The organism is Acinetobacter larvae (genome assembly GCF_001704115.1).
In the GTDB taxonomy this organism is placed as follows: Bacteria; Pseudomonadota; Gammaproteobacteria; order Pseudomonadales; family Moraxellaceae; genus Acinetobacter; species Acinetobacter larvae.
The window spans coordinates 403,701-461,371 of sequence record NZ_CP016895.1 but is presented as its reverse complement, the minus strand read 5'-3'; the positions used below and the strand labels follow the sequence as shown (position 1 = coordinate 461,371).

51 protein-coding genes and 1 pseudogene (1 of these 52 only partly in view) are annotated in these 57,671 nt (G+C 43.8%); 25 read left to right on the top strand and 27 right to left on the bottom strand.

Going from position 1 to position 57,671, the window contains the following annotated elements; genetic code table 11:
- From hmpA to yihA, 3 genes are all read left to right on the top strand, one after another.
- Positions 1–921, top strand: the 3' portion of a protein-coding gene (gene hmpA / locus BFG52_RS02045; RefSeq protein ID WP_067551960.1) for an NO-inducible flavohemoprotein. It extends 288 nt beyond the left edge of the window; the window shows 921 of its 1,209 coding nt (coding positions 289–1,209); its start codon lies beyond the left edge, outside the window; the stop codon is at positions 919–921.
- Positions 922–1,164: 243 nt separating this feature from the next.
- Positions 1,165–1,626 carry an RrF2 family transcriptional regulator gene (locus BFG52_RS02040; RefSeq protein ID WP_067551957.1) on the top strand — a complete coding sequence of 154 codons (462 nt, stop codon included), beginning with the start codon at positions 1,165–1,167 and terminating at the stop codon, positions 1,624–1,626.
- 133 nt (positions 1,627–1,759) lie between these two features.
- Positions 1,760–2,632, top strand: a complete 873-nt coding sequence (gene yihA / locus BFG52_RS02035; protein ID WP_067551954.1) for a ribosome biogenesis GTP-binding protein YihA/YsxC — start codon at positions 1,760–1,762, stop codon at positions 2,630–2,632.
- 132 nt (positions 2,633–2,764) lie between these two features.
- On the opposite strand, the gene BFG52_RS17185 is transcribed toward yihA, so the two are convergent.
- The 4 genes from BFG52_RS17185 to BFG52_RS02015 all read right to left on the bottom strand — a co-directional run bounded on the left by BFG52_RS17185 (position 2,765) and on the right by BFG52_RS02015 (position 5,814).
- Positions 2,765–3,085: a S66 peptidase family protein gene (locus tag BFG52_RS17185; RefSeq protein WP_218921013.1), complete on the bottom strand. Its 321-nt coding sequence runs from the start codon at positions 3,083–3,085 to the stop codon at positions 2,765–2,767.
- A gap of 19 nt (positions 3,086–3,104) precedes the next feature.
- Positions 3,105–3,308, bottom strand: a complete 204-nt coding sequence (locus BFG52_RS17180; RefSeq protein ID WP_067551946.1) for a hypothetical protein — start codon at positions 3,306–3,308, stop codon at positions 3,105–3,107.
- 194 nt (positions 3,309–3,502) lie between these two features.
- Positions 3,503–4,759 (bottom strand): dicarboxylate/amino acid:cation symporter, encoded by a 1,257-nt coding sequence (locus tag BFG52_RS02020; protein WP_067551940.1) that lies wholly within the window; start codon positions 4,757–4,759, stop codon positions 3,503–3,505.
- Between the two features lie 176 nt (positions 4,760–4,935).
- On the bottom strand, positions 4,936–5,814 hold the full coding sequence (locus BFG52_RS02015) for an acyl-CoA thioesterase (RefSeq protein ID WP_067551938.1): 879 nt from the start codon (positions 5,812–5,814) through the stop codon (positions 4,936–4,938).
- A 327-nt stretch (positions 5,815–6,141) separates the two neighbouring features.
- Here BFG52_RS02015 and plsB point away from each other — a divergent pair.
- The 3 genes and pseudogenes from plsB to BFG52_RS02000 form a co-directional block, all read left to right on the top strand.
- Positions 6,142–8,727: pseudogene (gene plsB, locus BFG52_RS02010) on the top strand (glycerol-3-phosphate 1-O-acyltransferase PlsB); the annotation flags it as partial.
- A gap of 329 nt (positions 8,728–9,056) precedes the next feature.
- On the top strand, positions 9,057–9,761 hold the full coding sequence (locus BFG52_RS02005) for a hypothetical protein (RefSeq protein WP_067551928.1): 705 nt from the start codon (positions 9,057–9,059) through the stop codon (positions 9,759–9,761).
- Between the two features lie 224 nt (positions 9,762–9,985).
- A complete protein-coding gene (locus tag BFG52_RS02000) occupies positions 9,986–10,360 on the top strand; it encodes a hypothetical protein (RefSeq protein ID WP_228703795.1) in 375 nt (124 codons plus the stop codon).
- A 113-nt stretch (positions 10,361–10,473) separates the two neighbouring features.
- On the opposite strand, the gene BFG52_RS01995 is transcribed toward BFG52_RS02000, so the two are convergent.
- Together BFG52_RS01995 and BFG52_RS01990 are read right to left on the bottom strand one after the other, a co-directional pair.
- The gene (locus tag BFG52_RS01995) at positions 10,474–10,902 is read right to left on the bottom strand and encodes a GFA family protein (protein WP_228703794.1); all 429 of its coding nucleotides are present in this window, start codon (positions 10,900–10,902) and stop codon (positions 10,474–10,476) included.
- An 81-nt stretch (positions 10,903–10,983) separates the two neighbouring features.
- Positions 10,984–11,802, bottom strand: coding sequence for an NAD-dependent epimerase/dehydratase family protein (locus BFG52_RS01990; RefSeq protein ID WP_067551927.1), 819 nt, complete (start codon positions 11,800–11,802; stop codon positions 10,984–10,986).
- A 35-nt stretch (positions 11,803–11,837) separates the two neighbouring features.
- Between BFG52_RS01990 and recG the strand changes: the two genes are divergently transcribed.
- Positions 11,838–13,883: an ATP-dependent DNA helicase RecG gene (gene recG, locus BFG52_RS01985; protein WP_067551926.1), complete on the top strand. Its 2,046-nt coding sequence runs from the start codon at positions 11,838–11,840 to the stop codon at positions 13,881–13,883.
- Positions 13,884–14,000: 117 nt separating this feature from the next.
- A complete protein-coding gene (locus BFG52_RS01980) occupies positions 14,001–14,630 on the top strand; it encodes a ComF family protein (RefSeq protein WP_067551923.1) in 630 nt (209 codons plus the stop codon).
- Between the two features lie 123 nt (positions 14,631–14,753).
- On the opposite strand, the gene BFG52_RS01975 is transcribed toward BFG52_RS01980, so the two are convergent.
- Both BFG52_RS01975 and BFG52_RS01970 read right to left on the bottom strand, forming a co-directional pair.
- Positions 14,754–15,194 carry an NUDIX hydrolase gene (locus tag BFG52_RS01975; RefSeq protein WP_081408590.1) on the bottom strand — a complete coding sequence of 147 codons (441 nt, stop codon included), beginning with the start codon at positions 15,192–15,194 and terminating at the stop codon, positions 14,754–14,756.
- 14 nt (positions 15,195–15,208) lie between these two features.
- Positions 15,209–15,796 (bottom strand): LOG family protein, encoded by a 588-nt coding sequence (locus BFG52_RS01970; RefSeq protein ID WP_067551918.1) that lies wholly within the window; start codon positions 15,794–15,796, stop codon positions 15,209–15,211.
- Between the two features lie 153 nt (positions 15,797–15,949).
- Between BFG52_RS01970 and BFG52_RS01965 the strand changes: the two genes are divergently transcribed.
- Positions 15,950–16,963 (top strand): CorA family divalent cation transporter, encoded by a 1,014-nt coding sequence (locus tag BFG52_RS01965; protein ID WP_067551915.1) that lies wholly within the window; start codon positions 15,950–15,952, stop codon positions 16,961–16,963.
- A 53-nt stretch (positions 16,964–17,016) separates the two neighbouring features.
- On the opposite strand, the gene BFG52_RS01960 is transcribed toward BFG52_RS01965, so the two are convergent.
- From BFG52_RS01960 to dxs, 9 genes are all read right to left on the bottom strand, one after another.
- Positions 17,017–17,307: an STAS domain-containing protein gene (locus BFG52_RS01960; protein ID WP_067551909.1), complete on the bottom strand. Its 291-nt coding sequence runs from the start codon at positions 17,305–17,307 to the stop codon at positions 17,017–17,019.
- A 17-nt stretch (positions 17,308–17,324) separates the two neighbouring features.
- Complete coding sequence (locus BFG52_RS01955; protein WP_067551906.1) at positions 17,325–17,954, bottom strand: MlaC/ttg2D family ABC transporter substrate-binding protein; 630 nt, start codon at positions 17,952–17,954, stop codon at positions 17,325–17,327.
- Positions 17,955–18,009: 55 nt separating this feature from the next.
- Positions 18,010–18,672 carry an outer membrane lipid asymmetry maintenance protein MlaD gene (gene mlaD, locus BFG52_RS01950; RefSeq protein WP_067551904.1) on the bottom strand — a complete coding sequence of 221 codons (663 nt, stop codon included), beginning with the start codon at positions 18,670–18,672 and terminating at the stop codon, positions 18,010–18,012.
- On the bottom strand, positions 18,672–19,451 hold the full coding sequence (gene mlaE, locus BFG52_RS01945; RefSeq protein ID WP_067551901.1) for a lipid asymmetry maintenance ABC transporter permease subunit MlaE: 780 nt from the start codon (positions 19,449–19,451) through the stop codon (positions 18,672–18,674). Before mlaE ends, mlaD begins: the two co-directional genes overlap by 1 nt.
- The gene (locus BFG52_RS01940) at positions 19,448–20,266 is read right to left on the bottom strand and encodes an ABC transporter ATP-binding protein (RefSeq protein ID WP_067551898.1); all 819 of its coding nucleotides are present in this window, start codon (positions 20,264–20,266) and stop codon (positions 19,448–19,450) included. Before BFG52_RS01940 ends, mlaE begins: the two co-directional genes overlap by 4 nt.
- Before the next feature lie 389 nt (positions 20,267–20,655).
- Positions 20,656–22,461, bottom strand: coding sequence for a DEAD/DEAH box helicase (locus tag BFG52_RS01935; RefSeq protein WP_067551895.1), 1,806 nt, complete (start codon positions 22,459–22,461; stop codon positions 20,656–20,658).
- A 452-nt stretch (positions 22,462–22,913) separates the two neighbouring features.
- Positions 22,914–23,534, bottom strand: coding sequence for a MarC family protein (locus tag BFG52_RS01930; protein WP_067551892.1), 621 nt, complete (start codon positions 23,532–23,534; stop codon positions 22,914–22,916).
- A 294-nt stretch (positions 23,535–23,828) separates the two neighbouring features.
- The gene (locus tag BFG52_RS01925) at positions 23,829–24,659 is read right to left on the bottom strand and encodes an inositol monophosphatase family protein (RefSeq protein WP_067551889.1); all 831 of its coding nucleotides are present in this window, start codon (positions 24,657–24,659) and stop codon (positions 23,829–23,831) included.
- A 159-nt stretch (positions 24,660–24,818) separates the two neighbouring features.
- Positions 24,819–26,747, bottom strand: coding sequence for a 1-deoxy-D-xylulose-5-phosphate synthase (dxs, locus tag BFG52_RS01920; protein WP_067551886.1), 1,929 nt, complete (start codon positions 26,745–26,747; stop codon positions 24,819–24,821).
- Positions 26,748–27,060: 313 nt separating this feature from the next.
- Between dxs and ribA the strand changes: the two genes are divergently transcribed.
- The 4 genes from ribA (at position 27,061) to aroE (ending at position 30,441) form a co-directional block, all read left to right on the top strand.
- Entirely contained in the window at positions 27,061–27,663 is a 603-nt protein-coding gene (gene ribA, locus BFG52_RS01915; RefSeq protein WP_067551883.1) for a GTP cyclohydrolase II, read from the top strand.
- 133 nt (positions 27,664–27,796) lie between these two features.
- Positions 27,797–28,741, top strand: coding sequence for an oxygen-dependent coproporphyrinogen oxidase (gene hemF, locus BFG52_RS01910; RefSeq protein ID WP_067551880.1), 945 nt, complete (start codon positions 27,797–27,799; stop codon positions 28,739–28,741).
- Positions 28,742–29,193: 452 nt separating this feature from the next.
- A complete protein-coding gene (locus BFG52_RS01905; protein WP_067551877.1) occupies positions 29,194–29,400 on the top strand; it encodes a hypothetical protein in 207 nt (68 codons plus the stop codon).
- 231 nt (positions 29,401–29,631) lie between these two features.
- Entirely contained in the window at positions 29,632–30,441 is an 810-nt protein-coding gene (gene aroE / locus BFG52_RS01900) for a shikimate dehydrogenase (protein WP_067551874.1), read from the top strand.
- Between the two features lie 125 nt (positions 30,442–30,566).
- Here the strand turns inward: aroE and BFG52_RS01895 are convergent, their stop codons facing one another.
- On the bottom strand, positions 30,567–32,996 hold the full coding sequence (locus BFG52_RS01895; RefSeq protein ID WP_067551871.1) for a hypothetical protein: 2,430 nt from the start codon (positions 32,994–32,996) through the stop codon (positions 30,567–30,569).
- A gap of 574 nt (positions 32,997–33,570) precedes the next feature.
- Here BFG52_RS01895 and BFG52_RS01890 point away from each other — a divergent pair.
- Positions 33,571–35,394, top strand: coding sequence for an acyl-CoA dehydrogenase C-terminal domain-containing protein (locus BFG52_RS01890; RefSeq protein ID WP_067551868.1), 1,824 nt, complete (start codon positions 33,571–33,573; stop codon positions 35,392–35,394).
- A 200-nt stretch (positions 35,395–35,594) separates the two neighbouring features.
- Positions 35,595–36,395 carry a GNAT family N-acetyltransferase gene (locus BFG52_RS01885; RefSeq protein ID WP_067551865.1) on the top strand — a complete coding sequence of 267 codons (801 nt, stop codon included), beginning with the start codon at positions 35,595–35,597 and terminating at the stop codon, positions 36,393–36,395.
- Positions 36,396–36,434: 39 nt separating this feature from the next.
- Here the strand turns inward: BFG52_RS01885 and hemW are convergent, their stop codons facing one another.
- Entirely contained in the window at positions 36,435–37,541 is a 1,107-nt protein-coding gene (gene hemW, locus BFG52_RS01880; protein WP_067559000.1) for a radical SAM family heme chaperone HemW, read from the bottom strand.
- Between the two features lie 246 nt (positions 37,542–37,787).
- Between hemW and BFG52_RS01875 the strand changes: the two genes are divergently transcribed.
- The 3 genes from BFG52_RS01875 (at position 37,788) to BFG52_RS01865 (ending at position 41,161) form a co-directional block, all read left to right on the top strand.
- Positions 37,788–39,101 carry an MATE family efflux transporter gene (locus BFG52_RS01875; protein ID WP_169817576.1) on the top strand — a complete coding sequence of 438 codons (1,314 nt, stop codon included), beginning with the start codon at positions 37,788–37,790 and terminating at the stop codon, positions 39,099–39,101.
- Between the two features lie 258 nt (positions 39,102–39,359).
- On the top strand, positions 39,360–40,658 hold the full coding sequence (locus BFG52_RS01870; RefSeq protein ID WP_067551860.1) for an ABC1 kinase family protein: 1,299 nt from the start codon (positions 39,360–39,362) through the stop codon (positions 40,656–40,658).
- A 167-nt stretch (positions 40,659–40,825) separates the two neighbouring features.
- Positions 40,826–41,161, top strand: a complete 336-nt coding sequence (locus BFG52_RS01865; RefSeq protein ID WP_067551857.1) for a HopJ type III effector protein — start codon at positions 40,826–40,828, stop codon at positions 41,159–41,161.
- Positions 41,162–41,304: 143 nt separating this feature from the next.
- Here BFG52_RS01865 and BFG52_RS01860 read toward each other — a convergent pair whose 3' ends face one another.
- The gene (locus BFG52_RS01860) at positions 41,305–42,555 is read right to left on the bottom strand and encodes a TIGR03862 family flavoprotein (RefSeq protein ID WP_067551854.1); all 1,251 of its coding nucleotides are present in this window, start codon (positions 42,553–42,555) and stop codon (positions 41,305–41,307) included.
- Positions 42,545–43,192 carry a class I SAM-dependent methyltransferase gene (locus BFG52_RS01855; RefSeq protein WP_067551851.1) on the bottom strand — a complete coding sequence of 216 codons (648 nt, stop codon included), beginning with the start codon at positions 43,190–43,192 and terminating at the stop codon, positions 42,545–42,547. The genes BFG52_RS01860 and BFG52_RS01855 overlap by 11 nt, the downstream gene beginning before the upstream one ends.
- A 194-nt stretch (positions 43,193–43,386) precedes the next feature.
- On the opposite strand from BFG52_RS01855, the gene BFG52_RS01850 reads away from it, so the two are divergent.
- Entirely contained in the window at positions 43,387–43,563 is a 177-nt protein-coding gene (locus BFG52_RS01850) for a DNA gyrase inhibitor YacG (RefSeq protein ID WP_067551849.1), read from the top strand.
- 7 nt (positions 43,564–43,570) lie between these two features.
- On the opposite strand, the gene BFG52_RS01845 is transcribed toward BFG52_RS01850, so the two are convergent.
- The 5 genes from BFG52_RS01845 to BFG52_RS01825 all read right to left on the bottom strand — a co-directional run bounded on the left by BFG52_RS01845 (position 43,571) and on the right by BFG52_RS01825 (position 48,203).
- Entirely contained in the window at positions 43,571–44,215 is a 645-nt protein-coding gene (locus BFG52_RS01845; RefSeq protein WP_067551846.1) for an MBL fold metallo-hydrolase, read from the bottom strand.
- Positions 44,216–44,284: 69 nt separating this feature from the next.
- A complete protein-coding gene (hemH, locus tag BFG52_RS01840; protein WP_067558997.1) occupies positions 44,285–45,298 on the bottom strand; it encodes a ferrochelatase in 1,014 nt (337 codons plus the stop codon).
- A 75-nt stretch (positions 45,299–45,373) separates the two neighbouring features.
- The gene (locus BFG52_RS01835; RefSeq protein ID WP_067551843.1) at positions 45,374–46,444 is read right to left on the bottom strand and encodes a DUF4062 domain-containing protein; all 1,071 of its coding nucleotides are present in this window, start codon (positions 46,442–46,444) and stop codon (positions 45,374–45,376) included.
- Between the two features lie 275 nt (positions 46,445–46,719).
- On the bottom strand, positions 46,720–47,586 hold the full coding sequence (gene murI / locus BFG52_RS01830; protein ID WP_067551840.1) for a glutamate racemase: 867 nt from the start codon (positions 47,584–47,586) through the stop codon (positions 46,720–46,722).
- Positions 47,587–47,630: 44 nt separating this feature from the next.
- Entirely contained in the window at positions 47,631–48,203 is a 573-nt protein-coding gene (locus BFG52_RS01825; RefSeq protein ID WP_067551837.1) for a DUF1285 domain-containing protein, read from the bottom strand.
- A 225-nt stretch (positions 48,204–48,428) separates the two neighbouring features.
- On the opposite strand from BFG52_RS01825, the gene BFG52_RS01820 reads away from it, so the two are divergent.
- From BFG52_RS01820 to truA, 6 genes are all read left to right on the top strand, one after another.
- Entirely contained in the window at positions 48,429–50,141 is a 1,713-nt protein-coding gene (locus tag BFG52_RS01820; RefSeq protein WP_067551827.1) for an electron transfer flavoprotein-ubiquinone oxidoreductase, read from the top strand.
- Between the two features lie 202 nt (positions 50,142–50,343).
- Complete coding sequence (locus BFG52_RS01815) at positions 50,344–51,279, top strand: LpxL/LpxP family acyltransferase (RefSeq protein ID WP_067551824.1); 936 nt, start codon at positions 50,344–50,346, stop codon at positions 51,277–51,279.
- A gap of 161 nt (positions 51,280–51,440) precedes the next feature.
- Positions 51,441–52,544, top strand: a complete 1,104-nt coding sequence (locus BFG52_RS01810; RefSeq protein WP_067551821.1) for a glycosyltransferase family 4 protein — start codon at positions 51,441–51,443, stop codon at positions 52,542–52,544.
- A 475-nt stretch (positions 52,545–53,019) separates the two neighbouring features.
- Entirely contained in the window at positions 53,020–54,141 is a 1,122-nt protein-coding gene (gene asd / locus BFG52_RS01805) for an aspartate-semialdehyde dehydrogenase (protein ID WP_067551818.1), read from the top strand.
- A gap of 402 nt (positions 54,142–54,543) precedes the next feature.
- On the top strand, positions 54,544–55,524 hold the full coding sequence (locus BFG52_RS01800; RefSeq protein ID WP_067551815.1) for an asparaginase domain-containing protein: 981 nt from the start codon (positions 54,544–54,546) through the stop codon (positions 55,522–55,524).
- Positions 55,525–55,532: 8 nt separating this feature from the next.
- Positions 55,533–56,330, top strand: a complete 798-nt coding sequence (gene truA, locus BFG52_RS01795) for a tRNA pseudouridine(38-40) synthase TruA (protein WP_067551812.1) — start codon at positions 55,533–55,535, stop codon at positions 56,328–56,330.
- A 115-nt stretch (positions 56,331–56,445) separates the two neighbouring features.
- Here truA and BFG52_RS01790 read toward each other — a convergent pair whose 3' ends face one another.
- The gene (locus tag BFG52_RS01790; RefSeq protein WP_067551809.1) at positions 56,446–57,462 is read right to left on the bottom strand and encodes an AraC family transcriptional regulator; all 1,017 of its coding nucleotides are present in this window, start codon (positions 57,460–57,462) and stop codon (positions 56,446–56,448) included.
- Between the last annotated feature and the right edge of the window lie 209 nt (positions 57,463–57,671).

The following is a 57,671-nucleotide window of genomic DNA, read 5'->3' as shown; positions in this document are numbered from 1 at the left end:
GTAGGCGAGAACTTATTACACTCGATTAGTGAAGTGCTCGACATCCCCATGGAAGATCCCTTAATTGAGGCATGGGCTGTTGCCTACGGTAAATTGGCAGATGTATTGATCAATGCTGAACGTGACATGTATCAACAGCATGAAAAAACCAAAGGTAGCTGGTTGGGCTGGCGCAAGTTTAAAATTGCCGAAAAAGTACAAGAAAGTGAAGAGATTAGCTCTTTCTACCTACAACCTGTAGACGGTCAAGCCCTTCCAAGCTACCAAGCAGGACAATATATTTCGGTACGCGTATTGGTACCAGAGTTAGGCTTAAAACAACCTCGCCAATACACACTTTCGACCAACCCGCATGAAGACTATTTACGCATCTCGGTCAAACGTGAGCCGGCCAAAGAAGACAAAGTTGCGGGCTGGGTGTCTAATAGCTTACACAATTTACCACAAGGTGCTGAAATTGAAGTCTCTGCACCCACAGGTAATTTTTACTTGATCGATAGTCATAAAACCAATGTATTGATCAGTGGTGGTGTCGGTCTCACCCCAATGGTGGCTATGCTCAATCAATTGGTTGCGCAAGACATGCCTCAAGCTGTGCACTTCATTCATGCTTGTCGTAACAGTAAAGTACATGCCATGAAGCAACACCTCAAAGATTTACAAGCAGAGTATCCACAGCTCAAAACTTGGGTCGCATATGAATTTCCAACAGCGCAAGATGTACTCGGACAAGACTATCAGGCAGTTGGTCGTTTAGCGCTTGCGCAGTTAGATACAGCGCTCTTACCCGCAGATGCAGATTATTATCTCTGTGGTCCAATGCCATTTATGGCAGAACAGCGTCAGGCATTGCTCGACCAAGGCATTCCTGCACAAAACATTCACACCGAAGCCTTTGGCACTGGTGGTGTTAAGCTCTAAGCACTTGGGCTGCGCATCTGCACTTTATGCGCAGCCTTTTTTTAAATAACTTGTTTTTTAATAACTTACTACGCTTTCAATTTTTCGCAATATCCAGCGGCTGTAACACTCCCAACAAAGCATCAAGGTCACATGTTTGCTCAGGTGGGTCTATGTTAGACTATGGCATATCGTCACCTCCCCTTTCAGACGATACGATGCCCCAAAGCACCTGAGCTTTTTTAAACTTGCGATTAGGTCGATATGCAACTCAACAAATTTACTGACTATGCATTACGTATATTGATGTATATTGCGCGACCGCGTGATATTCCCTATACCATTGCTGAAATTGCCCAAGACCTACAGGTCTCGCAAAATCACTTGGTCAAAATTGTGCATTTCATGGCAAAGCAAGACTGGCTGATTACCACTCGCGGCAAAGGTGGTGGCATTCGTTTACATCCTCAAGCCCTTGAACAACGTTTAGGTGATATGGTGCGGATCCTCGAAGGAGATACCCCCATCGTACAATGCCACAACCCACCTTGTGTACTGCGTGTCAACTGTGGACTCAAAGGCATTTTAGATCACGCCCTACAACAGTTTTATGATGATCTCAATCGTTATCAATTGGGCGAAGTCTTACAAAACGCACCAACAGCAACGCCCTCTAGTACAAAATCGGCAATTGAATTTTTAAGCATTGATGCGACTGCGCCATAAACAGTAGCGCGCTTTTTCAGCGCAATCACAAGCAAATAACATATTTATCGGGTTAAACTTGGTGAAAATTCGCCTCTCACAGCTTGATCCTTTATAATGCACCTTGTTGACGATTACAGTTAAAAGTTCAGTTATGCATCGCAGTAGTGGAAAGTCTAGAAATAGCAAAACGGCCAATGCGCCAAAACAGAAAATTACCTATACCAAGAAGGTCGATCCAGTACTTTCTGAATATGCGAATGCAACACTCAGCTGGTTACGCCAAGCTGAATTTTCCATGAGTGCGCCTAAACTCGACTTGTGTGTTGAAGACACAGGCTACGAGATTGCTTTTGCGGGTCGTTCCAATGCTGGAAAATCCAGTGCCATCAATGCACTGACCAATCAAAAACAATTGGCGCGCGCATCAAAACGTCCTGGTCGTACCCAGATGATTAACTTTTTTAATCTGGGCAATCCCGATCAACGCTTGGTCGACTTACCCGGTTATGGTTATGCGGCTGTGCCTGAAGCAATGAAATTGGTTTGGCAGAAAGAACTGGAAAACTATTTAATCCATCGTCAAAGCTTACAAGGCTTAGTACTGCTGATGGACATTCGCCATCCACTGCAACACTTTGACATTATGATGTTGCAATGGGCACATTCCAGAAAACTGTTTGTGCATGTGCTCCTCACCAAAGCCGATAAACTCAATCGTGGTCCAGCCAATAAAACCCTACTTGAAGTACAACAACAATTGAAAAAAATGGGGCTAAATTTCTCAATTCAATTGTTCTCATCTTTAAATAAACTTGGCTTAGAAGAACTGGCCAGCGTCATGGGTGGACGATTGAATTTTACCTTAGCGCAGCAAAACCACCATGCAAATGCACCAGATGCAGAGCTCGACTTATTGGCAGGAATTGATCTAGATGCCATTGAAATTGCCGGTGAAGCAGATGCTGAAAGCCTAGAGCAAAGTGAGTCTGATCAATCGACAAACTCACCATCGTTAAAACCTTAAAGAACGACAGTTATAACAACAGGTGTAGTCATCACTACACCTATTAGCAATAAAATTTTCCGCTGTCATTCAGTATGGTTTTTTACTGTAAGACGATTATAGTCACTTATGATTTTTAACGTATTCATACAATCAAACGTCATATCCAATCCGCTGCCTTAAAATAGCCATCCGACCATCAAAGGATATTTCGGCTAGAGCACCATTGACCAAGCTCACCTGCGGCGGAACATGACCAATATCGGCATCATAGAGAACGGGAATCATGAAATCACCAAATATACGTTCTAATATCTCTAATTCTGTCAACTGATCTGTAGCTGCTAATGGCGCTGCGCTACGTCCAATTAAAACCGCACCTAGTTCATCAAACCAGCCCTGTAATTTTAAACTCATCAAACAACGTAATAACTGGCAAGGCGACATTTCTACATTTTCAAAATAAAGTATCACGCCCTGCTGTTGATGTGTTTTACAAAATTCTGTCAGTACTCGCACTACACTGTTTAATATTTTGACGTAAGCATTCACCTTCTACGATACGAAAGCCTTTTTGTTTTAGAAAATCTATTGCGCGATCCAACCGTGGATATAAAGCCTGTTCCACCCCTGCTGAAGGTGCAGTTATTGCAATTAAATCACCCTCAAGCAATGGTTCTGGATAACGAATTTTCATTAAAATTTCATCACTTTAAAATTAATCATCACGCAAATCTAGCATAGATTATTGCATCAAAGCTTATACCCTAATCTCTAAGACTCCACTTACGCATCCTATACAGCTCAAATGATTAAACAATACCGCATCATTTAGCACATCAAAAAAGCCGATCATTGATCGGCTTTGGGCATATTGACATAGGGTACTGACTAAGTCGAGGTGCTTGGTGTAGGGATCTCATCGACATCACGGGTATGCCGATCAACCACCACACTAATCATCATATCGCCTTGTACATTGACCACGGTCCGTACCGTATCCAAAATACGGTCTATCGGTAATAAAATCGCGATCGCTTCTGCGGGTAAACCGACTGATTGCAACACCATAATCATGGTCACCATACCCGCACTTGGAATCCCCGGAGCACCCAAAGATGCAATCATGGCGGTTACACAGACGATCAACTGCTGCGTTAAGCTCAACTCCAAGCCCATCAGATTGGCAATAAACAAAGCCGCAGCCGCTTCATACAATGCCGTGCCATCCATATTGAGCTGCGAACCCAATGGCACCACAAAACCCGCAATATGTGGACGTACCCCCATATTTTGCTGGGCACATTGCAAAGATAAAGGTAAGGCTGCCGAGCTTGAACTGGTTGCAAATGCAGTGATTAATGCGGTTCGCCCTGCTTTAAAGAAGCGAATCGGACTCATCCCACCAAAAATCCATAGCAACAAGGGCAACACCACCGCGCCATGAAAGATTGTTGTGCCAGTTACCACCAAGGAGAATTCCAGCAAGCGACTCAGTACAGAAATATCTTCTGTTGCAATCAGCTTCGCCATCAGTGCAAAAATACCAAATGGTGCAAGCTTCATCACCCAACCAATCATTAACATCATGATGTCAAAGAATTGCTGGCTGAGTTTACGCACCACGCTAAACCGCTCACCACCTTGTACCAAGGCAATACCCACAAACAGCGCAAATAACACCACAGCCAAAACATTACCATCTGAGAATGCTTTAAATGGGTTAATTAGAGTATTTTGAATAAAATTGGTGAAGAATGCGCCGGGGCTCAAGGTGTCGGGGGATTGATAAGTATTCATATCCTCTTGGAACATGGCAATGTCGACCCCTTTCCCAACATCAAAAAGATGTGCACATGCCAAACCCAGTGCTAAGGCCAAAGTCGTGGTGGTTAAGAAACACAATACCGTGATTTTCCATACCCGACCTAATTGACCACTCGACTGTAAATTAGAGACTCCCACCACAATTGAGCTAAAAATCAACGGGACCAATAGCATCTTTAATAAGCCAATAAAAATACTACTGATAATGCCAAGCCCATAAAGGCTGTGCGGAACAAAACTGGCTTGCGGATCGATCTGTAAAATATAGCCAAACGCTATACCCAAGATCGCAGCCAGCAATATTTGCGTATTTAAGTGCATGTGATCGCTGTTATTTTAAACAATATAGCCAAGCACTATGCCACGGAAAAAAACTGAAATCGAGTATTGCCTTTAAGATATTTCAGAAAAACACAGCAATTATTGAGATATACGGCAGATATACGCCTGTCACTACAGCGCAGCTTGTGACACTGTAGCAACAGGATTATATGATTTTATTGCGTTTCAATCTCACGAATGCGCATTAAGCCTTCTTGGGTGGTACTACAAACCAACTGACCATTTTGCCACATCCGACCAAAATTCAAACCGCGCGACTGTGTGCTAATGCTTGCTTCCATGTCATATAGCATCCATTCATCAGCACGTACTGGACGATGAAAATAAATGGCATGATCAATACTGGCGCACTGCAAGCTCGGTGATAAATAACTCAGCCCATGCGGCTTCAATGCCGTGGTCATTAAAGTATAGTCAGAGTAAAACGCGACTATCGCTTGATGCAAGGACACATCATCGACGAGATCATCTGCTAACGGATCATGGGTTTTTAAATAGTGCGCGTGCATAGGAGCTTCGGTTTGCGCCTGAAATGGGTTACAAGGATGCACTGGGCGAATTTCGACTTGGCGTGGACGCATAAAAGCATTGCGGTAACTTTCAGGAATACTCTCGATATATTGGCTCTTTAGATTTTGCTCAGCCAACAAGGTATCGGGTGCCGGATAATCGGGCTGTGGCATTTGATACTCCAAGCCATCTGCCTCAGGATTGGCAAAAGACACCATGGCAGAGAAAATGGTACGACCATGTTGAATGGCACGAACTTGGCGGCTTAAAAAACTTTTACCATCACGTAATTTCTCAACCTCATAAATAATCGGTGCATGAATATCACCACCAAATAAAAAATAAGCGTGTAGAGAATTGACAGGGCGATCTGCGGTCAATGAAGCGGCTCTTAAGGCTTGCCCCAAAACTTGCCCACCAAACACCCGTTTACCGACCAGATTGCGGCTTTGCCCACGAAAAATATGTTCTTCGAGTTTTTCCAAACTCAATAATTCAACCAACTCATCGGTAAGATTGTGCATAGAAAACCTGATTAAAAATTTTATTCAAAATACAGCGCAGCTCATCAGCATAACACGCAGCAACAGGCTTTAAAATAAGGTGTTTATCCCTGATCTCTAGCTGCATTGCGCAGTCGATATTCTGTAAGTTTGAGATCGCAAAGCACAGCTTTTTCTATTTTGTCCGCATGGTTCTTTGCTATAATCGGCAAGGTTTTAAAATTTTACGATAAGAATCATAGCGGCAAATGCCTTACGTGTAGACTCAAGATGCTCGCTACATTGCATAAGACTTAGCTCAGCATCTCAGGTGAAATACAGTGGATCTATCATTTACTAGGAGTACCTATGTCCAATAATGGTTTTGGTCAAATTTATCGTCGATTGTCCAGTAAACTACTCGATCTAGTGGTCACTCCGCATGTTATCGGTGAAGCCCCCGAAACACCGACGCTGAGCAATGAGCCTACAACAGCACAAACGCCACAAACCACCACGCAAACCACCAAAAGTATCACCTGCTATGTCTTGCAGAACTATTCGCGCAGTAACGCCTTAGTCTTAGATGGTGAAACCCGACGCCTTAAATTACAACCTGCTTTGGATAGCGTTCATATTGCGGGTCAGCATGAAAAAGCAGCCGTGGTATTTCTACAACATAAAAATGAAACCAATCTGCTCAATCCACCACCCTATGCATTTCCGCCGCGCTTATTACGTTTCATCGAGTTACTTGAAAAGCACCCCGAACTTGATATCGAACTGGTGCCTGTTACCATCTTATGGGGGCGCTCACCCGATAAAGAAGATTCCTTATTTCGTCTACTCTTTACCGATACCTGGGCGACACCGAGTAAAGTCAAACAGTTGCTCAATATCGGTGTGCATGGTCGACAAACCTTCTTAGAATTTCATCCTGCACAGTCTTTGCGTAGTTTGGTCGATTATGCCAAAGAGCATCATCCCAACCTTTCACCAGCGACGTATATTGTCAGCCAATTAAACCATTATCTCGATGCACAACGTGAAGTGGTACTCGGTCCCGATTTATCTGACCGTCGTAATGTGATGCAATCTTTGATTAAATCGCCTGAAGTACAAGATGCGATCCGTAAAGAAAGTATTCGAGCCAAAATCAGCATGATTGAATCTGAACGTCGTGCCATTGGCTATGTCAATGAAATCGCTTCGGATTATTCTTATTCAACCGTGCGCTTTGCCGAAATGGCACTGACCCGTTTATGGACACAACTCTATGATGGGGTTGAGGTCAATAATTTCAGCATGGTGCGTGAGCTTGCCAAAGAATATGAAATTATTTATACCCCATGCCACCGCAGTCACATTGACTATTTGTTGCTTTCTTATGTGATCTTTAAACGTGGCTTAATGGTGCCTTATATTGCCGCTGGGGATAATCTCAACATGCCCTTTGTTGGACAGATTTTAAGAGGTGGTGGTGCCTTTTTTATCCGTCGTTCCTTCCGTGGTAATGCACTATATACCTCTGTATTTAAAGAATATCTCTATAGTATTCTGTCGCGTAACACACCATTAGAATATTTTATTGAGGGCGGACGCTCACGTACTGGTCGACTATTGCCACCCAAAACGGGGATGTTGGCAATGACTATTCATGGACATTTGCGTGGTAAATCCAAGCCAATCGTTTTTGTACCGACCTATATTGGTTATGAGCGCTTGATGGAAGGCTCGACCTATGTTGGTGAAATGCAAGGTAAACCCAAAGAAGCTGAATCCGTTTTAGGCTTACTCCGTGCATTGAAAAAAATTGAACGGATTTTTGGTAAAGTCCATGTCAACTTTGGTGAACCAGTCTTCCTTGATGACGTACTCAAAGCACATCATGCCGAAAATGTACAAATTGAACATAATGATGACCCTATCCCACCTGAAGTTTCTGAAGTGGTAATGAGCTCGGCCAATGCGATCTTGGAAAATATCAACCGTGCGGTGGTGATTAACCCCGTATCGTTACTGTCACTCATTTTATTGGCAACACCGAAACACACCCTTGATGAAGAAATCTTTATCAAGCAAATCGATACCTATCGTAAATTACTCAGCAGCCTGCCCTATGACCAGCGCATGCAAATCACACCATTGTCAGGCAAAGAAGTTATTGCTTATGGGCTAAAACTTAAACTGATTAAACGTGTACAGCATGCTTTGGGTGATATCATTGCCATTGAAGACAATCAAGCAGTATTGCTCACTTATTTCCGTAATAATATCTTGCATGCCTTCATTTTACCGTCACTGGTGGCGGCACTGGTTGAGCACAATGGTAAAATCAAACGTCAACATTTGATTAATGCCATTCAAACCTTATATCCATTCCTTAAAGCTGAGCTCTTCCTCAAATGGCAACAAGCTGAACTTGAGCCGCAGATTGAGCAACATATTCAAGCACTGGTCGATTTAAAACTCATTGAAGTCGACCATGAAGATTATCTCAACTCACCCGTTCGCAATAGCGAAGAGCATAGCCAGTTAAGCATTTTAGCTGCACCAGTCATGCAAAGCTTAGAACGTTATTACATGACCTTGGCACTCATTACACAACGTGGCTCTGGCAATATTACAGCCAAGCAAGTTGAAGATCTCAGCCATCTTTTAGGTCAGCGTTTATCGGTCCTATATGAGTTCAATTCACCTGAGTTCTTTGATAAAGCCTTGTTCCAAGGCTTCTTAAAAGTCCTCACACAACAAGGCTATATATCAACCAGCGAACAAGGCGCGTTGATCTTTGATGAGGAATTTAGCAAAATGGCGCAGAATGCCAATCTGGTCTTGGATGATGCAACCCTACAAATGCTGCATCACATTACTTCATTTACAGATGATGAGTTAAAAGAAGCGCTCGAAGCCGTTGCCGCGCAAAATGCCAAGAAACGAATGAAACGGAAGAAGAAATAAGCTGATCGATTCCGCTTATGATTCAAAGAGCCCAGTACAAAACTACTGGGCTTTTTAGATGTACCTGATGTGCGCCACAGCAAAAATTAAAGCGATTGAAATACCGTACACATTCTGTAGTGCGCTTAAATGTAATTATTTAAATAAATAACTTTGGGGCTATATAATACCGATTATAACTAGACCCATAGATTAATTTAAAAAATGATCGCTAAAGAGTTTTGAAAAATGATACAGATTGCTCCTGCAATCTTGGATGATGCAACCCTATCAATGCTGCATCATATTTATTCATTGACAAATGATGAGTTAAAAAGACGCCTATGACGATGATCATATCCGCACATTTGGGGGATTGTATTCTCATTGCAGCAGATAAAAGAGCCATGTTTTGTGATACTGCAACTGGCACAATGCAACGAGCTCATGACGATGAACCTAAGATCAAACTCTGGTGCAGAGGAGCGTTCGCGGGTACCGGCGAGACAGTATTTATCAATCGCGTCGCGCATTATTTTACCAGTTTAGATCAGCATGAACAGCAACTTAGGCAAATGGATATTATCCACAATGAAATTGAAAAAAGGATTTCAGAAGGCGTTCCCGAAAACTTTTTATTAAACAACCATATCGTATTTTCTATATATGAAGGCAATAAAACATTTTTGTACTCCATACCAATAAAACCATTTTTGCAATATTTTGAAAAAAATAGAGTACAAATGATCAGCCCATTGATGAAAGAAATTAAGCCATGGGTAATTGACCTATCTTGCTTTATTGTTCCTGCAGATATGCGTTGTTTACAAGATTTTCAACGTGCTTTAAAACCTTTAAAAAGCTTTGCAACAGAGCAGGAATTCCTTGATTTTTATATTCAAAATTTGAAGCAGATTTTCGCAATACAGGCTGCTATTGACCCCAGTATTACAACTTCATTTGATCTTTATATTCAATCCTGTCATACAGGGCAAAGCATTGCGCTACATGTCCCAAATCACATATTGCCACCGACTCATAGGCAATAAACTGAATGATCAAAAAAATAATATTCTAAAGCCAGCACTTTGAGTTTGAATCAACCAGACATTTCTCTTGAAGGCTTGTGCTGATCATGCACATTCAGTCATGTACTAAGTAAAATATCAATAAAATAAGACTCATTCGCATTTAATTGTTAGAATAAGTCGATAATCTGGCAATACTTGTCAGCCCCTCGATACTTATGTAGTAAATATTGTTAGAAGAGAGAATGATGTCAAAATTAGTGCTCTGTATAGTATGCGCCACCGCGATGACAGCATGCCATTTTGGACCCGAAATTGAACATAGCAGCTTTAAAAATAGCGCAGTATGCCAAAACCAATTAAAAGATATGATCTACGAAAACTATAAGTTAGATGGTATTGCGCGAGAAAAAATTAGCTTCGAATTTAATCCAATCAATGCCAAAGAAGAAGTCATACAGATTAATCTCCTTCAGGAAGCAGCACTAAAACCAAGTTCTGTAGGACGAATTAAAGTCAATAAAAGTGAAAATACCCTTTTTAATTCGACCTTTGATAATAACAATCTAATTGCAATTAAATTGGATGAACATCAAGATTTTATTGAAAAATGCTTTTAAACAATCAATAACTCAACTGTTAAATAGCTCAACCATTAAAATAGCCAACCAGACCAATGCGCTATATTCATTGGTCTTCTTCTAAGCTGCTCAATATAGCAGCGCATTGGCTTTTATGAGGGTGTTAAATCGATATAATCCAAATAGCCAACAATCCCACCACCACCATCTTTGGGATGATGGATGCCATCCATCACAGGCACATGACGAAAATCAAAAGGTGACACATTTTCAAGGCAAGCCACATTCACAGCATATTGCTCTGGATTTGAACGACGCTGATGAAATGTATAAATACCACAAATCGAGCAAAAATAATGTACCGCCTGCCGAGTGTTAAAACGATATTCTGTCAGCTGATCTTTGCCTTGATAGACATCAATCGCAGACAATGCCACAGAGATAGCAACAGCGCCACGCATACGACAAAAAGAACAATTACATCGACGAATTGACTGAAAAGCATCTGTCAGTTCAAGGCTAAATTTTACCGCACCACAATGACATTGTCCTCGTAGTCCTTGTATTTGATTAGACATCATTCTCCCCCTCAAGTGCAAAACATTCTTCACTGCCATGCCTGTCTAAACATTCAATGAGGCGTAATGGCGAGCAAGAAAAGTTTAGCGAACGCTAGCGCTTTCTGCTGCCAACTGCCGATAAACTTGAAAACAATCAGGATGTTGCAAGCAAAAACCATGATCTAGCATCCGCTGTGCAAAAATACGCTTACCTGAAGTCAGCTCAGGCGCATAGCTGAATGGAGGCAGTCCAAGCTGGGTACGAAACCAAGTCAAAATCTCATGCATTGCAATCGGACGGCTATCGCTGACCAGATAATAGGCGCTAGGCTGTTCCACGTGAAGTAAATGCGCCAAGAAAGCTGCCAAATCATCGATATGGATACGATTACTCCAATGTAATGCACGATACTGCGTCGTCTTCAGCGCGAGTTCTGTTAAGCGCTGTACAGAACGTCCATAGATACCACTTGGTCTAAGGATCACACATTGTGTTGGATAAGCCTGTCGCCATGCATGCTCCATATCCAGTAAAATTTGCCCATAGGGATCTGTAGTCGAAGCTGGCGTCGAATCGTCAATCTGCTCGCCTTGATGCTCACCATAAACCCGTGTCGAGGACACCACCACAATCCGTTGCACCGGATGACTAGCCAAAGCACGGCAAATCGGTGCCACACTATCCAGATAAGTCTTGCGGTAGTCTGCAACGCTACGCTGTGCCGGTGCCAACAACACATAGACCTGATCGATTGCTGCAAGCTGACTCAGATCCAGATGGGCAACATCCTGAATCAGATGGTTTGAAAATGCTGTGTCTTTAGCAGAACGACTAATTGTGGTAATTTGATGATCTGACTGTGATAATGTCTGTGCCAAACGTTGTGCCGTTTGACCATAACCAAGCAATAAGATATGCATACACTGACCTAATCAATCAAATATGTTGAGGGGACATGGCTGAAGTCCACCAATTAAAAGGGGTAGGTAACGCCTCTGCAGCATTACTCGAAAAGCTGCATATTTTTACCACAGAAGATCTGTTGTTTCATTTGCCACGTGACTATGAAGATCGTAGCACAATCATCGCCATGAACCAATTGACCGTGGGACGTAGCTATTTGCTTGAAGGCACGGTGAGTTCTGTCGATTTCCCACCGGGCAAACGCCAATCAATGGCAGCACAATTACAAGATGACACCGGCAAAATCACCTTACGTTTTTATCATATTTATAAAGGGCTAACCGACCGTATCCAAGTTGGGCATCGCCTGCGTGTGTTTGGTGAAGTACGTGTCGGTGCGCGTGGTCTAGAGTTATATCACCCTGAAATTCAACTTATTACCAGCTATACACCTCTGCCCAAGACACAACTTACAGCAATTTACCCCAGTACTGAAGGGCTGACTCAGCCCAAACTTAGACAGTATATTGAACAAGCTTTGCACTTACACAGCGATCATCTACCAGAATTATTACCCAAGCAATTTTGTCATGGTTATGACTTACAGCAGGCACTGCATTATATTCACCACCCACCAGCCAATGCCAATATGCTGCAACTGGCACAAGCCACCCACCCTGCACAGCAACGTCTGATTTTTGAAGAATTGGTCGCACATCAAATCAGTTTACTGACACGTCGCGCCTACTTACAACAAACACAAGCACCCAGTTTTGCACCCAGCCAACAGCTCACCAAACAGCTCTTAGCAGGACTCCCCTTTGCGCTCACCCAAGCACAGCGCCGCGTCTCGCACGAGATTATGCAAGACCTAAAAGCGAACAAACCGATGCTACGTCTGGTACAAGGCGATGTCGGTGCGGGCAAAACCTTGGTGGCTGCATTGGCAGCCTGCCATCCGCTCGAAGAAGCTTGGCAAGTTGCCTTAATGGCACCGACTGAAATTTTGGCTGAACAACATTACCTCAATTTTAAAAAATGGTTTGAACCTTTGGGCTTCACTGTGGTTTGGTTAGCAGGCAAACAAAAAGGTAAAGCACGCAATGCAGTCGAGCAAGCAGTCAGCGATGGCACCGCGCAGCTGGCGATTGGAACACATGCGCTCTTTCAACAACACATTCAGTTCCATAAACTTGGTTTAGTCATCATCGATGAACAACATCGCTTTGGTGTTGATCAACGTTTAGCATTACGTGACAAAGGCTATGCACACAGTACACCGCATCAGTTGGTTATGACCGCAACACCAATTCCACGAACACTTGCCATGTCTGCCTATGGCGATTTAGATACGTCGATTATTGATGAACTGCCTCCCGGCAGAACACCGATTCAAACCGTGACCATTCCGCTAGATCGACGTGAACAAGTCTTACAACGTATCGCCAGTAATTGTGCCGAGGGTAAACAAGCCTATTGGGTCTGCACTTTGGTGGAACAATCAGAAAGCCTTGATGCACAAGCTGCTGAAGCCACTTACCGAGAAATGACGGAAAAATTTCCTGATCTCAATATCGGCTTGGTACACGGCAAAATGAAAGCAGATCAGAAACAACAGATCATGCAGCAATTCAAAGACAACCAATTACAACTATTAATAGCCACCACGGTGATCGAAGTCGGGGTCGATGTTCCCAATGCCTCTATCATGGTCATAGAAAATGCCGAACGTCTTGGGCTTTCTCAATTACACCAATTACGAGGTCGTGTTGGACGTGGTGCACAAGCCAGTTTCTGTGCACTGTTATATAAACATCCACTTTCTCAAAATGGTTTAGAACGGCTAAAAATCTTACGTGAAAGTAATGATGGCTTTGTCATCGCTGAAAAAGATTTAGAAATACGGGGGCCTGGTGAAATTTTAGGGACCAAACAAACTGGCGATATCGGATTTCGAGTGGCCAAACTGGAGCGCGATGATCATCTCTTAGCCGCTGCGCATCGTGCTGCAGCAAGTATTTTGCAACAACATCCTGAATTAGCCGAAGCACTGTTACAACGCTGGCTGCCACAAGCCCCCCGTTATGCTTATGTCTAGTTATGCTTATGTCTAGTTAAGCACTGACGCCCGCAACACCCCATAACAATAGTAAAGTTTCTTCTGCGCAGGCTTCGCGTCCTTTCTACAACAGCTCAAATTGTCGGGAGACAAAAGATGATATATATCAACACCAGCTATCACTATGCCAAACATACTCTGGGTTTTGGCTGTCTATTGTGTCAACTGGAAACACAGGCTACCCACGGTTTGTGTCAAGATTGCTGGCAAAACTTACCTTGGCGGCTACAGTGTATACACAAACATCAACTGTCAATCCACTGTATATTTGACTACCAATTTCCAATCAACCGTATCATTCAAAAATTTAAATATCTACAACAACTGCAGTATCAACGTATCTTATTACATGCTTTATATCGACTAAAACCCACAGCAATCGATGCCATTGTGGCGATGCCAATTTCCAAGCAACGTTTGATTGAGCGTGGCTATAATCAGAGTTTGTATTTGGCGCAACGACTCGCCAAACATTGGGGCTGTGCGATTTGGCAACCGATTCATCGTCATGCAGAGCAACGCCAAAAAGGCTTAAATCGTTTTGAACGCATGGAAAACATTCAACAGCAGTTTTATTGCCCCGAAAACCCCCAACACCCCTATACTCGGGTATTGATGCTAGATGATGTCGTCACCACAGGAAGCTCTTTATTTGCCTTGGCTCAGGCCTTGCAACAGCTCGGCTGTCAGCAGATCGATGCACTCTGCCTTGCCGCTGCGACTTAATCTAGAAAAGCTCCATAAAACTACAATACAGAAAACCACAATATAAAATCAGAGTGTGATTAAAAAATGCTTTTAGAAACCATGCTAAAAGCATTTTTTAAAACGTCATAGCAGAACAAAAGCTTAAAATACAGCTGAGGATGACGATGACAAATTGCGGCGACGCTTTTGTGCATATTGCAAATACCAAGGAATCACCACCTCTCGGGTCAAAGGCGCGAGCAAGTCCGATGCCGAAACTGTTGTAGGATCAAACCATTGCATTGCAGCAATCTCAGCGGCAATCTGTGGCTCGCCCAATAGTGTCACATGATAGAGATAGCTACAAAGGCGGTGGTCAGTTTCATTGGCTGCCGCAGTCTCAAAGCGTCCAATAAATTGCTTAATCTGCGCAGCAACAGCAATTTCTTCTTGGATTTCCCTTAATAAACAGTCTTCAGCAGCTTCATTGGCTTCAAGTTTGCCACCAACCTGCATGAAAAATTGAGTCTGTTTTTTGCGAACCAACAGCAATTGACCTTGGCTATTTTCAATAACAGCTGCAGCAACCGTAATATATTTCATGCTATCTATACCACTTATACCGCTGCTTTTCTTTCGGCTGCACCCCATTTCGGCGCTGGAGCAATGTAATGCTCAAAGGCTGCCAGAATTTTTTGGATATCATCACTATAAATCAGCTTTTCAGTAAAACGCGTCTTGGTAAAACCACATTCAGCACTATGCGCGATGAATTTAATCAGGTCATCATAAAAACCTTCGACATTCAAAAAAGCACAAGGTTTTAAATGAATACCCAACTGTGCCCAAGTCCATTGCTCAAAGATTTCCTCAAAAGTACCAGAACCACCGGGCATCGCAATAAATGCATCGGCCAGTTCAGACATTTTGGTCTTACGTTCATGCATATCGGCAACAATATGTAATGCAGTCAGATTCGGATGCGCCAATTCACTATCGACCAAGTTTTGTGGAATCACACCAATGACTTGACCACCCGCGGCCAAGGCACTATCTGCCACAATGCCCATTAAACCAGAACGCCCGCCACCATAGACCAAGGTTTTTCCTTGTTGTGCAATCAAAGTTCCTGTCAAACGTGCCTGCTCTGCAAAAACAGCTTCATTTCCTAATGCAGAACCACAAAAAACTGCTATCGAATTCATTTCAACCTAACCTTGTTATCTCATTGCCATGCTGTATCTCTATACTCAGATTCAGTTTTTTTTAAAAATGAGTATGACAAACAGTGTTTTTATTGCAATCCTTTACTAAAATAGCCCTACTATTTTCTCTTATACTGCGCAGGAAAAGCCCACATGCTTGAAGCCTTTTATGCCACTGAACGCGGTAGTCTAGAAGACATTACGATTAATGGCGGTTTTGACTTACATCCAGAATTGGTATGGGTTGATCTCATCGCACCAACACAAGAAGAACAACAGTGGGTTTATGATGCCTATCAGCAAAACTTGCCGACACTCAAATCCCTAGAAGACATTTCATCGTCTGCACGTTTTTACCGTGATGATGATGGTATTTTGCATATTAGTACCTATTTTCTAACGAAACATAAAAACTATCAAGCCGATAACGACAATGATGACAATAGCAATATGCTAGCCACAGTGCAAACCGTTGCCTTTATTTTACATAAAGAACGCCTATTTACCCTCAGAGGTGAAAAACTGGTTGCCTTTCGTGCCTTTAGAGCACGCGCACGACGCAATGACTATGATATGGACTATAAAGATCCAGTTTGGCTGCTCATGGGCTTGCTCGAATCTAAACTTGATGAGCTTGCGGATATCTTAGAAGATATCCACAAAGACTTGGAAATATACTCCTCTGAAGTGCTGAATAACCGTCACCGTGAACAAATTTTAGACTTAGATGACATGATTACCCGTCTAGCACAAAAAGAAGATGTGCTCGGTAAAGCACAGTTATGTTTGATCGACCTACGACGTGTACTGACTTTTTTATCACGTCCACGCGCCTTGGGAAGTCATATTTATGATGCTGATATTCGCGAGATGAGTGAGGATGTGCGTTCATTGGTGGAGCATGATGCCTTCCTGTTTCAGAAAGTACGCTTTTTACTCGACACGACATCGGGATTTATCAATACCGAGCAAAATGACACCATCCGCCGCTTCTCGATCTTACCCAGCATGCTAGCGCCACCGATGCTCATTGCCAGTATTTATGGTATGAATACCGAATCTCTGCCCTTTGCACATGGCACGACCAGTTTTGTGGTGGTGATTTCTATTTTGATTCTGTTTTTTATTGGACCATTGGTCTATTTTAGATGGAAAAAATGGATTTAAAAAAGCCCTGAACGCATTGCGCTCAGGGCTTTTGATCGACTTGAATGCCCCATTTAGGCACTGAACTTAAGATCTTGCTCTAAATGGCAGGATTGGATGATCTTCATCATTTTTTCAGGAACTGCTTTAAAGACCAAACCCGCTGATTGGGGGGTGTGGCGTAACCAACGAATGAAAATGGCCAACGCTAAGGTATTTCCAGATTGCAATTGTGATAAATTAATCTGCAATGGAAAGTGTTGTTGCTGTTGAATCACCTCTAAACCTTGACGATAGCAGTGTTCAGCATTACCAAAATGAATCTCACCAGATACATACAGTTGCTGTTGTTTAAATTCAATCACCCTACACCTACTCAAGTTTATTTTTTGATGGCTGCATCTGCATCTGGTTTAAAGGTTGCAATTGCTTTATCTATATTGTTGCCATTACGTTTTACGTTGGCAGCAAACTGATTACGGAATTGTAAACCGAGATCAATACCAGAGACGTTGATATTACGCACTTTCCATTGATTACCACTATCGGTCAATTGGAAAGAGACTGGAATTTTTTCACCATTGTTATTGAAGTCAATAATCACCACAGGGAATTTTGCACCCGTTTCTTTATAAGGGCGCATGCTATAGGTTTGATTACTGTACTTCGCCAATGCAGAACCATAGTTCTCAATCAACACTTCTCTAAAATTTTGCTCAAACTTGGCGCGTTGTGCGGCAGTGCTATATTGGTTAGTGGCATAAGTTCCCATCACGATACGACTAAAAGCCTGTGCATCGACATAAGGGTCTAAGTTTTGACGAACAATAGCTTTAATTGCAGCTGGATTGTTTTGCAACTTATTATGATCTGCTTTTAAACGGCTAATTAAGCCATCTGCTACACGCTTTACAAAAGCTGGTGGTGTTTCTGCTGGTGCAGCATAAACACTACTGGCAAGCATGGTGCTCAATGCAGTTGCAGTTAAACCACGTTTTAAAGTTATATTCATGTGAAACTACTCCTATAAATTTGGTAGCCATCGGGCCTATTATTCAACTCTTCAGCTATTCAACAAATGAAGTTTGGGCATCCTCAGTCGCCGTACTGTCATCACCCTCTGCATTACCCGTCTTAGCTGCTGAACCCGTAATAAACTTGGTGATCAGATCTTCAAGATCCATGGTGCCTTGGGTATTGCCAATACGATCTTCACGCTTCAAATAGTTGAGACCACCGCCAGGAACAACCTTCAAATACTTCTCACCGAGCAAACCATTGGTTGCAACCATGATATAAGCATCTTCATCAATATTTGTGATAGATTTCATGTTACCGATAAGTTGCTGTTCCATTTCTTTTTGTTTCGCTTTATCTGCCGCTTGGTATTCTGGGCGATAGCGCAGTTCGTCTAATGCATTACTTTCAACAGTCTTGAGTTGTTGCGCATTAAATGTGGTCAATGTGCCATCCAACTCAAAAGTCACCATTGCTTGACGTGTTACAGGATCTAAGTCGATCTCTTTTACTCGACCAACGGTTACACCACTCATGGTTACCTTGGCACGGGTTTTTAAACCGTTTATATTATCAAATTGTGCCGTCATGGTATAACTATCGCGTAAGTTCGTGCCCATCAGACCACTCACTTTCATCGCTAAGAAAAACAAAGCTATACCACAGATAATGACAAAAATGCCTACGGCCAATTCACTGCTACGTGATTTCATCAAACGCCTCCAAACATGACCGCAGTCAACACAAAATCTAATCCTAAAACGCATAACGACGAATACACAACGGTACGGGTTGTGGATGTCGCAATACCCTCTGATGTGGGCACACAGTTATAGCCTTGATATACCGCAATCCATGTACAGACAATTGCGAATACAATACTTTTTATAATGGTGCCATTCCATATATCGGAATGGAATTGCACGCTATTTTGCATGCCACTCCAGAATGAGCCTTCATCTACGCCTAAGAAATCAACGCCTACCATTTTGCCACCCATAATACCAATTGCAGCAAAAATAATAGACAGCATAGGAAGACTCACGATACCCGCCCATAAGCGTGGAGAAACGATACGTTTTAGGGGATCGACTCCGATCATTTCCATACTGGATAATTGTTCTGTGGCTTTCATTAAGCCAATTTCAGCAGTTAAGGCAGAACCTGCACGACCGGCAAACAAGAGTGCGGCAACCACAGGCGCCAACTCCCGCAATAAAGTCAGAGAAACCATGGTCCCCAACATAGCCTCAGAGCCAATATTGACCAAAATGGAATAGCCCTGTAGCCCAAGGACCAAACCAATAAATAAACCAGATACTGCAATAATTAATAAGGACATCACCCCAACACGGTACATCTGATAAATAAACAATCTGATGCCCAATAAAGTAGGGAGTGAAAATATAATTTGGATAAGCATGCTGGTTGCGACGCCGATCCCCTGAATAGCATCCAGGACTCGACGACCTAAAGCGGCAATCGCGTTCATGCATTGACCTCTTGATTTAAATAGGCTTGATGGCTGAATTGATAATCAACTGGTCCTTCAATCGAACCCGATAAAAACTGTTGTACGAAAGCCGACTCATGCGCACGTAATTGCTCGGGCGTGCCCTCACCCTGAACCTTTCCTTCAGCAACCACATAAATATAATCGGCAATAGATAGCGTTTCATCTACATCGTGAGAGACTATAATAGACGTTAAATCCAAAGCTTCTCGCAATGAACGGATTAAACGACTCAACACCCCCATCACAATCGGATCTTGCCCTGCAAAAGGTTCATCATACATTACCAGCTCAGGATCAAGTGCAATTGCTCGCGCCAATGCCACACGACGGTTCATCCCGCCAGACAACTCTGAAGGCATCAATTTTTCAGCACCGCGTAACCCCACCGATTCTAATTTTAATGCAACTAATTCAGCAATTAAGTGCTCAGGAAGCTGGGTATGCGCACGTATTGGAAAAGCAACGTTCTCATACACTGACATATCGGTAAACAAAGCACCGCTTTGAAATAACATGCCCATACGTGCCCGCGCAGCAAACAATTGCTGACGCGTCATGGTGACCAAGTTGACACCATCGAGCAACACTTCCCCTTGATCAGGCGTTAATTGCCCACCGATCAAACACAGTAATGTGGTTTTACCCGTTCCAGATGGTCCCATAATCGCGGTGATTTTACCGCGCATGATTGTCAGGCTCACATCATCATAGATGACGCGATCACCTCGATTGAAGCTTAAATTTTTCACTTCAATTAAAGCTTCTGATGTAGCAAGCATTGAACGATCCATAACTGAATGATTTCCTGCAGATGATCAGCTTGCATACTATACATTGATTCAAGCTTGATATGCGTGAATGGAAGAACAATTGTTTGATAAGAAAATACAGAATAATTTAAATTAATGATTTTATTATTATTCATTTTGTATACAGCAAAATTATAGAAAGAAGTTTAGCGCAAAAAATAGCAAATTTGATAATAATAAGAAAGCAGATACATAATACATAGTCGTCACTACAATGATTTCCCCACAAATCAGTTAAATTATCACTTATTTGTATAAATTTGATAGACATCACACTATATCGCACTTTATTTCATCTTACAAATAAAAAGGCCACCGATTTGGCAGCCTTTTAAAGTATTTTAGTTTATGTCTTATTTTAGGCGTAATGCCTAGTCAGCAAATTTTTGACGACGGTCACGACGCGGACGATCCGATGCTGGAGCACCTTCACGACGTGGTTTGTAATCGATACGATTACCACGGTTGTCATCACGATCTGAAAAACGAGGTTTATCAGATGCATTGAAGTCACGACGTGGACGATCGGAATTAAACTCGCGACGTGGACGATCTGAGTTGAACTCGCGACGTGGCGCATCATTGTTAAACTCACGACGTGGACGGTCGGAATTGAACTCACGACGTGGACGATCTGCATCAAACTCGCGACGTGGACGGTCGGAATTGAACTCGCGACGCGGACGGTCGGAATTAAACTCGCGACGTGGACGGTCGGAATTGAACTCGCGGCGCGGGCTATCACTGTTGAATTCACGACGTGGTGCATCATTGTTAAAGTCACGACGTGGACGATCTGCATCAAACTCACGACGCGGACGGTCAGAATTATATTCGCGACGCGGACGATCTGAGTTGAACTCACGACGTTCTGAATCACGACCACCTTCACGGCGTTTAAAATGACCTTCACCTTCAACACGGCGACCACGACCACCGCCAAAGCCACCACGACCGCCATCACGACGACCACGACCACCATTGCCATCACGACGAGGGCGTGCTGGTGGTGGAGATGGCTCTAAGCCTTCAATTTCAGAGACATCTAGACGTGTATCTAAATAGTCTTCAAGGGCACGAATCTTACCGCGTTCACGGTAAGTCGCCAAAGTAATCGCTTTACCGGTACGACCAGCACGACCTGTACGACCAATACGGTGTACATAGTCTTCGTTTTTCATGGGTAAACCAAAGTTAATCACGTGTGAAATGGTTGGAACATCCAAACCACGTGCCGCAACATCGGTTGCAACCAAAATTTTGGCACGACCTTCACGAATGCTACGTAAACGACGGTTACGTACGGTTTGTGGCATTGCACCGTGTAGGGCAACAACAGATAAACCTGCTTCGGTCAGTTCTTCAGCTAACAAATCAGTGTCTTCTTGCGTACTGGCAAAAACCACTGCTTGGTCTAAATCTTCTGCGCTTAACCAATGGGTTAATAACTTTTTCTTGTGCTCAAAACCATCAGTCCAATGTAGAGTTTGACTAATGTCTTTGTTGGTTGTTTGACCTGTTTCAATCGCAATACGCTCAGGGCTGTTCATCATATGTTCAGCTAAACGGATAATACGATCTGCAAAGGTCGCAGAGAACATCAAAGTTTGTGTACGGTTGGCAGCTAAATCACTGATTGCTTCTAGATCTTCAGAGAAACCTAGATCCAACATACGGTCAGCTTCATCGACAATCAAAGTCACAACTTTGTCTAATTTAATTTGACGACGATTCACCAAGTCCAACAAACGGCCAGGGGTTGCAACAACCACTTGCGCGCCTTTTAATTGTTGAATTTGTTTACCAAAAGGCATACCACCCATAATGGCAGCAACACGTACGCCCTTCATATGGCGTACAAAAGCAATTGCGTCTTGGCTCACTTGTTGTGCCAATTCACGCGTAGGACATAAAACTAAAATACTCGGTTGAGTAATGGCACGCATACGCTCTTTAAATGGCACAAAAGTGTCTTGTTCCGCGATAGCGTTTAAAGAAGGCAGTAGGAACGCAGCAGTTTTACCAGAACCAGTCTGGCTAGATACTAATAAATCTTTACCTTCTAAAGCTGCAGGAATCGATTGTTCTTGAACTGGAGTTGGGCTAGTAAACCCAAGGCTCTCAAGAGATTTTTGTAGTGATTCGTGCAGAGAAAATTCAGCAAAAGTTTTGCTCATAGAGTAATTCACCCCAGTTTGGGTGCTCCATTTATAAAAGTCAGATGGACATCGACAAAAAGCGGCGCAGCAACATTAGGCTGCTGAAAGCAAATAATTCAGCGGCAATCCGAGAAACGACGATGTGATATAACGCACGTGATTACGGCCTTCAACCTGAAAGAATCGCTTAAGCGATTGGGGCGCGAAATATCGTCCTCTTTGGACCGCACGCGCATACACAATGATTAGAAGAGAATGTTCAGGTAATGAACGGAAAAGAAGTGCGTGGCGCAATTATAACAGCTATTCAATAAATGTCACGTTATTTTTAAAGGGGCAGATGATCGGTGGATTGATTGCGGTATATTTAGACACCATGCTGCTGCGTGCTATCCACGCCACAGCAACATGGCGCAGCAGTTTATTGTGGAACAATTTCGACTGATTGCAGGTTGCGAGATAGCTTCGATTTATTGAGGAATAGTTTCGACCACACCCACAATGCCACGAATAATCATATCGATGGCAATGGTCCCGACCAACAGCGCCGACATACGCCCAACAATATCGACATAACGGTCGATATATTTTGAATGCTTGGTTCTTAAATTATCATGTGCAAACTTCATTAGGATCAGCAAACTGCAGGTCAGAAACAAGGTAAAGCCAATCACGGCAACAGCGCCGATCATAGGCACTTGCATCCCCGTCACTACCGCTGCACTGATCGTTCCGGGTCCAATCATAAAGGGCATGGCTATGGTACCTGCCACATGCTCAGGCGCACCGCGGGTTAAACCAATGGTATCGGCACCTTCAAATACATAGCGATAACCAATAACCAAAAAGATCAAGCCACCAAAAATTTGGAATGCTTCAAAACGAACTTGTAGATATTCATTAAAAATTGCTTCCCCACCCCAAGCAAAAAGCACAAAAACCAGCAAGGCAATCACCGCACCTTGGATCAATGCTTTACTAAAGACCTTAAAATCCAGATTACGGATCAGGCCCAACATATAAATACTCATCAAAAAGGGGTTAAGCAGAGCAAAAAATAATGCAAAAGCGTGAATATACTGAGAAAGCAAAATAAATACCCAATTAGCAACAAAGATAGCCCGAAGAGAATGTACATTACATCACATTAAAAGCAGAATAATCCAGACTCATCCGTTCGCCTGCAATCATATAAATCATGCCTAGACTTGAACAGTCTCAACTACAAAAAGCCAACTTTTTGCCTAATCATAAAAAAGACCTAACACCATTTAGGTCTTAGGTCTATCATTTGCATAGCTTTAAACTTATATAGATTTTAAGAAGTTATATCAAACAAGGCGCGACAAATAAATATAGTGTTGCATGCAAATTATTGCAGCACATTATTTTGCTGCTTCGCCCCAAGCTGGAACTACTTTTTGCATTAAAGGTTTAAGTAACTTCATTGAACAAGCGAGGACTTGACCATTTTGCATGGCATCGCTCCCACCACGCGCATCGACCACTGTACCACCTGCTTCTTTCACAATGAGCTCGCCCGCTGCGATGTCCCATGGCTTTAAGCCCAGTTCAAAATAAGCATCTAGACGCCCAGCAGCAACATAGGCTAAATCTAAAGCGGCAGAACCGGCACGACGATATTGTGCACCAGCTTCTGTGATCGCCAATAAAGATTCAAAGTGATTTTTAGCATAAGACACGATTTCGCCATTACGCTTAGCACGATAAGCATGTCCAACAGCAATAAAGGTATTGTCTAAACTGTCTTTCATATTGACGCGAATACGACGTTGGTTGAGCATTGCACCGCGACCACGACTAGCGGAAAAGAGTTCATCTTTTACAGGGTCGTAAATCACACCATGCTGAGTCACGCCTTTGTGCTGTACTGCAATTGAGATACAAAAATGCGGGAAACCATTGATGAAATTGAGTGTGCCATCCAGTGGATCAATCACCCAACACCAGTCTGCATCATGACCTTTACCTTCTTGCAAACCGAATTCTTCGCCCAAAAAGCTATGATTTTTATAGCTTTTACGCAGTGTATCGATACAGAGTTGCTCCAAGTAACGATCTACACGCGTCACAGGACCATCAATACCTTTTTCTTCAACCTGTAGGTCGAGCTTATGACGATTTTGATGCGCTTTTAAAAGCTCTTGACCAACTATTTGAGCCGCACGCGCAGCCATCACCACCATAGGTTCCATTAAACACCCGTTACAACGTTAAAGATTTTGATAAAGAATAATGCATTAAGCGCCGCCATTTTAGCAAATGAAAGCGCTTTTAGGGAAACTAGTTATAGTTTTTTTGTCACGCATTGCAATCAAAGCATTATGAGGGATGACTTTTCTGCGCGCTTCTCGTTATACCGTCTGCATGACTTTAATCCAAGTCGCTGCCACAGTCTGTTGAATCCCGATGGCATCTAGACCACAATCTGCCAGCATTTCTTCATGACTCGCTTGAGCCAAGAACTGGTCTGGCAAGCCAATATTAACCATAGGCTTCAAAATATTTGCCTGTACCATAAACTCATTCACAGCACTCCCCGCACCCGCCATCACCGCATGCTCTTCGACAGTAACAAACAAATTGGTTTGATCGACACAGTCCAAAATAATTTGCTGATCGAGCGGTTTAATAAAGCGCATATTGATGACGCTAACAGCAACATCAAGCTGAGTGGCTAACTGTTCAGCCGCTTGGACCGCAACCGCAACACGACTACCAAAGGCTAAGATACTAATACGCTCATCATGCTGCGCATTAAACTCGGCAACGGTTTCAGCTTTGGCTAACTCTAAGACTTTTAACTTTTCATCAACTGCCACGCCGAGCCCTTGACCACGTGGATAACGAACTGCGGCAGGTCCTGGATATAAATAAGCAGTATGAAGCATTTGCCGGCATTCATTTTCATCTTTGGGGGCCATAATAATCATATTGGGCACCGTACGCAGATAGGCATAATCATAAGCCCCAGCATGGGTCGGCCCATCTTCACCCACCAAACCTGCTCGGTCAATGGCAAAGGTTACATCGAGATTTTGTAAGGCAACATCATGGATCAGCTGGTCATATCCGCGCTGTAAAAAAGTTGAATAAATCGCAACGACCGGTTTAAGCCCTTCACAAGCCATACCCGCAGCCAAAGTCACCGCATGCTGCTCAGCAATCGCCACATCAAAAAACCGTGTTGGATAATCTTTGGCATACTGCACCATGCCTGATCCTTCACACATCGCTGGGGTAATCGCCATTAAACGATGGTCTTGCTCTGCCTGATCACAGAGCCACTGTCCAAATACATCGGAATATTTAGGGATACTTTTACTTGGCGTAGTTGGCATGCTTGCTGCTGTAGCATTGACTGGGATCTTAGCGATGGCATGGTATTTAATCTGATCGCTTTCAGCAGGCGCAAAGCCCTTACCCTTGGTGGTGTAAATATGCACCAACCGTGGACCACGACGTTTTTTTAAAGCTTGAAAAACTTGTATCAAGTGGTCTAAATCATGTCCATCAAAAGGACCAAAATAATCAAAACCAATGGCTTGAAACAAATTATCTGCGGCGTCTGTTGCCGCTTGATGCAAGCGTGAGTTATATGACCATGCTGGATGGCTCGCCACGTAGGCTTGACCTTCGGCATCGATTTCAACCGAATGCCCTTGTTGCCACAATGCGGCTAAATGCTGCGCAAAACCACCCGTACTACATGAGATCGACATATCATTGTCATTGAGGACCACGATCATATCTGCCTGATGGGCGACTGCATCATTCATCGCCTCAAATGCCATACCCGCAGTCATAGCACCATCGCCCACTACAGCAACAACATCACAAGGACACTGTTGGTATTGACGTGCCAAAGCCATGCCCAATGCAGCAGAAATCGCAGTCGATGAATGACCAACGCCAAATGTGTCATACGGCGACTCATCTCGTGCCGGGAAGGCTGCCAAACCATTCTTGGCGCGGATTGAGGTGATTTGTTCTCGACGTCCAGTCAAAACCTTATGTGGATAGGCTTGATGACCAACATCCCAAACCAAACGATCATCTGGTGTATTGAAACAGTAATGTAAGGCAACGGTGAGTTCAATCACTCCCAAATTGGCACCAAAATGTCCACCACTTTGCCCAGCAGCATAGAGAATATACTGACGTAATTCATCTGCAACTTGTTTGAGCTGGCTACGAGCGAGTTGGCGTAATTGTTTAGGATAATCAATATTATCTAACAATGGCGTTACTGGACGTTGAGCAGGTATTTCAGTATACAACATATGGGGCGAAGCCTTCTTAAGCCTGGCAAATCCTAAGCTAGGTAAACGGGTTACTACGAGTTAAAGCTCGCATCATATCATCTTTAATCTGCCAAACGACTGGCATTGCAATATCGAATTGATGCTCAACTGAGCATAGGATCGTGGGTGACTGTAGATTATCCTGAATAATCTTACTACTTAGCAACTATTATCGTATTGTTTTATACAAAAAAGAAAAGCGTTTCATTATAAAGTGCCGTGGATTGACTATAAATAGCCAAGCTTTACGCTATACTTTAAATCAATTTGAATACAGTATTGGAAAAAACCTGTGCCCATCGAATTTGTTGCAACGTCCAAGCTACCGACCGAATTTGGCGAGTTCAAAATTAGTGTATTTCAAGACCCTCATACTGGGGAAGAACATGTCGCCTTGCATACCGGCTTAGAACAAGCCCCGACTCAGCCTGTTTTAGTGCGCATTCACTCGGAATGCCTTACAGGTGATGCTTTTGGCTCCTTAAAATGTGATTGTGGTCCACAACTGCACAATACTATGCGGATGCTCAGCCAAGCAGGTCAAGGGGTCATTCTATATTTACGACAAGAGGGTCGTGGGATTGGTCTCACCAATAAAATCCGCGCCTATGCTTTACAAGATCAGGGACACGATACCGTAGATGCCAATCTAATGCTCAATCTACCAGCCGATGCCCGGCGCTATGATATGTGTAGCATCATGCTCAAGCATTTACAGATTGGGCAAGTCAAACTGATCACCAATAACCCACTAAAAATAAAAGCCCTACAACAATTGGGCATTAATGTGGTCGATCGAGTAGCACTTACGGTTGGGCTGAATCCTTTCAATCAAAGCTACCTCAAGACCAAACATGATCGCATGAACCACATGTACCAAGAGGATGACTTTTAAGTCATTTTGACAAAGAGAGCACGCTTATATCTTTCGCAAAATCCAGCACATAAAAAGCAGTAAAAACACTTACTTTTTTTATGGATTTATGCTTTGATGTATTTGACGTTCTATTATACCGACGAGGGTTATCATGCAGCATCCTACTTCCGCAGATATACAACGCGTTCGCGAATTTCTTCTCGATTTACAATCCCGTATTTGTAGTGCACTTGAACAACAAGAGCATCAGAGTGGTAGTCAAGCTGTATTTGAAATTGATGATTGGCAACGTCCAGAAGGTGGCGGTGGGCGATCTCGTGTTTTACAGAATGGCGAGATAATCGAAAAAGGTGGGGTGATGTTCTCACACATCCAGATTAGCAACCTGCCTGCCTCTGCAACGGAACGCCATCCACAAATTGCCGGTGCCAAAGCACAAGCATTGGGTGTTTCTTTGGTCATTCATCCTAAAAACCCTAACGTCCCCACCTCTCATGCCAATGTGCGCTTATTTGTCGCAGAACCTGAAGGGCAAGATCCTGTCTGGTGGTTTGGCGGTGGTTTTGACCTTACCCCGTTTTATCCCAACGACAGTGATATCTTGGCATGGCACCAAAAAGCCGCAGATCTATGCGCACCCTTTGGCGAACAAGTTTATGCCGAACACAAACAATGGTGTGATGACTACTTCTATCTAAAACATCGTGATGAACAGCGTGGTGTCGGCGGATTGTTTTTTGATGACCTTAATCAATGGGACTTTGAAACCTGTTTCCGTTATATCCAAGCGGTGGGTCAAGGCTATTTAGATGCCATTATTCCTGTTTTTAAAAACAATCAAGACAAAGCCTATAGCCCTGCGCAGCGCGATTTTCAGCTCTATCGTCGTGGACGTTATGTTGAATACAACTTAGTCTATGACCGTGGCACGCTGTTTGGTCTGCAAACTGGTGGTCGTATCGAATCCATTTTGGTCAGTCTCCCCAATCTGGCTGCATGGTCCTATCGACCTGAATGGGATGAAGACAGCCCAGAAAAACGTTTGACGGACTATTATCTTAAACCGCGCAATTGGCTCGAAGAATTAAAACAATAATTACATCAAGCTCCTTACAGTTTTGTAGGCTCAATCTAATGATGAGATATAACTGCGTTAACCCCTAAGTTAATGCAGTTATATCTGCGTATCATCACATTTATAATGTCAAATTTATCACGTCAATATCGTGCCAAAGCACAGAAATAAAGCCAAAGTATGGATTGTTCTAGGGCAGATGAGCAACAAAAAATTACCTTCCCATGATATTGAAAAGAAATCTCACAATTCTTGTGCCCGCGATACCAAATAAAGCGCACCACACAGCAGATACCTGTATACACTAAGCAGATCGTTTTCTAAACGTGAAACTGCTAAGCAAAGGTCGATTATCTAAGCAGAGTTCTGTCATCTTTTATTCATTGTTCGCCACTATGCTGATCTGACACGACACACGTTGCCTTAATTCATCGGCTGTCCTGCCGATAAACCTGCCTATAAAAGAGTTGCCTATGTTGTCCCCGATCACCCATCCCAAAAGTATTTTATTTTTTACTTTGCTGACCCTACTGGTGAGCTCTGTGAGTGTTACCTTGATCTCGCAAAATCAATTATCGGATCAAATTAGTATTAGTTTTAGTATTTGTTTAGTCGTGGCGTTGCTCAGCTTGATGTTTAATATTGTTTTTCACGTTATTTCTGCGATTTGTAATCCCTAAACCAGTCCCTCTCGCGGATATAAGCTCTTGGCGACATAGCCTATTGGAGATATAGCCTATTGGGCAGATTGGCTGGGTAGATTAACTGGATAGATTAAACTGTCACAACGACTGTTGGTAGTCAGCAGTATCCAAGCAGCTCCCACAATGCACCCTTCCAGATTATCCTTGCCAAGTGTTTATTTTTCCGTATATTGAAGCCTCTAGCTCGCACAAAGTAAGAGGTCATCAATGCGCAAAAAATTTGCTGTGATTGGGCATCCGATCGAACATTCTCGCTCACCAGAACTGCACCACGCCTTTGCGGCAAAAATGGGCATTGAACTAGACTATCAAAAACGTCTCGCCGCACAAGATGGCTTTGATGCATCGATTGATGCCTTTTTTGCAGATCAGGGGCAAGGACTCAATGTGACAGTGCCATTTAAAGAACAAGCTTTTGCGCGCTGCGATGTCGTGACTGAGCGTGCCAAAATTGCTCAAGCCGTCAATACCTTATGGTATCAAGATGGCTTATTACATGGTGATAACACAGATGGTCAAGGACTGGTCGCAGCCATAACCGCTTTGGCTTGGCCCTTACACAATGCCCGTGTACTGATTCTTGGTGCAGGGGGTGCGACACGCGGTGTGATTTACCCACTCTTTCAAGCGGGTGTTGCGCAGATTTGTATTGCCAACCGGACTTATGCTCGCGCGCTGCATTTACAACAAGACATCTTGCAGCATTACCCAGATCTAGCACTCGATATCTCTGAAATCGCGGCATTATCTGGTCATTATGATTTGGTTATCAATGCCACTTCTGCCAGTCTCAGTGGTGCAGCGCTGCAGCTTCCTGCCGCTCTTCGCTTTGATTATGCCTATGAAATGGCTTATGGCAAAGATTCCGATTTTCTAGCATTGGCACGACAGCGTCAGGTCCCTGCCAGCGATGGCTTTTCAATGTTAGTTGGACAGGCGATTGAAGCCTTTGAAATTTGGCATGGCTGTAGACCTGAACTGCAAGACTTCTTAGATGCCTCGCCACACAACCCTTAGCTCACCCTATAGCTACTTGATGAAACATTAAACTTGATGAAACATTAAAAATGCCAAGCAATTGGCTTGGCATTTTGGCGATTTACACCCGTCAGGCTCAAATCAACATGCGCTAGCACATGCGATTATTTAAACTCTTTACGCAGTTGTTTAAAGACCTTGCGGTATAAACTATAGTCAATATATTCCTGCATTTCCTCAGTTAATGCTGCAATGCTTTTTTCATTGAGTTTCTTCTGACGTGCATCAACATACGTCTGCGCTAAAATCGCCGCAGTACGTCTTAATAATGCCATTTCTTTGTTATCTAATTTCTCTTCATAACGCTTAAGATCTTCTAGATAAAGCTGTACATAGTATTCGGCAAAAATCGCTTTCGGCTCTTTATACTGACGTACTAATTTTTTCCAATTGGCTTGATTTTTGTTTTCATCAATGGCACTCATGACCTTGTCATGTACTGCTTCACCGAGGGTATTATCATACTGTTCGGTCGATTCTAAATGATGTTTGCTCATCAAACGTTTTAATTCGGCCAGCTCTTTGCCTTTTGGATCATATTGGTCCTGATCTGCATAACTATACGCATAAACCCGCCCCATCTCTTGCAGATCTTGTGCAGAATAATGCTCCATCACTTCAGGTTTTTCCCGAGAAAGCTCAAAAACAAATACCGCTTGATAGGTTTTACGATAAGATTTGCTGTCAGCATAAACTTGCTCAGCTAAGCTTTCAATTTGATCACTGAGACTACGTTTCAATACTTTATTGCCGTCTTTATCCTCTTCATAAGCCATGCCTAAACTACTACTAATACCATTAGCAACGCGTTCTAATGCCGAGCCCTTACTCATCTCAGCAATCGTTTTCGCATCCTTTAATAGTTTTTTATCAATAGGGCTTGCCTTACCATAATTGGAAAATGAAGTATCTAAATGCATTTTCACCGTGCTGGTCTTTTCGATATCGACCTGCAGGTCATAATCGATTTTAACCGCACGACCTTGTGCATCTAAAGCAACATCAATAATGACTGGCATTTTAATGCTTTCTTTGGCTTGTAAACGTTTAAAGTCTTCTTGGTGTTGTTCAACCAAAGCTTTAAATGCTTTGGCATCGACAAATTTATCGCTGGCATAGCTTGAGAATTTCTCTTCCAGCTCCAATAAGCTCATGCCTTCTGCTTTTAATTTATCAAAGTCAAAATCGGTATCTTTGTCTAAAATGTCGATCCCATGACGATTTAAACAATAGTTATAATCGCCAATTTGCAATTGTTGTAATTGCTTAGACAATTCCATACATTGTTCAAAGTTAAGCCCGGACGTAATGACTTCCGTCCCTGCCGCAACCTGTTCATCCTCCTGCTCTGCCGCACTCGCGGCTGCAGTGGCTACATCTGCTGCAACATCGGCAACGTCAGCAGCGTCTTCCGCAGCGGCATCAACTGCCTGTTCATCATCAACCACTTCTGTTGCAGCGACCACAGCCTCATGATCAGCAACCGCCGCTTCTGTCTCGTCATCGTCGTCATCGCCAAAGCGTAAATCGACCAGACTTTCTAATTTATCTGCGGCTTTATAAGCATCTTTCTCTTCAGCACTTAAGCCATAATAGCGATAACGATCTTCTTCATCTTCTAAACTAATCGAAGAATCTTCTTGTAACTGCTTAAAACGCTCATCCAAGACTTTTTCGATATCGATAATCTCTTTCTTGAAATATTCTTTGTTTACCGCTTGAAAGAGCTGTTGTTGCCACATTAAATCTTGTAAGGAAACATTCAAACGAATCTTACGTACAGCACCTTCTTGACGGTCCTGACTATTTAATGCAACTTGTTGAATATTTTCGGGCGCTGCAAGCGTATATAACAAAGCATTCTGTTCTTTTAAATAAGCGATTAGCTTACTCATATCGATCTTATTAAAATCATCTTTAAATTTAGAAAAATCTAAATATGCAAATTTCTCTTGATCTTGTTTATTGACTAAAAATGGCAAGATCGAATAGTAATTGATATAAAATTTAAAGTTTTCTAAATCTAAAATCATCGGTACTTTGGCTTGTACCAAAACATTGGGCTTTTCATAACGCCCCATCATATTGAGTGAAATAAGCTTTTGCTTATAATGCACTGAACCTTCATAACTGAATTTGACACCTGACAAGATATCGCCCAATACACGTTGTATGCGTTCGCTTCGGAAACTTCCTTCAGATCTGCGTTCAGCCATTGCCTCATACAAATCTTGTTTCTGTTGTTTAGATAATTTAATGTGTTGTTGCTGTAAATACTGCTCAATCTGTTGTTGTGCGGACGCTTCTAATTGCGGTTTACCCGTACTATCGGGTGCTCCTTCTTTGCGTTCGATTTGTACATTCATGGAGCCCTTATAATCAAAGCTTGGATAAGAGAACATTGCGTTCAATCCTGTTATCGCTTGCTGATCAAGAGCTTTGCCATCCATAGTCTGAGTATTATTGATCCCTGATGTTGCACACGCAGCAAGACTCAAGCTCAGTAAAGATAAAGTAAGTTTTTTTAAACGCATGATGATTTTCTAGCACCCAATGTATTTATAATGAAGAACGCTCATTTAAATAAGCGAATAATCTCGTCAAAAGAGCTTAACAAAAAACTAGCAAAGCGCATATGCTAAATATAGACATATACTCAGTTATTAAACAAATTAAATAGTGGTTTTAAATCGTTCGATTTTCCAGCAAAATAAATCCACAACGACTTATATCTATTTATAGCGAGCGCCAAGTTTATATTTTTATCTATGAGTAAGTGTTTTTGCTGGTGAATGCTTTTATTGCTATTCTAGCGACTACACTTCTCGCGACAGCAAGGGCTGCATTTTCTGGCTACAACGCGGTGATAAAATCATAGCTGTGCAGAAGATTTATCATAGCTTTTATTCAAAATAATTTGCTAAATTGCTACGTGTTATGAGAGGGATGAGCCATGTACAATAAGGCATATTATGCCCTATAAGCTATGGACAATTCGCTTTTCTGACATTTTTTACAATGACTATCATCAATGCATTTTTATAGATAGAAATGAATAATCAAGACCATAGTACGACAAGTAAAAACGAAATTGAATAGGATTTGAATATGCCTACATATAAAGCCCCACTACGAGACATTCGTTTTTTAATCAATGAGCTGTTCGACTATCCAGCGCATTATAAAAGCCTATACAACGGTAAGGATGTCGACACAGATACCATCGAAATGATTTTAGAAGGTGCAGCAGATTTTTGTGAAAATGTGTTATCACCGCTCTATCAAAGTGGCGATCTTGAAGGTTGTCATTTTGCCGATGGAGAAGTCACAACGCCTAAAGGATATAAAGAAGCTTATCAGCAATTTGTTGAAGGTGGCTGGCAAGGGCTTTCTTATCCTGAAATCTATGGCGGTCAGAACCTGCCGATGTCACTCAATATTGTTAAATCTGAAATGATGGGAACTGCCAACTGGCCGTTCACCATGTATCCTGGCTTAAGCATGGGCTGCATGAATACCATTATACAATTTGGTACAGAGCAACAAAAAAACCTTTATATGCCACATCTGGTGGCTGGAACTTGGTCGGGCACCATGTGCCTGACTGAGCCACAATGCGGTACAGATTTAGGCCAAGTCAAAAGCAAAGCAGAACCCAATGCTGACGGAAGCTACCGAATCACCGGGACTAAAATCTTTATTTCTGCTGGCGAACAAGATCTCACGGAAAATATTATCCATATCGTTTTGGCTCGTCTACCAGATGCGCCTGCCGGTACCCGCGGGATCTCGTTATTTATCGTGCCGAAGTTTATTCCAACGGCCGATGGTCAAATTGGTGAGCGCAATAGCGTGAGCTGCGGCTCAATTGAACACAAAATGGGTATTCGTGCCTCGGCAACAGCGGTCCTCAACTTTGATGCAGCAACAGGTTATTTAATCGGTGCACCCAACAAAGGCTTACATGCCATGTTCACCTTTATGAATACCGCACGAATTGGTACTGCAGTACAAGGGATTGCCCATGCTGAGCTGTCTTACCAAGGTGCTTTACCTTATGCCAAAGAACGTGGTTCAATGCGCGCGCTTTCGGGTAAGAAAGACCCCGAAAAAGTAGCAGATGCCATTATTCACCATGCCGATGTTCGCCGCATGCTGCTGACTCAAAAAGCCATTGCTGAAGGTGGTCGTGCCATGATTTATTATGCTGCACAAATTGCCGATAAGATGACAGATGCTTTGGCACAAGGTGATCAAGCCAAGTTTGATGAATATGATGACAAGCTTGGTTTTTATACCCCTATTTTAAAAGGCTTCCTCACTGAAATGGGGCTTGAAGCAGCCAACCTCGGTGTGCAAGTCTTTGGAGGTCATGGTTATATTGCCGAGCATGGCATGGAGCAAATTGTCCGTGATGCGCGTATTGCCACCCTTTATGAAGGGACTACTGGCGTACAGGCACTGGATCTCATTGGTCGTAAAGTCTTATTATCGTCTAAAGGTAAGGTGGTACGTGAATATACCGCAGATATTTTAAAATTCTGTGGTCGCCATGCACGCAATAAATATATGCGCCGTTTTGCTTGGGATCTCACCAAAATCTGTGCCCAATGGAATGCCTTAACCGTACGTATCATGCTAGCAGCACGCAAAGACCGAGACATCGTTTCTAGTGCCTCTGTTGACTTCTTGATGTTCTCTGGCTATGCCATGATGGCTTATTTCTGGGCACAACAAGCTGCTGTCGCATCTGAGCACTTGGAAGCAGGCACTGGTCATGAAACACCGGAGTTTTATAAGGCCAAAATCAAAGTGGCCGATTTCTACTTTGAACGCCTATTACCGCGTGCGCAGGGTCATGCTGAAGCCATGGTTAACCCATCTCGTACCTTAACCTCTTTGCCTGCTGAGCACTTTAGCTTCGACTACTAAGGCACAATGGTTTATTAGACATAATGGTTTCTTACATGGTCTAAGTCCATTTCCCTTCTGAAGCAAAGTTGGCTTCAAAACATAGCACGGCGCACCACATGCGCCGTGCTATTCTGTTTAGGGTGCTCACATCAATCACCGTTAAACGCACACTAAAATCGATAACTGGAAAATCCTCTTCCTTCGCTTAGAGTCATGCTATGTCTGAACTTGCAATTTCAACTGATGTACAACATCGCCAAGCTTTTCATCAACTTGAACAAATGTTCTGGCAAGCGATCAGTCGAGAAAGCCTACATCCTTCCGCACAGGTACACTGCTATTGCAGTGAAAGCTCAGCATTGGGTTTTAACTTTATTTTTGTACATGCTGGCGCCAAACCTGCCGATTTACAGCATGTCATGCAATTCTGCGCACAACAGCAGATTGAATATATTTTGGTCTGCGAACGCGATGCCGCACTATTGAGTGATATACAACAAGATACGCAGTTTAGTGCCGATGGCAGCACGACTGCGATGGGCTTGGATTTAAAGACATGGCAAGCATTACCCAGTCAATCAACACACACGATAGATATTACTTTGCAGGACCGCTCTGCACTGGCAGATTGGGCTGAACCGCTCAACAGTGCTTTTGCCGATGGTGATGAACAACTGACCCAACAATTGCTTCGTGCACATCAACAAGCACTGGATGCCCAGCAACCACTGTACCATTTTGTCTTGCGCACAGCACATCAAGGAAGCCAGCAAGTGGTTGCCGCCCTGACGCTCAGCATAGATCAGCAAATTGCACGTTTAGATGATATTGGCACACGACAAGATGCGCAGGCTAAAGGTTATGCCACAGCACTGATTCAACACGCTTTAATATTTGCCCAGCAACACGGTGTACAGCATTGCTATCTTGAAGCCTCAGCCCAAGGCCTATCGATCTATCAAAAAATAGGTTTTCGTGCACTCTTTCAGAATGAAAATTTTATTCGACTTAACACTTAGCCTGACCGCCCTACACCCTACCCTCTATAGACATAGAGATCACAAGAAAGCCTGTAATACGGTATTTAAAAAGCTATGACCTTGTGGAGTACAGGCTAAGCGTTGTGGGTCGGTACAGAATAATTGTTGCTGTCTAAGCTTTGCCAATTGTGTGGACAAACTACTGAGCGGCAAGCCGGTACGGCTTGGATAAAACTCGGCAGCAACACCCGCATTAAGCCTGAGTGCATTCATCATAAACTCAAAGGGTAATTCCTCAGCAGCAATACGACGAAACTGTACATGCTCAGCAGGTACTTTGGCGAGGTAGTCCTTGGGCTGACGGGTTTTTTGAAAACGATAGACCCCGTCGGCTAAGGTCACTTTACCATGTGCTCCAGCACCGATCGCCAAATAATCACCAAATTGCCAATAATTAAGATTATGTGCTGAAGGTCGTTCTTTACGCCATGCCGAGACTTCGTATTGCTCAAAGCCTTGGGCAATCAAATATGCTTCACCTTCCAGCTGAATCTGCTCCAAGACTTCATCAGGTGGCAAAGTCGGCTGGGTACGAAAGAAAACGGTATTGGGTTCAATGGTCAGTTGATACCATGAAATATGCGTTGCACCATGCTCTACCGCCAATTTTAAATCCAATAATGCTTGCTCAGTCGTTTGCTGCGCTAAACCATGCATCAAGTCAACGTTAACGCGACGAAAACCCGCTTCTCGTGCCAACTGAATCGCGTGTTTGGCATCATCTTGACTGTGTATACGTCCTAAACGCTGTAAATGCTCAGTGTCGAAGCTCTGCACGCCTATCGATAAACGATTAATTCCTGCCTGCAAATAGCCGGCAAAAGGCTCATGCTCCAAGGTCCCAGGGTTGGCTTCCAAGGTAATTTCACAGTCAGGACTAAATGGGCTAAGTTGTTGTAGCGCTGCAAAAAGCCATGCATAGCCTTGTGCTGAGATCAATGAGGGGGTACCACCACCAATGAATACACTATGAATAGGACGTGACTGCACCCATGCTAATTGGGTTTTAAAATCCGCCAATAACGCCTCTAAATATTGTTGTTCAAGCTGTAAAGACAACTGACCATCTGGGACGGCATGTGAATTGAAATCACAATAAGGACACTTACGTACACACCATGGCATATGTATATAGAGTGATAAAGGAATGGCTTGTGGATTTAACGACACTAAGTGAACAGCTCAAATAACAAAAGTGCTATTTTAACACGACTATTGCCTTGCATCGTACCGAGTCACGACGATTGATGGATATGTTGTGATGATGTAGACAAGGTATACTACGTTAATATTCAACTTATCTTAGAATGAGTACTTTTTGTGTCGAACCTCACCAGTAGTCGTTTCCAACTCAAACAACTATTACAACTCATGCTACCAATTCTGGTCACGCAATTTGCACAAGCAGGCTTTGGTCTGATAGATACCATTATGGCAGGGCATCTATCTGCAACAGATCTTGCCGCTATTGCTGTTGCGGTCGGGCTTTGGATGCCAGTCATGCTGTTATTTAGTGGCATTATGATTGCAACCACACCATTGGTCGCAGAAGCACGTGGCGCCCGCAACCCTGAACAGATTGGACAAATCACGCGCCAAGCACTTTGGGTTGCCTTGCTATTGGGCATTATCGCGGCATTGATTTTACAAATTATGCCGTTTTTCCTACCGATGTTTGGTGTACCAGCGCACTTACTCCCCAAAGCCAGTTTGTTTTTACATGCCATTGCATTGGGCATGCCTGCCGTGACCATGTATGGTTCTTTACGTGGTTATTCTGAAGCGCTTGGACACCCACGCCCTGTGACGGTGATCAGTCTACTGGCATTGCTGGTACTGATTCCGCTCAACTTTTTGTTTATGTATGGACTTGGACCTATTCCTGCACTGGGCAGTGCCGGCTGTGGTTTTGCCACCTCTATCCTGCAATGGTTGATGTTTATTAGCCTAGCACTGTATATCAAAAACGCGAAAATCTATCAGAAAGCCCCAGTATTTAACCGCTTTGAAAAACTACAAGCGCAGTGGGTTAAACGCATCTTAATCTTGGGACTGCCCATCGGACTGGCGATTTTCTTTGAGGTCAGTATTTTTAGTACTGCGGCAATTGTGCTCAGCCCCTTGGGTGAAACCGTTCTCGCCGCACATCAGGTGGCCATGTCCGTGACCTCACAATTGTTTATGATCCCAATGTCTTTGGCCATCGCTTTAACAATTCGCGTGGGGTTGTATTATGGTGAAAAAAACTGGCAAGCCATGCAAAAAGTACAGCTGGTTGGCTTAGGCTTGAGCACCGTATTTGCCTGTATGACCATGTCTCTCATCTGGCTCTTTAGACCACAAATTATTCAGATTTATAGCAGTGACCCTGCTGTAACCCAAGTCACCATGTATTTACTGCTCTATGCCATGGCTTATCAGTTGATGGACGCTTGGCAAGTCAGTGCCGCTGGTTGCTTAAGGGGGATGCAAGATACACAAGCACCAATGTGGATTACCATGCTGGCATATTGGGTTATCGCCTTCCCCATCGGCATCTACTTAGCACGCTATACCGAAGCGCATGCGGCTGGGGTTTGGATTGGTCTTATTATCGGTTTGAGTGTCGCCTGTGTGCTACTGATCAGTCGTCTTTATCTCAATAACCGCCGTTTATCGCGGATGCCATGTGGCAACAGCATATAAAGCCCATCACGCTTGGTTGCTGTACATATTTAAAAAATAGATAAAACAACACAACCGTCGAGTATTTGCCTATTCAACATAAATACTCGACTGATTTAACAACAGATTTGCCTAAAAGCCCGACCTGTTTTACCGCCGCAATTGAAATCATTTTTTGCAATGTATCGCGACTTATTCACAATTAGAACTAGGCAGTTCGCGTTTTGTAACCTATGATCAAAAAAAACCAATCTTTAAGATGTTCAAGGACATTTGCCAATGGCTAAAAATTCCAGCACCCCAAGTCGACGCTTTATGAAGCTTGCGAGTATGACTGCGAGTATCGCCACCAAAACGGTGTCCAACTCTATTCGCAACTTTACCGCGGATGAAGAGCAAAAAAATCAAGCCCGCAGTAAATTATTCCAAGACATCGGTTTGCAAATTGCCGATACACTCGGCGAAATGAAAGGTGCAGTGATGAAAGTGGGGCAAATTGCTTCACAATACAAAGATATATTCCCGCCAGAAGTCGCACGTGCCATTGCCAAGCTACAACGCCAAGCCCCAGCAATGCCATTTGAGCAGATTCAGAAACAAGTTGAAAGTGAGCTCGGAAAAAGCATCACGGTACTGTTTAAAAGCTTTGAACAACAGCCTTTTGCTGCGGCATCTATCGGACAAGTGCACCGTGCCGTATTGCCAGATGGGCAACAAGTCGTGGTCAAAGTGCAGTATCCGGGCATTGACCAAGCCTGTGAAAGCGACTTAAAACAAGTCCGCTTGGCGTTACGCTTGATGGGCGTATTAAAAATCGATAAAAAACTACAAGATCGCTTATTTCAAGAAATCCAAGATAGTCTACACGAAGAGCTTAACTATGATATCGAGGCGCAAAACCTCACGGTCTTTAGAACTTTCCATCAAAGCTTAGATGCTAAAATTATTATCCCACAAGTCTATCCAGACTATTCTAGTCGCCGTGTACTGACCTTGAGCGATGAACCGGGCGAAAGCATTGAAACCGCCAGTCAATGGGACTTAGCCCTACGTAATGAAATGGGGCAACGTCTGATTCAAGCCTTGGGACAAGAAATTTTTTATTTAAAGCGCTTTCATTGCGACCCCCACCCCGGCAACTTGGCATTTCGCCCAGATGGCAGCGTCATTCTCTACGACTTTGGCAGCGTCAAAACCTTATCAAACCGCGTCATTGAGCACTTTAAAGCCTTGATTTATGCAGGTCGTAAAGGCGATGTCCACACCATCGAACAACATCTAATGTCTTTAGATGCGTTGGTAGCGCCCGATAAATTTCCAGAAGAACTCTATTTACAATGGTTAGAAATTTTCTTGCGTCCTCTCACCACCCATTATGATTTTGCTGAAAATTCCTCACATCATGATGGTATGCGTCTGGTGAAAAAATCGCTGAAATACTGGGATGTGTTTAAGCCATCACCCGATACCTTGATGGTTAACCGTACCATTTCTGGGCATTATTGGAATTTGATTCATCTTAAAGTGCATGATGATTTGTCAGATTTATTTCATCAGCTCTTGCCACCGCAAGCATAAATCCAATTAGCATCCGTCGCTCGAGCAGTCACATGATTTTGTACTGCAACGATTGCATTGATTTTTTGACTTTAAAATAATGGCTGAGATGCTTCATGCCGTCTGTGCTGATCGACCCTCACCCCTTATGTCAATGTATTACTGAAACCTTAGATTGGAGCATGCATATGCCACAACAACTCTTAGACCAGCTTGCTCAAGGGCAAGCCAACTTCTCCGACGTATTGGCGTATATCGATGCACATTATCAGCATCAAGCGACTGCGTTTGACAATGGCGCACAGCACAATGCTGCCAGTGAAAACCAAGGCAGCGCCAAAGTTTTATATTTTGCCCAGCTACAACAACTGAGCGCCGCACAAACACTGACATTATTTGCGCAACATTATGCTGCGGTATTGGCACATCCTACGGCACAAGACCATCAAAACATTCGCCAGTTTATGCAACATGGTTGGGATGGGGTGAAATTTTCCGGCGTGGTCCTGACCGCCAAAGACTAATCCGCACACCCAAGATCTTATAAGCTGCCGAGCGTAAATGCATCATATGCCATATGCAAGGCTTGGCAGCTTAAGTCTTCTTGACAGCTTAAGTATTCTTGACAGCTTAAGTCTTCTTGACAACTTCAGTCTTTTCGAAAAACTTATTCTTCGCAGTGTACAGCATGATCTGCTGCTAAGGTATTGAGATAAGTGATTACCCCCTGTGCTGCCGCATGTCCAGTGGCAAAACAAGCTGTCAATAAATAACCACCGGTTGGTGCATCCCAATCCAGCATTTCCCCACAGCAAAAAACTGCCGGATCATGCTTTAAGCCAAGATTGTCAGTTAAGGCGTCACGCTTGACCCCTCCAGCACAACTAATCGCCTCTGCAATCGGTCGAAAACCCGTTAACGCGATCGGTAATGCTTTGATCTGTGCCGCCAAGGCTACAGCATCGTGCCAGATGGTTTTGTCCACGCATTCCCGTACCAAAGCTGCTTTGACACGATCTAACCCCGCTTTTCGCCATAAATTACTCAATGACTGTTTGGGTTTGGCACGCAATTTTTCGATCAATTGTGCGCGACTCAGGTCTGGTAATAAATCCAGATAAAGCTGCATCTGCTGCGTTTGCTGTAATTGTAGGCGTAAGGCACGATTATATTTATAGATCAAGCCACTTTCTAAACCATAATGGCTGATCACGATATCCCCCATACTGGCTTCTGTGCCGGCAACCCATGCTGCAACACGTTTTAAGGGTTGCCCAAAAATTGGCTGCATATGCGGTGACCAGGCATAATCTACACCAGCATTACTGGCAACAAAGGGCTGTCGCTGTGCTGCCGGCAACCACGATTGCCATGCACCATCACTGCCCAATTGTGGCCATGACACAGCCCCACATGCCAAAATAATGGCATCGAAGCTTAGACATTGTTGCTGTGAATGCGGTTGTTGATGATTGAGCAAAGTCAGGCTGTTTCCCGTCAGCTTTAACACTTGATGACGATAATGAAAAGTAACGCCTTGCTGTGTCAGTCGTGCCAACCAAGCACGTAATAAAGGCGCAGCTTTCATTTCTTTGGGAAAAATACGCCCCGAACTGCCGGTATACGCCTCAACCCCTAAACTGTGCATCCAGCGTTGAATCCACGCGGCATCCCAACGTCTAAGCCACGGCGCCAACCATTCGGCTTGATCATAGCGTTGAATAAATGACTCCTGCGCCTCTGCGTGGGAAATATTTAAACCAGTTTTACCTGCCATTAAAAATTTTCGCGCAGCCGATGGTTTTTGCTCATAGACCACAACCTGATACTGCCCTGTTGCGGCTAATTGCTCAGCCGCCATAAGCCCAGCAGGACCAGCCCCCACAATGGCTATACGGGCTTGTGCTTTAGGGAGCATGATCTGTTCCAGCAGGTTTTTGGCCTTGTAATGCCGCTTGCTGATCAAAACGAGTGCGATAATTTTCTGGTTTTTGAATCACAAGCTGCTCACACACTTCACCACGTGCCAAATATTTCACTTCAAAATGCGTCCTTGCCGCATCTTGCGCAACCGTCTCGCGTTGGTAAGGGAGCTTCCACAGATCAATTAATTGTTGTTCTGCCTCATCGATATAAGAAGATATATTACTGGCCAAAGTCAGTGTGGCATGGGCTGCCATTCGTGATAATAAAAACTCAAAAAATGGCATGTTCAACCAACGCTGTGCCGCATTATGCGGCTCAGGATTGGGATATAAAATAAAGACTTGTTGTAATTGTTGTGGTTGTACTGCATGTACCGTCCAAGCAATGGCATCGGCATGCACCAATTGTAAATTGTCAGCTGCAAGCAGTTGTTGTTGTTTTTGCATTGCCATGAATTTTTCACGTGTTCGCTCAACAGCATATAACAACTGAGTGGGATGTTGTGCCGCAAATGCGCAGGCATGCTTGCCCTTTCCAGCACCAATTTCAAGGCAAATCGGTTGATTGGGAATCGATTGAAAATCACGAGGCGCATGAATACGCTGCGCTTGAAACGGGCGAATAGACATAAAGTGTTCTAAAACAATATAATGAAAAATACCAAGACTACACAGTGGCAGCGACCAAATGCTTAGCGATCAGGTTAAAATAGTGACCCAATGCTAAATTTCTGGCGTCATTGTACTGATATAACTGCGTTAGAAGCAACCGAAGAGCAAGCGAATCGTTAACCGACAACAAACCTTTTATTTGGGAGTTCCAGATGCCTACCGTCATTCAATGCCCACACTGTGCAGAAAAAACCACATGGCAAGACAACCCGTATCGTCCTTTCTGCAGTGAGCGTTGTAAGTTAATCGATTTCGGTGCATGGGCCAATGCCGCGTATAAATTACCCACCCAAGATAGCCCACAACATGATCCGTCCAGCGACGAATAACGTTGGGCTAACCTGCTCGACTGGCAACAAAAGGATTATGGCGTTTCTCATGACCAATCGTGCTCATTGGACCATGTCCTGAAATGAACTGTGTCTCATCGGGCAAACTAAAACACTCGCGTTGAATCGAGTCCAGCAATTGCTGATGATTGCCTTTGGGAAAGTCCGTCCGCCCAATCGACTCTTTAAACAACACATCTCCTGTCCAGAGTAATTGATGTTTGGCGTTATAAAACATCACATGACCAGGGGTGTGCCCAGGGGCAAAACGCACATCAAATTTTTCATCCCCCAATTGCAATTGCTCGCCACCACTCAACCATTGATCGACATGTACCAACTCAGGAATTGGAAAACCATAACGGGCCGAGACCTCTTGGATCATGTCCAACCAGAACTTATCGTCTTTATGCGGTCCAATGACGGGAACCTGCCAAGCTTTTGCCAACGCCCCCACGGCACCCGCATGGTCTAAATGCCCATGCGTGAGCCAAAGCGCTTTTACGGTTAAGCCCAGCGCCTCAACTTCTTGCATAAGTTTTTCTGGCTCTCCCCCCGCATCAATCAATACAGCTTCTTTGCTGTCACTGTCCCAAACAATCGAACAATTCTGGGAAAATGCTGTAACGGGAACGATTTTTACCTGAAGCATGTCTCACCTCAATCTGGCTGATTCACACGGCAATAACGGGTAATACATTACTGCCGTGTCACAAGCACCTCAGTCGATCGGCTGCTGCAAAGTCAGCTTTAATCCATCGAGTTGTGCTTGTATTAATTGGCTTAATAGGTCTATGTGTAGCGTATCGGTATTGAGAGCTGGAATATAAGCATATTCTTCGCCACCAGCACCTAAAAAAAGTTCGGCATTTTGTAATGCCAGTTCTTCTAATGTTTCCAAACAGTCTGCCGAAAATGCTGGGCTCATAATCTGTACACGTTTAATGCCCTGCTCAGCCCATTGCTGTAATAGTGCGTCGGTATAGGGTTTAACCCATTCTTGACGTCCAAAGCGTGACTGAAAACTCATTGCCCATTGTTCGGGGGCTAGATTTAAACGTGTTGCCACAGCCTGCGCTGTCTTACGACAGCGTTCTGGATATGGATCGCCCTTATCGGCATAGGGTTGCGGAATACCATGAAAAGACATTAATAATTTTTCAGGCACACCATGTTGCTGCTGGAAACGTCGAATACTATCTGCTAAGGCCTCAATATATAAAGGATGTTGATAATAATCTCGTATCACGCTCAAACCGGGTAAACTGCGCTGCTGTAAAATCCATCTGGCTAATACATCATAAATCGGTGCTGTAGAGGTCGCGGAGTACTGTGGAAATAACGGCAATACAATCAGGTGATCATAAGCTTTGGCAGCAGCCAGTGTCTGTTCCAGTCCAGGCTTGCCATAACGCATTGCCGCAACAAAATCGATCTCAAACTTACTGTTCTGTGCGCTCAATTGCTGTTGAATCGCTGCAACTTGTTGCTCGAGAATTTCTCGCATTGGCGAATCTACCCGCCAAACCTTAGCATAGGCCTCTGCAACCCGCTTGGGACGAAATGGCAGTACCGCCGCGTTTAAGATGATCCACCATAAAAATTTTGGCAGTTCAATCACCCGTTGATCGGACAGGAATTGTTTTAGAAAACGCCGTACCGCACTGGGCGTTGGCGCATCAGGTGTACCAAGATTTGCAACAATAACAAGGACTCGAGCTTTAGACACCGATATTCTCACTACCTATTGTGATGATACTTTGTAGCATACTGGATCGCGTAAATCTGTACAATTCAAGCAATTTGTACACTAGCCTATCGTGGCGGCCAATTCCTCGCCGAGTTTGGTCAGTTTCCAGAGCATTTGCTGACGATCATCACGCCCGACCGGCACAATCCATTCATTCTTACGCATTTGCAGTTTAATGGTATGCAACGCACGAACATTAATTTGGGCACGTGCCACAAATTGCGCATGTGGCATATATTGCTGCACATCGCTAAGCGCCACCCGATTCAGTTCATCATTGATAATTTTTGGGAAAAATGCCTCGGGCAAGGGCTGGCTAAAATGCTGTGCCAAGACTTTTAAAATCAGACGCCAATTACTCTGACGACTGAGCACAATTTCCTTGAAATTGCCTTCTTGATATGCATGAATTTGATATTCAAAACGGAATAGTTCATCCAACTGTACTTCGGGTAACTGAAGAAAGGGATCGATCTGTTGTTGATTCAACAGCAGTCGAAGCTGTGCCAGTTTAATTTTTAAATCATCAATTTCATCTTGTAATATTTGTAAGTTTTGTGGTCTGACCCAGCCCACCACCGGATAACGCTCTAAGAGCTGTAGCATACGGCTACGTAAACTCGACTCTAGGTCTTTACAGTTTTGATAGCAAAAAACCTGATCTTGATCACGCTGTAATTGCTGCCGAAAGGCGAGAAATTTGTCATCTAATCGCGGCTGATGCTGTGTTGCTTGCTGCAACGGCGCCACATGCTTGTCATCTACAGCAAGCGTTGCCGTCGTAGTCGCACATGATAGCGTATCTGGTTGCAAGGCAAGCGCGTGACGTAGTGGTTCAGCATGCATAAAAACAATGATGGGTTTTTGCTTGGTCACCGCATAGATATAATCTAAATGTAAATAACCAATACCAGAAGAAGAACATGCACCATACTGACTGCCGAGCAATAACAAGACATAGTCACATTCTTCTATTTGTCTACGCGCTAGTGCCGTTCCCAACGGACTACGTTGTTCCAATCCCCAAGAAAAAAATCCCATGCTCATTAAGGTCTGCATGATCACTGTGCGCTCTGGTCGCATTTCTTCGCCTGAGCTGGAAACAAATACTTGATAACGTTTGTCAAGCATAATAGGCCTATTGGGGAAAAAACTGCCATAGCAGCGGATGGGGAAAAATTGCCTGCATTGCATCTGCCTCAAGTCAATAAAAGAGGCATAACAGCACCAAACAACAGCCATAACTATAACATGATGTTTAATAAATCTTTATAACCTATAAAGCAATAGGTTAAATTGTAAATGCTGACAGAACAAGTCGCCTAAAGTATTAGAATATAACTGTTTTATGCTCAATTAGACATTAAAATCCAGAGCTACCCACGCAAGCTACTCCCAAAACTGAATCAGCGCGCTGTGTACATCGCCCAATTAAAAGTAGGTCGAATCAAATGTTTAAGGGTTTGTTGCAACTGGGCATCCGCCAATGCAGTGCCATAATAATGAATTCGAATCGCATTGCTGGCATGCGCTGCTGTGGCTTGTAAGCCATGTTGAATCAACACTCGTGCTGTCTGTCGTGCAACCGCCATACCGGAGTCAATCAGTTTTAGTTGTGGATACACAGCTTGGATGACTGGATTTAAAAAAGGATAATGCGTACATCCCTGCACCAAAAAGTCTGCGCCCTGTGCCACAGCAGGTGCTAACACTTGTACCAAACTGTCACGACATGCTGCACTCTGCACTTCGCCTGCTTCAACATAAGGTACCAAGTCGAGGCAAGTCAGTGCCAAGACTTGCACCGCTGCTGGTTTGGCAAAATTCTCAATCACATCTTGAATTAAGGCTCCGCGAAAAGTCGCAGGTGTTGCCATCACAGCAACCACTTTACTTTGGCTCTGTAATACGGCCGGTTTCAAAGCTGGCACCAAGCCAATAATCGGGAAATTAGGACCATAATGCTGACGTAAATCTGCCAAGCTAAAAGCCGATGCAGTATTACACGCAACCACAGCGGCTTTGCAACCTTGTTGGTACAACCAATCAATGCCCTGCGCGGTCAATTGTCGAATATCATCATCATGCCGTGGACCATAGGGCACATGGGCGGTATCGGCATAATAGAGAAACTGTTCATGCGGTAAATAGCTTGCAATATCTTGGGTTACCGACAGCCCACCAACCCCCGAATCAAAAATTCCAATCGGTGCATGTGCACGTGATGCCATAGCGTGTTCAGCGCGAGAATCGCAAGAAAAGTTAACCGTCATGATGTTGTATCACACCCCATAAAACCAAGCTTAAAGCTTAATCCTCAGCTATTTAATTGCAAGCACAAATCACCACTTCTCAACAATAAAACCGTATTGCCCGCAGCATCTTCTTGCAGCTCGCCAAAGTTCACCAAATGATAAAAACAGGCGCGTTGAATCAGTGCATCCAGACCAGCACGTACATGGACATAGGGACGCAACGCTCCTTGGAACTCCCGCATAAAAATAGGATGTTGTGCATCTACAATCACCACATCTTGGTGAATCGTAGTCAACTGAATATAGCGTTTACCCTCGATATCAATTTGCTCTGCTTGATTGACCAAGAGCGGCGCATCTTCAACAGTAATCTCAATCAGCTCGACTGGTGTCTTTAAATAATACTGTTCGCCTTCACGCCACAGCACAGAACTAAACAAATCTAATAACGCTTGACGCCGTATGAGTTGACCTTCGTGCCACCATTCTCCATTGGATTTAATGATGAGATCCATTTTGCCACAATGCTTTGGCTGCCATTGCTCTAAAGGGGGGATTGACCTTTTGTGACTTTGCTGTACACCATTTAGGGCTTGTGTAATGCTTGTTAAGTTTTTATCATCGCTATCCGACATGATTTTCGCCTCATGAGGTGAAATAGTTTGTTTAACTGTAGTTTATGCTTTACTGACGACAAAAGAAAAGCATTCAGCCAATTGGCGTAACTGCGGATTAAAACTATACTAATGCAATTCTGGTAGATGAGGTCGCAGATCTTATCTCTCTGTGTCAATACACTCACGGCAGCACCGAGTGCATGCATTACGGTTGCCACCCTTTTGCGATATGAGGAGTCCAACATGGAGCACATCGAACGTGAATCGATGGAGTTTGACGTCGTCATCGTAGGCGCAGGCCCTGCTGGTCTTTCAGCTGCGATTAAAATTCGTCAACTTGCAATAGAAAACAATCTTTCCGATTTATCGGTGTGCGTCGTAGAAAAAGGCTCCGAGGTCGGTGCACATATTTTATCTGGCGCCCTACTTGAGCCACGTGCGCTCAATGAGTTGATTCCGGATTGGAAAGAACAAGGTGCGCCAGTCACAATACCCGTGACTGAAGACCAAACTCACTTTTTATTATCTGAGACCAAATCACAACTCGTTCCTTATTGGATGGTGCCGAAAAGCATGCACAATAAAGGCAACTATGTCATCTCACTCGGTAACGTAGTGCGTTGGTTAGGTCAAAAAGCCGAAGAGCTTGAAGTTTCAATTTTCCCAGGCTTTGCAGCAGCGGAAGTGCTTTATCACGAAGACGGCACAGTTAAAGGCATTCTAACGGGTGATATGGGTGTGGGCAAAAATGGCGAACCAACAGCCAACTTTACCCCTGGCTATGAATTACATGCCAAATACACCTTATTTGCTGAGGGCTGTCGTGGTCACTTAGGCAAGCGCCTGATTGCACAATTCAATCTCGACAAAGATGTTGATACGCAACACTATGGTATTGGGATCAAAGAGTTATGGGAAATTGACCCCGCCAAACACAAAGCTGGACTTGCTATGCATGGTGCAGGTTGGCCACTCAGTGAAACTGCTTCATCTGGTGGTTGGTGGCTTTACCACGGCGAAAACAACCAAGTTAGCTTGGGCATGATCGTCGATTTATCTTATGAAAATCCATACATGTTCCCATTTATGGAAATGCAACGTTGGAAAACTCACCCACTGATCAAACAGTATTTAGAAGGTGGTAAACGGATTTCCTACGGTGCCCGTGCCGTGGTAAAAGGCGGTTATAACTCTCTTCCGAAACTGACCTTCCCTGGCGGCTGTCTCATCGGTGATGATGCTGGCTTCCTTAACTTTGCCAAAATTAAAGGCTCACATACTGCAATGAAATCTGGCATGTTATGTGGTGAAGCTGTGTTTGAAGCCATTCAAGCTGGCGTGGAAAAAGGTGGTGACTTGGGTTATGCCCGTCTCACTGAAGGTGAAGACTTCTTTGTCAAAGAACTCACCAGCTACACAGAAAAATATGAGCAAAGCTGGCTCAGAGAAGAGCTGTATCAAGCACGTAACTTTGGTCCAGCCATGCATAAATTTGGTCAATGGATGGGCGGTGCATTTAACTTCATCGACCAAAATGTATTCCGCATTCCATTTACCTTACATGATTTGGCGCCTGATTTTAATCAACTAAAAACCGTTGACCAAGTCAGCTTCAAGCCAAACTATCCTAAACCAGATGGCAAAATTACCTTTGACCGTTTATCTTCTGTGTTTATTTCCAATACGGTACATGAAGAAAACCAACCTGCACATTTGCAGTTGATTGATCCAGCAATTCCAATCGAAGTCAACTTACCCAAATGGGATGAGCCGGCACAGCGTTATTGTCCTGCTGGTGTCTATGAAGTGATGGAAAATGATGATGGTAGCAAACGCTTCCAAATCAATGCAGCCAACTGTGTACACTGTAAAACATGTGATATCAAAGACCCATCGCAAAATATTACTTGGGTCACGCCAGAAGGCGGCGGTGGTCCAAACTATCCAAACATGTAGATCCAGAGCCGCTTAAAGCTGCGCTCATGCGGGATCATCAAGCACATACCAGTAAATAAATAAGCAAAGCAAGCGCTCCGGCGCTTGCTTTGCTTTTATAAGTTGCTCAATCACATAACTCGCCATAGACAAGACATTTTTGGATCAATGACAGTTCATGTTAAACTTCTGCTCGTTTTAGGCTAACGACATTGCAAGTGCTATGACGCAAAAAACCACCTCTATCCCAGGTCAATTTCGATGGTCTTTTTTATTGCCTCAATATTGGGGGATTTGGATTGTCATTTGCCTGCTCATGTTATTGGCAATCTTACCGTGGTCAATACAACATCGTCTGGCTAGCGCTCTGGGTCGTTTTGCCTTTAAATCACTCAAATCTCGTCGTAAGACCACATTAAGAAATTTAGAACTTTGCTTCCCCGAATGGGATACCGAATACCGTTATCAACAAGCCGAACAGGTTTTTATTGATATGATGATTGGTGTTTTTGAAACACTCAATGCTTGGTACAGACCACAATGGTTTAAACAACGGGTCAGTATTGAAGGGCTTGAGCATATTCAACAAGCACAAGCTGCGGGTCATGGGGTATTACTCTTGGGCACACATAGCTCCATGCTTGATGCTGGTGGCTATATCTGTGCGCAATACTTCGACCCTGATGTAGTTTATCGCCCACAAAACAACCCATTGTTTGACATGCTCATCTATCGCTGTCGCGCCACTATTTATGCCAATCAAATTGACCATGATGATATGCGTGGGCTTATTCGCCACTTAAAAAATGGTCATGCCATTTGGTATAGTCCCGATCAAGATTTTGGTCTAAAACAAGGGGTGATGGCACCCTTCTTTGGTGTTGCTGCGGCAACGCTAACGGCACACCGCCGTCTACTCAAAATCTCCAAAGCTGTGGCAATTCCACTCTACTTTTATCGTTATGGCGACATCAAAGATCCGCGCTATAAAATCTTGATTCAAGCTCCAGTCACCCCATTGCCGAGTGAAGATGAACTCAGTGATGCTATTCGCGTCAACCAGATTATTGAGAGCCAACTACGTATTGCACCGACCCAATACATGTGGTTCCATCGGCGTTTTAAAACGCGCCCAGAAGGCTATGAAAAGTTATATTAATGTGAATACGGATGGCAGCGCCAAGTAAATCACTGCGGTCAAAACGGATTGCAGCGCTGACAGAACGAGTTATGCATTCAAAACCCCACGACAACCATCTAAGAACAGGCTAGACCTATGGATCATCACATCGCAAAGTGCACAATATAGGGGCAAATACCATGAAAGTTATGCAACTGCTACCCGAGCTCAACAGTGGTGGTGTAGAGCGCGGAACATTAGAAATTGCGCAAGCACTCTGTCAGGCAGGTCATCAATCTGTTGTGGTATCTAATGGTGGGCGTCTGGTGGCACAGCTAACAGCTGAGGGCTCTCAGCATATTGAGCTACCGATTCATAAAAAAGCATTGTCTAGCCTGTGGCAGATCAAGCCATTAAGACAGTGTATCTTGGCAGAACAGCCCGATATTATCCATGTCCGCTCCCGTGTGCCTGCTTGGTTGACACATTTTGCCCTCAAGGGTTTAACCGCAGCGCAACGCCCACATTTGGTCAGCACGGTACATGGTTTTTATTCGATTAATCGCTATAGCGCCATCATGACCCGTGCCGAAAAAGTCATTGCAGTATCGGATAGCGTGGTCGACTATATTCAACACAACTATCCTAACTGCCCTACAGAAGATATTGTGCGTATTTATCGGGGGATCGACCCAAGTGCTTTCCCTTTTGCTTACCGCCCGACAGAGGCGTGGTTACAACAGGTCTATCAGGCCTTCCCCGCCCTCCAAAATAAATTTCTAATTTGTCTTCCCGGGCGCATCACACGCTTAAAGGGGCATGAAACACTCATTCAACTGGTGCAAAATCTAGCACAGCACTACCCACAACTACATGCCGTTATTGTCGGCGGCGCTGTCGCCAAGAAACAAGCCTATTTAGATGAGTTAAAACAACGTGTTGCACAGCAAGGACTGCATGACAAAATCACCTTTGTCGGTCATCGCAGTGATATTCGTGAATGGCTGGCTTTGAGTGATGTGGTGTTATCACTTTCCACTCAAGCAGAAACCTTTGGACGTACAGCCTTAGAGGCATTGAGTGTGGGGACACCTGTGATCGGCTGGCAGCGCGGTGGTGTAGCAGAAATTTTAAGTCAGTGCTACCCTGCTGGATTGGTAGCCATTGATGATCTTGCTGCCTTGCAAACCTGTTTAGAGCAACACATTGAACAACCTGCCGTGATGCATCCGGTTGATCAATTTAGTTTAGCCAGTATGTGCCATGAAACACTGTCGCTTTATCAGGCACTGGTTAAGCCCTAAGCATTGAATAAGACTAAAACATTGAATAAGACCTAAGTATTTAAAATGTTTAGATAAATTTAACCCGAACATTGCATCCTGCAGTATTCGGGTTAAGTTCGGTCGTGTTTTCAAAAACCTTTACAACATCTTTCCTTGATATGATCATTTCCTTGATCGCTTGTCCTTCAGCTGAGTCTTCCTTAGTGGGATATTCCATTCCCGGTCCATGTGCTGATGTTTATAGATTAATGTCAAAAGCTTATTTAAACCATTGGCAATAGATTTAAAACCCTGTACGCCATTTCTCACATTAGATTTACAATCGTATCGATCACTGATGAGCAAAAATGAAATCAAAAGATTGGTATAAAAATCAATCATAATTTTTTGCATAATATTTTTAAGCTTTTACCAGCATAAAGCTTGCAGTTAGCAATGCTTTTGATACACTCAAAACCCCCTTTTATTTTTTAACGCACCGAGGCAAAGTGACATGAAAGTAGGTCTGGTCGGTTGGCGCGGGATGGTTGGTTCCGTCCTTATGCAACGTATGGTTGAAGAGAATGATTTCGAACACATTGAACCATTCTATTTCTCTACCAGTAACGCAGGTGGTGAAGCACCTCGCTTTGGCGGCAAGACCGCACCAGCACTTATGGATGCAACGGACATTAGTCGTCTGAAGCAAATGGATGTCATTATTACCTGTCAAGGTGGTGACTATACTTCAGACATCTTCCCTAAACTCAAAGCTGAAGGCTGGGCAGGTTACTGGATTGATGCAGCATCCACCTTGCGTATGGAAGATGACGCCATTATTGTGTTAGATCCCGTCAATGCCAAAGTCATCAAAGATGGTCTAAGCAAAGGCATCAAAACCTTCGTGGGTGGTAACTGCACAGTTTCACTGATGTTAATGGGCGTTGGTGCGCTGTTCCAAAATAACTTGGTCGAATGGCTTTCTGCCATGACTTACCAAGCAGCTTCTGGTGCTGGCGCACAAAATATGCGCGAGTTGATCACAGGTATGGGTTATCTCTACAACAACACCAAGACGCTATTGGATGATCCTAAATCTGCCATCTTAGACATTGACAGTAAAATCGCAGAATTACAGCGTGGTGAAGGCTTCCCAGATGCGCAGTTTGGTGTGCCATTGGCAGGTTCATTGATTCCATACATCGACAAACAACTGGAAAGTGGTCAATCCAAAGAAGAATGGAAAGGTCAGGTTGAAACCAATAAGATCTTAGGCAATATCCATCAAACCATTCCTATCGATGGTCACTGTGTCCGTATTGGTGCGATGCGTTGTCATTCACAAGCATTGACCATTAAGTTGAAAAAAGATGTGCCACTCAATGAAATTGAAGACATGATTGCACAGTCCAATCCTTGGGCAAAAGTAATTCCCAATACCCGTGAAGCATCTATGCAAGACCTCACACCCGTTGCCGTAACAGGTACCTTGTCTGTTCCGGTCGGTCGTCTACGTAAGCTCAATATGGGCAAAGAGTACTTAGGTGCTTTCACAGTAGGTGACCAACTGCTTTGGGGTGCGGCAGAACCACTCCGTCGCATGCTACGCATCTTGTTGGATTATAAGCAATCTTAAGATTTTGCTCCCACACAAAACCAATACGCCAGCCGATCTTCTGATCGGCTTTTTTGTGCTTTATCACCTCAGCGCTTATGTTTCAGAACTTATGTCGCCTCAAAGCGTATGTTGCCTTGGAGTTTATGTTGCCTCAAAGCTTATGTCGCCTTGGAATTTATATTGTCTCAGAATTGATCTTAGGTTGAAACTTCACATAGCATTCAACGCTTTATTCTGTGACATATTATGCTACGTCCTGTCAATATAAGCGCTGACCTAGACAAAGCTGACTGCAAGCAAAATAAAAGGAGGGGTGGTGATTGCTGATGACAACTCACTCATTCACACACTGAAGCATTCGCAAATTTGCATATTTCGTTTTAACATAGCGCTTCTTTGACCATCTCGGCGCGTCAGCAAATGAATACCATTGCACTCATTTATATGGGCGGAACCTTTGGTTGTGTCGGTACACCATTGGCACCGATGCCACCACAAGACTTCCTACCGCAACTACAGCATTATGCGCAAGCCGCATGGCCAATTCAGTGCTTTGCCGCAGCAAATATCAAAGACAGCAGTGCCTGTGATGCCGCAGACTGGCTTGAATTGATCGTACAAATTCAACACTTACAACAACAAGGCATCCAGCACTTTGTGGTTATTCATGGCACAGATACACTCAGCTATGCTGCTGCCACCCTGAGTCAATTTTTACATCGCAGCTGCCATGTTATTTTTACGGGTAGTCAATATCCGCTATTAAACCCCAATGGTCATGGCTTAGCCCCAGACAGCGATGCAAAGCATAATTTACAATACAGTCTAGAGACGATCTGCAATGTTCCAGCAGGTGTCTATGTTGCTTTTGATCAGCAACTCTTTGCCGGTCACAGCACACGTAAACAACACCGCAATGCCAACGATGCGTTTACCGGCACCCTGATCCAGCAGAACACGATAGATCACCTGCCCAGCACTGCTGCATGGCAAATTAATGCTGATCACATCAAAAAAGCGCAGCAATTTCAGATAATGAATTGGATGATCATGCCCAATCGCCTAGATTATTTAGCACAGCAACTGGCAGGACTAAAAAACAACAGCCCCGATTGTTTAATCCTACAAGCCTATGGCACAGGAAATTTAGCGGTAGATCATGCTGCCATCGCGCAGTTACAGCAGCTCAAAATAGCTGGCTGCCTCAATATCCTCAGCAGTCAAGTGCCTTTCGGAAAAATGCAGCAAAGTTATGCCATTAGTGATTGGGTACAGCAAAGTGCCATTGTCATTGATGATTGTCAGGCACCAGCCGAGCTATATGCCAAAAGCCTACGCTTTTATTTACAATACCCCGACTGTACCGCACGTTATCAACATTGGTCCCATCAAACACATTAGAGGTCACTATGCAACGTTTTGCAATTGGAATAGAGTTTTGCGGAACTCGCTATCGTGGCTGGCAAACGCAACAAGCGGGTGTGCGTAGCATTCAGCAAACCATAGAAACCGTACTCTCAAAGATCGCAGACGAACCGATTAGCCTACATGGCGCAGGACGTACCGATGCCGGCGTACATGCCACCAATATGGTGGCGCATTTTGATACTCAAGCCATACGCCCAGAACGCGGTTGGATCATGGGGGCAAATAGTCAACTTCCCAAAGATATTGCCATTCAATGGATTCAGGCCATGGACCAAGATTTCCATGCGCGTTTTAAAGCACAAGCACGCCGTTATCGCTATGTGGTCTATCACTCACCGCGTCGCCCGGCACTACTGTACAAGCAAGTGACCCATGCGTACTACCCGCTCAACGTAGAAAAGATGATTGCTGCTGCAAAAAAATTTGAAGGCACCCATAATTTTGAAAGCTTTCGTGCTGCAGCCTGTCAGTCCAATCAGCCTGTGCGCCATGTAAAGCATTGCCGTCTGATTCAGCATGGACCTTTTCTCATTTTAGATATTCAAGCCGATGGCTTCTTACATCACATGGTCCGTAACATCATGGGCTGTTTATTAGAGATCGGGCAAGAATGTTATGACATTGCCCATATCGATGAGATTTTTGCGGCACAAGACCGTAAAGCTGCTGGCATTACCGCACCACCGGATGGTCTGTATTTTATCCATGCAGACTACCCTGCACAGTTTAATTTGCCGCACATTCCACTCGGACCGCAGTGGCTCAATATGCCGGATTAACCCGCTCACTCAGACTTCGCATGTAGCGTTAACCAACAAGCGCCCCCTGTATGGAGGCGCTTGTTGGTTATGATGTATTTGAATGAGCTAAGCGTCAATATCGATCTAATCAGCGCTAAGCAGAGCGTTGTTTGCGTTTGCGATATTCAACCGGTGTTTCATTGGTCCAGCGTTTAAATGCTCGATAAAAAGTACTTGGCTCCGAAAACCCGGTTAAATACACAATACGCTCAACACTTTCACTGGTATTGGCGAGTAATTTCTTGGCTAAGCGACAACGGTAGTCAGACAAAATTTGTTGAAAGCTCGTGTCTGCTTCACTTAACTGGGTACGTAAACGACGAGAGGTAATATGCAATTGCGCGGCCACCGTCTCCAATGTGGTTTCACCACTTTCCAGACTGGCGCCAATGGCACGGCGTACTTCCCCCACCAGATCATAACGCGCCAATTCTTGCAACTTTTCAATCGCGAGCTGTTCATGTAACTGTAGCAATTCAGGTTCAGCCTGCCACAAGGGATGGGTTAAGACTGCCGCATCAAAATATAAACGGGTTTCTCTTTGCCCCAAACTGACGGGACATTCATAGACGCGTAAATATTCCTCTTCTGCTGCGCCATCTGCAAAATCAAAGTCGATGTAAATCGGTTGAAAGCGTCCTTCGGTAATAAATTTAAAAAACCGTAAAATGCCTGAAATTGCACATTCAGAAAAATGTCGATTGACGATGCTTTTACTCCACGGTTGTACACCGTTACTGAGATAGCATCGCCCATCTTCTTCCACCACCAACTTGGCATGGAAGGCATCACTAATCAGACGTTGATAGGCCAAAGCTCGGGTTAAGCCCTCACCAAAAGTACCACTACTCATAAATAAATGTTCAATGACTTGCCCACGATATAAAGGCAGATACTCACCTAAATGCAGACCAATATCAGGGTCTTTGCTGACTTCTTCAGCAGCCACCCAAAAGGCATATTGTGCGCTGAGCGGGGTACGCGCATTTTGCTCAAGCATGTTTAACGCCACACCAGCCCTGGTCAAAATTTCCTCTGTGGGTAGGTCTGCTCGACGTATTGCTTGATAACCTAATCGTAGTACGACAGAAGCATCAGTTAGCTGACTCACGCTATTCCCATCCTTGTATGTTATTCATTTTTACTTGAAAGATTTTTTAGAGCTTAGCCGCGATTGACCATACTGACAATCATTATTCGCAAATTTTTGTAGGAAGACGTTCGTGTTATGTTCACCTATTGAACTGACTGATCTGCGTACCAGCAACAATAATACTTGTGCTTTGTCTTAAAAATATCTATAATTTGCGCCTTTACAAC

Excerpts from the sequence above, each read along its gene's own strand:
- recG (WP_067551926.1), top strand. The coding sequence starts at position 11,838 with ATGGCTGAAGTCCACCAATTAAAAGGGGTAGGTAACGCCTCTGCAGCA.
- yihA (WP_067551954.1), top strand. The coding sequence starts at position 1,760 with ATGCATCGCAGTAGTGGAAAGTCTAGAAATAGCAAAACGGCCAATGCG.
- BFG52_RS01965 (WP_067551915.1), top strand. The coding sequence starts at position 15,950 with ATGCTTGAAGCCTTTTATGCCACTGAACGCGGTAGTCTAGAAGACATT.
- mlaD (WP_067551904.1), bottom strand. The coding sequence starts at position 18,672 with ATGAAATCACGTAGCAGTGAATTGGCCGTAGGCATTTTTGTCATTATC.
- BFG52_RS01995 (WP_228703794.1), bottom strand. The coding sequence starts at position 10,902 with ATGATGTCTAATCAAATACAAGGACTACGAGGACAATGTCATTGTGGT.
- BFG52_RS01875 (WP_169817576.1), top strand. The coding sequence starts at position 37,788 with ATGCTACCAATTCTGGTCACGCAATTTGCACAAGCAGGCTTTGGTCTG.
- BFG52_RS01800 (WP_067551815.1), top strand. The coding sequence starts at position 54,544 with ATGAATACCATTGCACTCATTTATATGGGCGGAACCTTTGGTTGTGTC.
- BFG52_RS01865 (WP_067551857.1), top strand. The coding sequence starts at position 40,826 with ATGCCACAACAACTCTTAGACCAGCTTGCTCAAGGGCAAGCCAACTTC.
- BFG52_RS01890 (WP_067551868.1), top strand. The coding sequence starts at position 33,571 with ATGCCTACATATAAAGCCCCACTACGAGACATTCGTTTTTTAATCAAT.
- BFG52_RS01820 (WP_067551827.1), top strand. The coding sequence starts at position 48,429 with ATGGAGCACATCGAACGTGAATCGATGGAGTTTGACGTCGTCATCGTA.
- BFG52_RS02015 (WP_067551938.1), bottom strand. The coding sequence starts at position 5,814 with ATGCACAATCTTACCGATGAGTTGGTTGAATTATTGAGTTTGGAAAAA.
- BFG52_RS01990 (WP_067551927.1), bottom strand. The coding sequence starts at position 11,802 with ATGCATATCTTATTGCTTGGTTATGGTCAAACGGCACAACGTTTGGCA.
- BFG52_RS01860 (WP_067551854.1), bottom strand. The coding sequence starts at position 42,555 with ATGCTCCCTAAAGCACAAGCCCGTATAGCCATTGTGGGGGCTGGTCCT.
- BFG52_RS01975 (WP_081408590.1), bottom strand. The coding sequence starts at position 15,194 with ATGAAATATATTACGGTTGCTGCAGCTGTTATTGAAAATAGCCAAGGT.
- truA (WP_067551812.1), top strand. The coding sequence starts at position 55,533 with ATGCAACGTTTTGCAATTGGAATAGAGTTTTGCGGAACTCGCTATCGT.
- dxs (WP_067551886.1), bottom strand. The coding sequence starts at position 26,747 with ATGTTGTATACTGAAATACCTGCTCAACGTCCAGTAACGCCATTGTTA.
- BFG52_RS01940 (WP_067551898.1), bottom strand. The coding sequence starts at position 20,266 with ATGGATCGTTCAATGCTTGCTACATCAGAAGCTTTAATTGAAGTGAAA.
- BFG52_RS02040 (WP_067551957.1), top strand. The coding sequence starts at position 1,165 with ATGCAACTCAACAAATTTACTGACTATGCATTACGTATATTGATGTAT.
- BFG52_RS01845 (WP_067551846.1), bottom strand. The coding sequence starts at position 44,215 with ATGCTTCAGGTAAAAATCGTTCCCGTTACAGCATTTTCCCAGAATTGT.
- BFG52_RS01870 (WP_067551860.1), top strand. The coding sequence starts at position 39,360 with ATGGCTAAAAATTCCAGCACCCCAAGTCGACGCTTTATGAAGCTTGCG.
- BFG52_RS02000 (WP_228703795.1), top strand. The coding sequence starts at position 9,986 with ATGATGTCAAAATTAGTGCTCTGTATAGTATGCGCCACCGCGATGACA.
- BFG52_RS01835 (WP_067551843.1), bottom strand. The coding sequence starts at position 46,444 with ATGCTTGACAAACGTTATCAAGTATTTGTTTCCAGCTCAGGCGAAGAA.
- aroE (WP_067551874.1), top strand. The coding sequence starts at position 29,632 with ATGCGCAAAAAATTTGCTGTGATTGGGCATCCGATCGAACATTCTCGC.
- hemF (WP_067551880.1), top strand. The coding sequence starts at position 27,797 with ATGCAGCATCCTACTTCCGCAGATATACAACGCGTTCGCGAATTTCTT.
- murI (WP_067551840.1), bottom strand. The coding sequence starts at position 47,586 with ATGACGGTTAACTTTTCTTGCGATTCTCGCGCTGAACACGCTATGGCA.
- BFG52_RS01815 (WP_067551824.1), top strand. The coding sequence starts at position 50,344 with ATGACGCAAAAAACCACCTCTATCCCAGGTCAATTTCGATGGTCTTTT.
- mlaE (WP_067551901.1), bottom strand. The coding sequence starts at position 19,451 with ATGAACGCGATTGCCGCTTTAGGTCGTCGAGTCCTGGATGCTATTCAG.
- BFG52_RS01925 (WP_067551889.1), bottom strand. The coding sequence starts at position 24,659 with ATGGAACCTATGGTGGTGATGGCTGCGCGTGCGGCTCAAATAGTTGGT.
- asd (WP_067551818.1), top strand. The coding sequence starts at position 53,020 with ATGAAAGTAGGTCTGGTCGGTTGGCGCGGGATGGTTGGTTCCGTCCTT.
- BFG52_RS01825 (WP_067551837.1), bottom strand. The coding sequence starts at position 48,203 with ATGTCGGATAGCGATGATAAAAACTTAACAAGCATTACACAAGCCCTA.
- BFG52_RS01980 (WP_067551923.1), top strand. The coding sequence starts at position 14,001 with ATGATATATATCAACACCAGCTATCACTATGCCAAACATACTCTGGGT.
- BFG52_RS01850 (WP_067551849.1), top strand. The coding sequence starts at position 43,387 with ATGCCTACCGTCATTCAATGCCCACACTGTGCAGAAAAAACCACATGG.
- BFG52_RS01935 (WP_067551895.1), bottom strand. The coding sequence starts at position 22,461 with ATGAGCAAAACTTTTGCTGAATTTTCTCTGCACGAATCACTACAAAAA.
- BFG52_RS17180 (WP_067551946.1), bottom strand. The coding sequence starts at position 3,308 with ATGAAAATTCGTTATCCAGAACCATTGCTTGAGGGTGATTTAATTGCA.
- BFG52_RS01970 (WP_067551918.1), bottom strand. The coding sequence starts at position 15,796 with ATGAATTCGATAGCAGTTTTTTGTGGTTCTGCATTAGGAAATGAAGCT.
- BFG52_RS02005 (WP_067551928.1), top strand. The coding sequence starts at position 9,057 with ATGACGATGATCATATCCGCACATTTGGGGGATTGTATTCTCATTGCA.
- BFG52_RS01855 (WP_067551851.1), bottom strand. The coding sequence starts at position 43,192 with ATGTCTATTCGCCCGTTTCAAGCGCAGCGTATTCATGCGCCTCGTGAT.
- BFG52_RS01905 (WP_067551877.1), top strand. The coding sequence starts at position 29,194 with ATGTTGTCCCCGATCACCCATCCCAAAAGTATTTTATTTTTTACTTTG.
- BFG52_RS01955 (WP_067551906.1), bottom strand. The coding sequence starts at position 17,954 with ATGAATATAACTTTAAAACGTGGTTTAACTGCAACTGCATTGAGCACC.
- BFG52_RS02020 (WP_067551940.1), bottom strand. The coding sequence starts at position 4,759 with ATGCACTTAAATACGCAAATATTGCTGGCTGCGATCTTGGGTATAGCG.
- BFG52_RS01810 (WP_067551821.1), top strand. The coding sequence starts at position 51,441 with ATGAAAGTTATGCAACTGCTACCCGAGCTCAACAGTGGTGGTGTAGAG.
- BFG52_RS01885 (WP_067551865.1), top strand. The coding sequence starts at position 35,595 with ATGTCTGAACTTGCAATTTCAACTGATGTACAACATCGCCAAGCTTTT.
- BFG52_RS01895 (WP_067551871.1), bottom strand. The coding sequence starts at position 32,996 with ATGCGTTTAAAAAAACTTACTTTATCTTTACTGAGCTTGAGTCTTGCT.
- hemW (WP_067559000.1), bottom strand. The coding sequence starts at position 37,541 with ATGCCATGGTGTGTACGTAAGTGTCCTTATTGTGATTTCAATTCACAT.